The 46,857-nt window shown below is 71.2% G+C and carries 48 protein-coding genes and 1 pseudogene; 29 read left to right on the plus strand and 20 right to left on the minus strand.

Annotation, left to right across the window (positions count from 1 at the left end):
- Positions 1-23 precede the first annotated feature (23 nt).
- On the minus strand, positions 24-1,013 hold the full coding sequence (locus D3P35_RS17085; protein WP_118135984.1) for a PstS family phosphate ABC transporter substrate-binding protein: 990 nt from the start codon (positions 1,011-1,013) through the stop codon (positions 24-26).
- Positions 1,014-1,149: 136 nt separating this feature from the next.
- Complete coding sequence (locus tag D3P35_RS17090) at positions 1,150-2,451, minus strand: cell wall metabolism sensor histidine kinase WalK (RefSeq protein ID WP_118135986.1); 1,302 nt, start codon at positions 2,449-2,451, stop codon at positions 1,150-1,152.
- 131 nt (positions 2,452-2,582) lie between these two features.
- Here D3P35_RS17090 and D3P35_RS17095 point away from each other — a divergent pair, with 131 nt between their 5' ends.
- From D3P35_RS17095 to ptsP, 3 genes are all read left to right on the plus strand, one after another.
- Positions 2,583-3,014: a DUF1178 family protein gene (locus D3P35_RS17095; RefSeq protein WP_118135988.1), complete on the plus strand. Its 432-nt coding sequence runs from the start codon at positions 2,583-2,585 to the stop codon at positions 3,012-3,014.
- 67 nt (positions 3,015-3,081) lie between these two features.
- A complete protein-coding gene (locus tag D3P35_RS17100) occupies positions 3,082-4,308 on the plus strand; it encodes an aspartate kinase (RefSeq protein WP_118135990.1) in 1,227 nt (408 codons plus the stop codon).
- A gap of 41 nt (positions 4,309-4,349) precedes the next feature.
- Positions 4,350-6,638: a phosphoenolpyruvate--protein phosphotransferase gene (ptsP, locus tag D3P35_RS17105; RefSeq protein WP_118136089.1), complete on the plus strand. Its 2,289-nt coding sequence runs from the start codon at positions 4,350-4,352 to the stop codon at positions 6,636-6,638.
- Positions 6,639-7,414: 776 nt separating this feature from the next.
- On the opposite strand, the gene D3P35_RS17115 is transcribed toward ptsP, so the two are convergent.
- Entirely contained in the window at positions 7,415-7,915 is a 501-nt protein-coding gene (locus D3P35_RS17115; protein WP_118135994.1) for a GNAT family N-acetyltransferase, read from the minus strand.
- A 160-nt stretch (positions 7,916-8,075) separates the two neighbouring features.
- Here D3P35_RS17115 and D3P35_RS17120 point away from each other — a divergent pair, with 160 nt between their 5' ends.
- The 3 genes from D3P35_RS17120 (at position 8,076) to D3P35_RS17130 (ending at position 10,627) form a co-directional block, all read left to right on the plus strand.
- Positions 8,076-8,681 (plus strand): flavin reductase family protein, encoded by a 606-nt coding sequence (locus D3P35_RS17120; RefSeq protein WP_118135996.1) that lies wholly within the window; start codon positions 8,076-8,078, stop codon positions 8,679-8,681.
- A gap of 463 nt (positions 8,682-9,144) precedes the next feature.
- Complete coding sequence (locus D3P35_RS17125) at positions 9,145-10,017, plus strand: S-methyl-5'-thioadenosine phosphorylase (RefSeq protein WP_118135998.1); 873 nt, start codon at positions 9,145-9,147, stop codon at positions 10,015-10,017.
- Between the two features lie 70 nt (positions 10,018-10,087).
- Complete coding sequence (locus D3P35_RS17130) at positions 10,088-10,627, plus strand: adenine phosphoribosyltransferase (RefSeq protein WP_118136000.1); 540 nt, start codon at positions 10,088-10,090, stop codon at positions 10,625-10,627.
- A 354-nt stretch (positions 10,628-10,981) separates the two neighbouring features.
- On the opposite strand, the gene D3P35_RS17135 is transcribed toward D3P35_RS17130, so the two are convergent.
- Both D3P35_RS17135 and D3P35_RS17140 read right to left on the minus strand, forming a co-directional pair.
- Positions 10,982-12,412 (minus strand): FAD-binding oxidoreductase, encoded by a 1,431-nt coding sequence (locus tag D3P35_RS17135; RefSeq protein ID WP_118136002.1) that lies wholly within the window; start codon positions 12,410-12,412, stop codon positions 10,982-10,984.
- Between the two features lie 73 nt (positions 12,413-12,485).
- Positions 12,486-13,514 (minus strand): L-threonylcarbamoyladenylate synthase, encoded by a 1,029-nt coding sequence (locus D3P35_RS17140; protein WP_118136004.1) that lies wholly within the window; start codon positions 13,512-13,514, stop codon positions 12,486-12,488.
- 152 nt (positions 13,515-13,666) lie between these two features.
- Here D3P35_RS17140 and D3P35_RS17145 point away from each other — a divergent pair, with 152 nt between their 5' ends.
- The 6 genes from D3P35_RS17145 to D3P35_RS17170 all read left to right on the plus strand — a co-directional run bounded on the left by D3P35_RS17145 (position 13,667) and on the right by D3P35_RS17170 (position 19,852).
- Positions 13,667-15,382: an acyl-CoA dehydrogenase gene (locus D3P35_RS17145; protein WP_118136007.1), complete on the plus strand. Its 1,716-nt coding sequence runs from the start codon at positions 13,667-13,669 to the stop codon at positions 15,380-15,382.
- Positions 15,379-16,443: an MBL fold metallo-hydrolase gene (locus tag D3P35_RS17150; protein WP_370031681.1), complete on the plus strand. Its 1,065-nt coding sequence runs from the start codon at positions 15,379-15,381 to the stop codon at positions 16,441-16,443. The genes D3P35_RS17145 and D3P35_RS17150 overlap by 4 nt, the downstream gene beginning before the upstream one ends.
- 240 nt (positions 16,444-16,683) lie before the next feature.
- A complete protein-coding gene (locus tag D3P35_RS17155) occupies positions 16,684-16,830 on the plus strand; it encodes an aa3-type cytochrome c oxidase subunit IV (protein ID WP_118136009.1) in 147 nt (48 codons plus the stop codon).
- Positions 16,831-16,870: 40 nt separating this feature from the next.
- Positions 16,871-18,010, plus strand: coding sequence for a Re/Si-specific NAD(P)(+) transhydrogenase subunit alpha (locus tag D3P35_RS17160; protein ID WP_118136011.1), 1,140 nt, complete (start codon positions 16,871-16,873; stop codon positions 18,008-18,010).
- Positions 18,010-18,435 (plus strand): proton-translocating transhydrogenase family protein, encoded by a 426-nt coding sequence (locus tag D3P35_RS17165; RefSeq protein WP_118136013.1) that lies wholly within the window; start codon positions 18,010-18,012, stop codon positions 18,433-18,435. Before D3P35_RS17160 ends, D3P35_RS17165 begins: the two co-directional genes overlap by 1 nt.
- 13 nt (positions 18,436-18,448) lie before the next feature.
- Entirely contained in the window at positions 18,449-19,852 is a 1,404-nt protein-coding gene (locus tag D3P35_RS17170) for an NAD(P)(+) transhydrogenase (Re/Si-specific) subunit beta (RefSeq protein ID WP_118136015.1), read from the plus strand.
- Between the two features lie 19 nt (positions 19,853-19,871).
- On the opposite strand, the gene D3P35_RS17175 is transcribed toward D3P35_RS17170, so the two are convergent.
- The gene (locus D3P35_RS17175) at positions 19,872-20,468 is read right to left on the minus strand and encodes a TetR/AcrR family transcriptional regulator (RefSeq protein WP_118136017.1); all 597 of its coding nucleotides are present in this window, start codon (positions 20,466-20,468) and stop codon (positions 19,872-19,874) included.
- A 102-nt stretch (positions 20,469-20,570) separates the two neighbouring features.
- Here D3P35_RS17175 and D3P35_RS17180 point away from each other — a divergent pair, with 102 nt between their 5' ends.
- Both D3P35_RS17180 and D3P35_RS17185 read left to right on the plus strand, forming a co-directional pair.
- Positions 20,571-21,026 carry an abscisic acid-deficient protein Aba4 family protein gene (locus D3P35_RS17180; RefSeq protein ID WP_118136019.1) on the plus strand — a complete coding sequence of 152 codons (456 nt, stop codon included), beginning with the start codon at positions 20,571-20,573 and terminating at the stop codon, positions 21,024-21,026.
- Positions 21,023-21,829 carry a hypothetical protein gene (locus D3P35_RS17185; RefSeq protein WP_118136021.1) on the plus strand — a complete coding sequence of 269 codons (807 nt, stop codon included), beginning with the start codon at positions 21,023-21,025 and terminating at the stop codon, positions 21,827-21,829. The genes D3P35_RS17180 and D3P35_RS17185 overlap by 4 nt, the downstream gene beginning before the upstream one ends.
- Before the next feature lie 32 nt (positions 21,830-21,861).
- Here D3P35_RS17185 and D3P35_RS17190 read toward each other — a convergent pair whose 3' ends face one another.
- Both D3P35_RS17190 and rpsU read right to left on the minus strand, forming a co-directional pair.
- Positions 21,862-22,596 carry a metallophosphoesterase family protein gene (locus D3P35_RS17190; protein ID WP_118136023.1) on the minus strand — a complete coding sequence of 245 codons (735 nt, stop codon included), beginning with the start codon at positions 22,594-22,596 and terminating at the stop codon, positions 21,862-21,864.
- Between the two features lie 105 nt (positions 22,597-22,701).
- A complete protein-coding gene (gene rpsU, locus D3P35_RS17195) occupies positions 22,702-22,908 on the minus strand; it encodes a 30S ribosomal protein S21 (protein WP_118136025.1) in 207 nt (68 codons plus the stop codon).
- 106 nt (positions 22,909-23,014) lie between these two features.
- Here rpsU and D3P35_RS17200 point away from each other — a divergent pair, with 106 nt between their 5' ends.
- Entirely contained in the window at positions 23,015-23,773 is a 759-nt protein-coding gene (locus D3P35_RS17200) for a COQ9 family protein (protein WP_232830531.1), read from the plus strand.
- A 6-nt stretch (positions 23,774-23,779) separates the two neighbouring features.
- On the opposite strand, the gene D3P35_RS17205 is transcribed toward D3P35_RS17200, so the two are convergent.
- The 7 genes from D3P35_RS17205 to gloB form a co-directional block, all read right to left on the minus strand.
- A complete protein-coding gene (locus tag D3P35_RS17205; protein ID WP_118136027.1) occupies positions 23,780-24,364 on the minus strand; it encodes a YdeI family protein in 585 nt (194 codons plus the stop codon).
- Between the two features lie 79 nt (positions 24,365-24,443).
- Complete coding sequence (locus D3P35_RS17210) at positions 24,444-25,241, minus strand: prephenate dehydrogenase/arogenate dehydrogenase family protein (RefSeq protein ID WP_118136029.1); 798 nt, start codon at positions 25,239-25,241, stop codon at positions 24,444-24,446.
- 206 nt (positions 25,242-25,447) lie between these two features.
- Positions 25,448-26,737, minus strand: a complete 1,290-nt coding sequence (locus D3P35_RS17215; RefSeq protein WP_118136031.1) for a lytic murein transglycosylase — start codon at positions 26,735-26,737, stop codon at positions 25,448-25,450.
- Positions 26,738-27,192: 455 nt separating this feature from the next.
- Positions 27,193-28,029 carry a C40 family peptidase gene (locus tag D3P35_RS17220; protein WP_118136033.1) on the minus strand — a complete coding sequence of 279 codons (837 nt, stop codon included), beginning with the start codon at positions 28,027-28,029 and terminating at the stop codon, positions 27,193-27,195.
- The gene (locus tag D3P35_RS17225; protein WP_118136035.1) at positions 28,016-29,422 is read right to left on the minus strand and encodes a M17 family metallopeptidase; all 1,407 of its coding nucleotides are present in this window, start codon (positions 29,420-29,422) and stop codon (positions 28,016-28,018) included. Before D3P35_RS17225 ends, D3P35_RS17220 begins: the two co-directional genes overlap by 14 nt.
- Positions 29,423-29,819: 397 nt before the next feature.
- A complete protein-coding gene (locus D3P35_RS17235; protein WP_118136039.1) occupies positions 29,820-30,194 on the minus strand; it encodes an Hpt domain-containing protein in 375 nt (124 codons plus the stop codon).
- A 122-nt stretch (positions 30,195-30,316) separates the two neighbouring features.
- On the minus strand, positions 30,317-31,090 hold the full coding sequence (gene gloB / locus D3P35_RS17240) for a hydroxyacylglutathione hydrolase (RefSeq protein WP_118136042.1): 774 nt from the start codon (positions 31,088-31,090) through the stop codon (positions 30,317-30,319).
- A 63-nt stretch (positions 31,091-31,153) separates the two neighbouring features.
- Between gloB and D3P35_RS17245 the strand changes: the two genes are divergently transcribed.
- The 9 genes from D3P35_RS17245 to D3P35_RS17285 all read left to right on the plus strand — a co-directional run bounded on the left by D3P35_RS17245 (position 31,154) and on the right by D3P35_RS17285 (position 38,176).
- On the plus strand, positions 31,154-31,909 hold the full coding sequence (locus tag D3P35_RS17245; protein WP_118136044.1) for a methyltransferase domain-containing protein: 756 nt from the start codon (positions 31,154-31,156) through the stop codon (positions 31,907-31,909).
- A gap of 249 nt (positions 31,910-32,158) precedes the next feature.
- A complete protein-coding gene (locus D3P35_RS17250) occupies positions 32,159-32,719 on the plus strand; it encodes a F0F1 ATP synthase subunit delta (protein WP_198670673.1) in 561 nt (186 codons plus the stop codon).
- Positions 32,719-34,257, plus strand: a complete 1,539-nt coding sequence (gene atpA, locus D3P35_RS17255) for a F0F1 ATP synthase subunit alpha (protein ID WP_118136048.1) — start codon at positions 32,719-32,721, stop codon at positions 34,255-34,257. Before D3P35_RS17250 ends, atpA begins: the two co-directional genes overlap by 1 nt.
- 34 nt (positions 34,258-34,291) lie before the next feature.
- A complete protein-coding gene (locus D3P35_RS17260; protein WP_118136050.1) occupies positions 34,292-35,167 on the plus strand; it encodes a F0F1 ATP synthase subunit gamma in 876 nt (291 codons plus the stop codon).
- A 19-nt stretch (positions 35,168-35,186) separates the two neighbouring features.
- Positions 35,187-36,611 carry a F0F1 ATP synthase subunit beta gene (atpD, locus tag D3P35_RS17265; protein WP_118136052.1) on the plus strand — a complete coding sequence of 475 codons (1,425 nt, stop codon included), beginning with the start codon at positions 35,187-35,189 and terminating at the stop codon, positions 36,609-36,611.
- A gap of 9 nt (positions 36,612-36,620) precedes the next feature.
- Positions 36,621-37,022: an ATP synthase F1 subunit epsilon gene (gene atpC / locus D3P35_RS17270; RefSeq protein ID WP_118136054.1), complete on the plus strand. Its 402-nt coding sequence runs from the start codon at positions 36,621-36,623 to the stop codon at positions 37,020-37,022.
- Between the two features lie 136 nt (positions 37,023-37,158).
- Complete coding sequence (locus tag D3P35_RS17275) at positions 37,159-37,545, plus strand: nuclear transport factor 2 family protein (protein ID WP_118136056.1); 387 nt, start codon at positions 37,159-37,161, stop codon at positions 37,543-37,545.
- 113 nt (positions 37,546-37,658) lie between these two features.
- A complete protein-coding gene (locus D3P35_RS17280; RefSeq protein ID WP_118136058.1) occupies positions 37,659-37,910 on the plus strand; it encodes a type II toxin-antitoxin system Phd/YefM family antitoxin in 252 nt (83 codons plus the stop codon).
- Positions 37,907-38,176 carry a Txe/YoeB family addiction module toxin gene (locus D3P35_RS17285; RefSeq protein ID WP_118136061.1) on the plus strand — a complete coding sequence of 90 codons (270 nt, stop codon included), beginning with the start codon at positions 37,907-37,909 and terminating at the stop codon, positions 38,174-38,176. The genes D3P35_RS17280 and D3P35_RS17285 overlap by 4 nt, the downstream gene beginning before the upstream one ends.
- A gap of 68 nt (positions 38,177-38,244) precedes the next feature.
- Here the strand turns inward: D3P35_RS17285 and D3P35_RS17290 are convergent, their stop codons facing one another.
- Entirely contained in the window at positions 38,245-39,261 is a 1,017-nt protein-coding gene (locus D3P35_RS17290) for a ribose-phosphate pyrophosphokinase (protein WP_118136063.1), read from the minus strand.
- Between the two features lie 157 nt (positions 39,262-39,418).
- On the opposite strand from D3P35_RS17290, the gene D3P35_RS17295 reads away from it, so the two are divergent.
- From D3P35_RS17295 to rsmD, 3 genes are all read left to right on the plus strand, one after another.
- Complete coding sequence (locus tag D3P35_RS17295) at positions 39,419-40,012, plus strand: 2-hydroxychromene-2-carboxylate isomerase (protein ID WP_118136065.1); 594 nt, start codon at positions 39,419-39,421, stop codon at positions 40,010-40,012.
- A 66-nt stretch (positions 40,013-40,078) separates the two neighbouring features.
- Complete coding sequence (locus D3P35_RS17300) at positions 40,079-41,320, plus strand: aminotransferase class V-fold PLP-dependent enzyme (RefSeq protein WP_118136067.1); 1,242 nt, start codon at positions 40,079-40,081, stop codon at positions 41,318-41,320.
- Between the two features lie 27 nt (positions 41,321-41,347).
- Entirely contained in the window at positions 41,348-41,917 is a 570-nt protein-coding gene (rsmD, locus tag D3P35_RS17305) for a 16S rRNA (guanine(966)-N(2))-methyltransferase RsmD (RefSeq protein WP_118136069.1), read from the plus strand.
- A 137-nt stretch (positions 41,918-42,054) separates the two neighbouring features.
- Here rsmD and D3P35_RS17310 read toward each other — a convergent pair whose 3' ends face one another.
- Together D3P35_RS17310 and D3P35_RS17315 are read right to left on the minus strand one after the other, a co-directional pair.
- Entirely contained in the window at positions 42,055-42,642 is a 588-nt protein-coding gene (locus tag D3P35_RS17310; protein ID WP_118136071.1) for a YceI family protein, read from the minus strand.
- Positions 42,643-42,819: 177 nt separating this feature from the next.
- Positions 42,820-44,031 carry an NAD(P)/FAD-dependent oxidoreductase gene (locus tag D3P35_RS17315; protein WP_118136073.1) on the minus strand — a complete coding sequence of 404 codons (1,212 nt, stop codon included), beginning with the start codon at positions 44,029-44,031 and terminating at the stop codon, positions 42,820-42,822.
- 121 nt (positions 44,032-44,152) lie between these two features.
- Here D3P35_RS17315 and D3P35_RS17320 point away from each other — a divergent pair, with 121 nt between their 5' ends.
- A complete protein-coding gene (locus tag D3P35_RS17320) occupies positions 44,153-44,641 on the plus strand; it encodes a peroxiredoxin (RefSeq protein ID WP_118136075.1) in 489 nt (162 codons plus the stop codon).
- Positions 44,642-44,692: 51 nt separating this feature from the next.
- Positions 44,693-45,292 (plus strand): hypothetical protein, encoded by a 600-nt coding sequence (locus tag D3P35_RS17325; protein ID WP_118136077.1) that lies wholly within the window; start codon positions 44,693-44,695, stop codon positions 45,290-45,292.
- Here the strand turns inward: D3P35_RS17325 and D3P35_RS17330 are convergent.
- Positions 45,278-45,880 (minus strand): LysE family translocator, encoded by a 603-nt coding sequence (locus D3P35_RS17330; protein ID WP_118136079.1) that lies wholly within the window; start codon positions 45,878-45,880, stop codon positions 45,278-45,280. The two genes, D3P35_RS17325 and D3P35_RS17330, sit on opposite strands and share 15 nt — an antisense overlap.
- Before the next feature lie 536 nt (positions 45,881-46,416).
- A pseudogene (locus tag D3P35_RS17335) lies at positions 46,417-46,857 on the minus strand (CCA tRNA nucleotidyltransferase); the annotation flags it as partial.

A 46,857-nucleotide genomic window follows, 5' to 3' on the forward strand; every position in this document is an offset into this window, starting at 1 on the left:
GGCGGGTCTCATCTGAGCCGGGCTCAGTTCAGGACGGAAGCGTCGATGGTGGTGAGCGCGGTCACCGCCTCGGCCTGGGTCTCGTGCGCCTCGGCCGGCAGCGGGATCAGGCCCTTGTCGACCAGGTAGCCGTCTTCGCCGGAAGCCTGCTCGGACACGTACTCGGACAGGAACTCCTCCATGCCCGGGATCACGCCGACATGGGCCTTCTTCACGTAGACGTAGAGCGAGCGGGAGATCTCGTACTCACCCTCGGCGATGGTGTCGAAGGTCGGCTCGATGCCGTCGATCGACGAGCCCTTCAGGCGGTCGGCGTTCTGGTCGAGGTAGGAGAAGCCGAAGATGCCGAGGGCGTTCGGGTTGGCCTCGAGCTTGGAGACGATCAGGTTGTCGTTCTCGCCGGACTCGACGTAGACGCCGTCCTGGCGGATCTCCATGCCGGTCTTGCCGCAGTCGTCGCCGCCGGCCATCTCGCAGCCGTGCTCCATGGCCAGCTCCTCGAAGCTGTCACGGGTGCCGGAGGACGGCGGGGGGCCGAGAACCTCGATCTTGGTGGCGGGCAGGGCCGGGTCGACCTCGTTCCAGGTGGCCGGCTTCGGGCCGTTGGCGGCGAGCGCGGTCCAGATCTGGCCGAGGGTGAGCGAGAAGGTCGGGCCTTCCATCGCGTTGGCCACCACGATGCCGTCGAAGCCGACCTTCATCTCGACCACGTCGGTGACGCCGTTCTCCTGGCACATCTCGAACTCGGAGGGCTTCATGCGGCGCGAGGCGTTGGTGAAGTCCGGGAACTCGGCGCCGACGCCGGCGCAGAACAGCTTCATGCCGCCACCGGTGCCGGTGGACTCGACGACCGGAACCGGGTTGCCGGTGGCCTGGCCGAACTGCTCGGCCACGGCGGTGGTGAAGGGGAAGACGGTCGAGGAACCGACGATGCGGATCTGGTCCCGGGCGGAGGCAACGCCGGCGGCGAGCGTGGCCGCGGCAGCGATCGCGAGGATACGGGTGGTGTTCACTGAGCTTCTCCGTGGTCGGAATGCGTTTCAGGCCGTACGCTCTCGGGCGCTGGACCGTGGCCGCACCCTAGTGATGCGTTGCCGCGGTTTTATTGCACTTGGTTTTCAGAATTGTGACAGTGCAAGTGCCTGAAATTCAACTAGGAATATTCTGCTGCGCCTCGGGCGTCACCGTTTGTGACACCGACTCGGGCCCCTTCGGAACCCGCACGGTGAATCGGCTGCCCGCCCCGGGTGCGCTCTCGATCTGCAGCTCGCCCCGGTGCCGGTTGAGCACGTGCTTGACGATGGCGAGGCCCAGACCGGTGCCACCCTTGTCGCGGCTGGCCTTGGCCGAGACGCGGTAGAAGCGCTCGGTCAGCCGCGGCACGTGCTCACGCGCGATGCCGGGGCCGTCGTCGATCACGCTCACGCCCCACATGCCGGGAAAGCGGGGGTCGTCATCGGCGGAGGCGAGCACCACCCGGCCCTCCGGCCTGCCGTATTTCAGCGCGTTTTCCAGCAGGTTGACGAACACCTGGATGAGCTGGTCGCGGTCGCCGCGCACCGGGTGCGGGGCGGCGGGCAGGGCGGTCTCCAGCGTGACCCCCTGCTTCTTCATCAGCGGCGAGACGGCGGCGGCCGCCTCGCGCGCGGCGTCGACGAGGTCGCATTCCGTGCGCGGCGCGAGATGCTCGCCGAGCTCGATCTGGCTCAGCGACAGCAGGTCCTCCACCAGCCGCTTCATGCGCTCGGCCTGCCGGGCCATCAGCGCGAGGAAGCGCGCCTGGCCGGCCGGGTCGTCGCGCGCCGGGCCCTGCAGGGTCTCGATCGAGCCGAGGATGGAGGCGAGCGGCGTCTTCAGCTCATGGCTCGCGTTGGCGATGAAATCCGAGCGCAGCGCCTCGATCTTGCGGTCATGCGTGCGGTCCTCCACCAGTACCAGCACCGGGGCGCCGGCATCGGCCAGCTCGCCCCGGGTGGGGCAGACATGGGCGCGCAGGTGCAGCTCGCCCCCCTGGTAGAGCACGAATTCCGCCTCCTGCACCTCGTCGGCCTCGAAGGCGGCGTTCACCGCCTCCACGAAGGCCGGCGCGCGCAGCAGGTTGGCGAAGTGCCGCGCCTGGGAGAGGCGGGGAAACATGTCGCGCGCCGCGAGGTTGGCATAGCCGATGCGCCCGCCCTGCTCGATGAGGAACAGCGGCTGGGGCAGCAGCTCCATCAGCTCGCGCCCCATGCCCGCGCGCAGGAACTGCGTGCTGTCGGCTCCGGGCGGGGGGGCCGCATCGGGCTCGTGCTGGTGGCCGGCCACCGCGAGGGTGAGCAGCGCCAGCACCACGCCCAGCACCAGCAGCAGCGCCCCCGTGAGCAGCGGCGGCGTGCCCTGCCAGGCCAGCAGGGCGGCACAGGCCGCCAGCGGCAGGATCATCACGGCGAAGGGCCACAGGCGCAGGGGCATGTCTCTCCTCTCGGTTGCAGGAAATGCGCAATCCTCCCTCAATAGCAGAGGCTTTCGCGCCGCCAAAGCAGGATTGCATTCATCTTCCCGTCACATATTTATTGGAGGTCAAGGAGTTGAGAGTCGCCGCCATGATCCGTTACGCCCTTCGCTGTTCCGACGGCCATGTGTTCGACAGCTGGTTCCAGTCGAGCGAGGCCTACGAGACCCTGCGTGCCGCGGGCCACCTGAGCTGTGCCGTCTGCGGCTCCTCGAAGGTCGAGAAGTCGATCATGGCGCCGCGTGTCTCCACCGAGCCCGCGCCGGAGCCGAAGGCGCCCGAGCGCCCGCTGAGCGCGCCCGCCTCGCCCGCCGAGCAGATGATCGCCGAGCTGCGCCGCCGGGTGGAGCGCGATGCCGACAACGTGGGCCGCGACTTTGCCCGCGAGGCCCGCCGCATCCATGAGGGCGAGGCCCCGCGCCGCGCCATCTACGGCGAGGCGAGCGGCGAGGAGGCCCGCGCCCTCATCGAGGACGAAATCCCCATCACCCCGCTGCCGTGGAACACGCGGAAGACGAGCTGAGCTTGCAGCCTTCCTCCGGTGCCTGTATGACGGCCCGGATTTTCAGGTGGATGAGGACCCCCCTGCCATGCCAAGGCTCGTGATGAAATTCGGCGGCACGTCTGTCGCCGACCTGTCCCGCATTCGCAATGCCGCCGAGAAGGTGAAACGCGAGGTCGAGCGCGGCTACGACGTCGCGGTCGTCGTCTCGGCCATGTCGGGCAAGACCAACGAGCTGGTGGGCTGGGTGCGCGAGGTCTCGCCCTTCTACGACGCGCGCGAGTATGATGCCGTCGTCTCCTCCGGCGAGAACGTGACCGCCGGGCTGATGGCGCTGACGCTGCAGGAGATCGGCGTGCCCGCCCGCTCCTGGCAGGGCTGGCAGGTGCCGCTGCGCACCACCTCCGCCCACGGTGCCGCGCGCATCGAGGAGATCGACACCACGGCGCTGGCGCAGAAGTTCGACGAGGGCCTGCACGCGGTGATCGCCGGCTTCCAGGGCATCAGCCCGGAGGGGCGCATCACCACGCTGGGCCGCGGCGGCTCCGACACCTCGGCCGTGGCCTTCGCCGCGGCGCTGGGCGCCGAGCGCTGCGACATCTATACCGACGTGGACGGGGTCTACACCACCGACCCGCGCATCACCCAGAAGGCCCGCAAGCTGCAGCGCATCGCCTACGAGGAGATGCTCGAGCTCGCCAGCCTCGGTGCCAAGGTGCTCCAGACCCGGTCTGTCGAGCTCGCGATGCGCTACAACGTGCGCCTGCAGGTGCTGTCGAGCTTTTCGGACGAGCCGGGAACGCTCGTCTGTGCAGAGGAGGAGATCATGGAAAGCAATGTGGTCAGCGGCGTCGCCTACAGCCGCGACGAGGCCAAGGTGACGTTGATCGGCGTGGCCGACCGCCCGGGCGTGGCCGCAGGCATCTTCGGCCCGCTCGCCGAGGCCGGCATCAATGTCGACATGATCGTGCAGAACATCTCCGAGGACGGTCTCACCGACATGACCTTCTCCTGCCCGGTCGACGAGGTGGCCCGCGCCCGCAAGGCGCTCGACGCCGCGCTGGCCGATGGCAAGCTCGCCTTCCGCGAGGTGGTGACCGACACCGAGACCGCCAAGGTCTCGATCGTGGGCATCGGCATGCGCTCGCATTCCGGCGTGGCGCAGAAGATGTTCGCCACGCTCGCCGCCGAGGGTGTCAACATCAAGGTGATCACCACCTCCGAGATCAAGGTCTCGGTGCTGATCGACCGGAAATACATGGAACTGGCCGTTCAGGCCTTGCATGATGCCTTCGGGCTGGAAAAGGCTGCCTGAGGGAAGCGCGATGCGCCGGGGGACGAGCCATGCCGGACGACATGCCGGAAGAGAGCGGGCCCGGGCCGGAAGGCCCGGGTGAGAACGGGGGCGTAGAGTCGCGCATCCTGCTCAAGCGCCTGTCCCAGGTCATGGCCGAGCCGGGCGAGGGACAGGAGCGGCTTGACCGCATCACCTCGATGATCGCCCGGTCGCTCGCGACCGAGGTCTGCTCGGTTTACCTCAAGCGCGACGAGAAGACCCTCGAGCTCTGCTCCACCGAAGGCCTGCGCAAGGAATCCGTGCATGTCTCCACACTGCGCGTGGGCCAGGGCCTCGTGGGGCGCATCGCCGAGCAGGCCGAGCCTGTCAACACCGCCGATGCACCCAACGAGAAGGGCTTCCGCTACCTCAAGGAAACCGGCGAGGAACTCTACTCCTCCTTCCTCGGCGTGCCGATCCAGCGCGTGGGCGAGGTGCTCGGCGTGCTCGTGGTCCAGACCCGCGAGCCGCGCCGCTTCACCGAAGACGAGATCCACGGGCTGGAGATCGTCGCCATGGTCATCGCCGAGATGACCGAGCTCGGCGCCTTCCTCGGCCCCGGCGCGATGGAGATGGCCGCCACCCACCGCCGGCCGTTCTTCGCCAAGGGCCTCTCCGCGCAGGAGGGCGTGTGCGAGGGCACGGTGGTGCTGCACGAGCCCAACATCGTCGCCTCGGTGCCGGTGGCCGAAGACCCCGAGGTGGAGCGCGCCCGGCTGCATGCCGCGGTGCGCGAACTGCGCCTCGAGGTGGACCGCATGCTGGAGAGCGACATGCTCTCCCCCGCGGGCGAGCACCGCGAGGTGCTGGAGGCCTACCGGCTCTTCGCCCATGACAAGGGCTGGCTGCGCCGGATGGAGGAGAGCATCGACCGCGGCCTCTCCGCCATCCTTGCGGTGGAGAAGGAGCAGTCCGCCACCCGCAGCCGCATGGAGCGCATCACCGACCCCTACCTGCGCGAGCGCCTGCACGACCTCGACGACATCGCCAACCGCCTGCTGCGCCACGTGGCCGGCCAGCAGAACGGCGGCGCCGGCCTGCCCGACGACGCGGTTCTGGTGGCGCGCAACATCGGCCCGGCCGACCTGCTGGACTACGGCCGCTCCCTGCGCGGTGTCGTGCTGGAGGAGGGCTCCGTCGGCAGCCATGCCGCCGTGGTGGCCCGCGCCCTCGCCATCCCGCTGGTCATCCAGGCCGCGCGCATCACCCGCGAGGCGCAGAACGGCGACCGGATCCTCGTGGACGGCGACGAGGGTGTGGCGCATCTGCGTCCCGAGGAGACCGTGTACAAGGCGTTCCACGAGAAGGTGGCGATGCGCGCCCAGGCCAAGGAGGTCTATGCCGCGCTGCGCGACCTGCCGGCCGAGACGATCGACGGCACCCGCATCAACCTGATGATGAATGCCGGCCTGATGGCCGACCTTCCCAGCCTTGGCACCTGCGGTGCCGAGGGTGTCGGCCTCTACCGCACCGAGCTGCAGTTCCTCATCCGCTCCTCCGTGCCGCGGCGCTCGGACCAGGCGAGCTTCTACTCCCGCGTACTGGATGCGGCGAAGGGCAAGCGGGTGATCTTCCGCACCCTCGACATCGGCTCGGACAAGGTGCTGCCCTACATGAAGCGCCAGGAGGAGCCGAATCCGGCGCTCGGCTGGCGCGCGATCCGTGTCGGTCTCGACCGGCGCGGGGTGATGCGCATGCAGATCCAGGCGCTGCTGCGCGGGGCGAAGGGCCGGCCGCTGAGCGTGATGTTCCCCTTCGTCGCCCAGCTCGACGAGTTCGAGACCGCGCGCGAGCTGCTGCTGCGCGAGGTGGAGAGCGAGCGCGCCCATGGCCGGCAGGTGCCCGAGAGCCTCGAGATCGGCGCCATGCTGGAGACCCCCAGCCTCGCCTTCGCGCCGGACCAGTTCTTCCGCCTCACCGATTTCATCTCCATCGGCGGCAACGACCTCAAGCAGTTCTTCTTCGCCGCCGACCGCGAGAACGAGCGGGTGCGCCGGCGCTACGACACGCTGAACGTGAGCTTCCTGACCTTCATCGAGATGATCGTGCAGCGCTGCGAGGCCTTCGACGTGCCGGTGTCCTTCTGCGGCGAGGATGCGGGCCGGCCGATCGAGGCGCTGGCCTTCGCGGCCATGGGCCTGCGCAGCCTCTCCATGCGCCCGGCCTCCATCGGCCCGGTGAAGCGCCTGCTGCGCTCGGTCGACCTCTCGGCCGCGCGCGAGGTGATCGACGGCGCCCGCCGCTCCGGCGCCCAGTCGGTCCGCCCGGCGCTCTTCGCCTGGCTGATGGCCCAGAACGCACCGGTCTGAGGCCCGGATCCGCCGGCGGCGCCCCTGGCGAAGCACGGTCCGGGACCGGGTCCCGCAAGGGGACCGCGGAGCCCGGCCCGGGCCGGCCGTGTCCGGCCGGCCGCCGCGGGATGTCGGCCGGGCGGCCCCGGCCCCACCCTTCCGCCCGGGCGACCAGCCCGGGCCGCGCCCGACCCTCCCCCCGGGAGGGCGCGATGGCGATGTCGGTCGGCGTTCAGCTGTCTTCCGGGGCTTCTCGATAAAACGCCGGCCACATGCGGTATTGCGCCCACCCAGGGTCGGGCGCGGCCCTCATCGCCTGGCGGAAATCGGGTTTCCTGAGGGGACGGGGTACGGCAAGTCCGCTCACCGCTCACCGCTCACCGCTCACCGCTCACCGCTCACCGCTCACCGCTCACCGCTCACCGCTCACCGCTCACCGGTGCGGCCATGGCGGCGTCAGTCGGATGAAACCGTCATGACACCAGGCGCAACGAGGTCGGCGCGTAACGGGCAGGACGGTTACCATCGCCCTTGCCTCGCCTCCGCCCCGCCGGGCCGCACGGGGGTGACGGCCATGCCGCGCCTCCTCCCGGCCATGTAACGGCCGCACCGCACGCGGAGCCCACCCGGGCAGACCTCCGCGATGCCCGCTCATCTCCCGGCAACCAACCGTCGGGCCCCGCGCACCGCGGCCCCGCGGCCCGGGCACCGCAGGCTCCCCGCCCGGGGGCGGGCCGTCGACGGCCCGAGGGGGCTCGATGCCCCCGACGGGACGTGCCCGGCCGGGTGCGCGCTCAGTCCTCCCAGCGCCGCACGAGGCCGCCGACGCCGTCCATCGCGCCGGGCACCAGCTCGCGCGCGAGGATGCGGGCCGGGTTGGTGGGGGGCGGGAACTCCACCGCCTCGGCGATGTCGTGCTCGAAGCCGAAACGGTTGTAATAGGGCGCGTCGCCCACCAGCAGGATGCGCTCCCAGCCGAGCTCGCGCGCCCGCTCCACGCCCTCGGTGATCAGCAGCGCGCCCAGCCCCTCGCCCTGGTGGGTGGGGTGCACCGCGACCGGGCCGAGCAGCAGCGCCCGGTGCCCCGCCGCGCCCACGCGGATCGGCCAGAAGCGGATGGCGCCGGCCAGCACGTCGTACTCGTCGCGCGCGATGCGGCACAGCGGGCCCACGGGGTCCACCCCGTCGCGCAGCCGGTAGGAGCTCAGCGCCGTGCGGCCCGGGGCGAAGCACAGGTCGTAGAGGTACTCGACCTCGTGGGTGTCCGAGGGGGTTTCGGTGAGGATGCGGAACATGGGGCAGGGTCCGTGGAGCGGGCGGGACGGGCGGCAGGCGGCAGAACGCGTCAGCCTCGTCGCATGGCAACCCTTGTCATCTGGCGGCGAGCCTCCTTTACTCCACCCGACCCCGGTAGCACGCACCCGGGAGACACGCAATCATCCGAGGACCTCGCCCATGTTCTACCGCCCCGGCATCGACGACCACGGCCTGCCGCACAACCCGCTCAAGGCGATGATCGTTCCGCGACCGATCGGCTGGATCTCCACCGTGGATGCCGAGGGCCGGGCCAATCTCGCCCCCTACAGCTTCTTCAACGGCCTGTCCGACGCGCCGCCCATGGTGATGTTCTCCACCACCGGGCCGAAGCCGGGCGGCGCGGGCAAGGACTCGGTGGCCAACGTCCGCGCCACGGGGGAGTTCTGCGCCAATCTCGTGGGCTGGGAGCTGAAGGACGCGATGAACGTCTCGGCCGCGCATCTCGAGGCGGGAGAGGACGAGTTCGAGGCCGCGGGCCTCGAGAAGGCCCCCTGCGAGCTCATCTCGGTCCCGCGGGTGAAGGCCGCCGCCGGGGCGCTGGAATGCAGGCTGTGGCAGGTGATCGACCTGCCGGGCGACAATTACCTCACCATCGGCGAGGTGGTGGGCATCCATATCGACGAGGCGATGCTCAACGAAGGCATCTTCGACGCCACGCGCTGGCAGCCGGTCTCGCGGCTGGGCTACCGCGACTACGCGGTGGTGCGCGAGCTGTTCTCGATGAACCGGCCCGGCCAGCGCTGAGCCCACCCGGGCCTGCGGGGCCCACGCAGGAAGGCGCGCGCCGGTGTGCCGGGCGCGCGCCGCACCGGAGGCCGACCGCGCGTCCCGCCGGAGCTTGTGTGGCGCGCGCCCTGCGAGGGCTTCTGCACCGCGCATCCCGGACGGGCCTTCGGAACCACGCGAGCGTTTGCGCCGCGCGTCCCGCGCAGGCCCCATGCCGCGCGGAACGCGCGAGCTCTCGTGCCGCGCGTCCCGCGCGGGCTTTCATGCCGCGCGTTCCGCGCGAGGTTGCGGCCTCGCCGCCCGAACGGGCCTTTGCACCGGGCGCCCTGCGTGATCGAGGACCGCGCCTCCCGCCGGGGATTTCCGGCCGGGCGGTCGGCATCGGCCCGAGGGGCCGGGCGCACCGCGTGAGGGCCCTCTCTTGACGGGACCGCCCGGGCGCTTCAGGAAAGGGGCGCAACGGCAGGAAAGGAACCCCCGGATGGGCGAGACCATGATCGGCATCATCGGCGGCAGCGGCGTCTACGACATCGACGGGCTGGAGGGCGCGGAATGGCGCCGGGTCGAGACCCCCTGGGGCGAGGCCTCCGACGAGATCCTGACCGGCTCCCTCGGCGGGGTGAAGATGGCCTTCCTGCCCCGGCACGGCCGCGGCCACGTGCAGTCGCCCTCCTCGATCAACTACCGCGCCAATATCGACGCGCTGAAGCGCGCGGGCGTGACCGACGTGATCTCCGTCTCCGCCTGCGGCTCGTTCCGCGAGGAGATGGCGCCGGGGGATTTCGTGGTCGTCGACCAGTTCATCGACCGCACCTTCGCGCGTGAGAAGAGCTTCTTCGGCCCGGGCTGCGTGGCGCATGTCTCCGTCGCCCACCCCACCTGCCCGCGGCTGGGCGCCGCGGTGACCGAGGCGGCGAAGGCCGAGGGCATCCGCGTGCACCGCGGCGGCACCTACCTGTGCATGGAGGGCCCGCAGTTCTCCACCCAGGCCGAGAGCGTGCTCTACCGCGAGGTGTGGAAATGCGACGTGGTGGGCATGACCAACATGCCCGAGGCCAAGCTCGCCCGCGAGGCCGAGCTCTGCTACGCCTCCGTGGCGATGATCACCGATTACGACAGCTGGCACCCCGGCCATGACGCGGTGGACGTGGCCGCCGTCGTCGCCGTGCTCTCGGGCAATGCCGAGAAGGCCCGCGGCCTCGTGCGCCGGCTGCCCGGCCTGCTCGGCCCGGAGCGCGCGCCCTGTCCGCACGGCTGCGACCGCGCGCTCGAGCACGCGCTCATCACCGCCCCGGCGAAGCGCGACCCCGACCTGCTCGCCCGGCTCGACGCCGTGGCCGGCCGGGTGCTCTGAGACCATCCCCCCGGGCCCGGTGGCGGCCCGCACCCCCGCTGCCCGAACCCAGCCCAGGAGGCCCGAGCCGATGAAGAACCGCCTGAACGTCGAGGATTACATCCGCACCATCCCCGACTTCCCCCACGAGGGGATCATGTTCCGCGACGTGACCACCCTGTTCAACGACCCGCGCGGCTTCCGCATGGCCATCGACCTGCTGCTGCACCCCTACGCCGGCCTGCAGATCGACCGGGTGGTGGGGCTGGAGGCGCGCGGCTTCATCCTCGGCGGCGCCATCGCGCACCAGCTCTCCACCGGCTTCGTGCCGATCCGCAAGAAGGGCAAGCTGCCCTGGCGCACCATCGCGCAGGACTACGTGCTGGAATACGGCGAGGCGATCGTGGAGATCCACGAGGACGCCATCCAGCCGGGAGAGCAGGTGCTGATCGTCGACGACCTGCTCGCCACCGGCGGCACGGCGGAGGCCGGCATCAAGCTGGTCGAGCGGCTGGGCGGCAACATCCTCGGCTGCGCCTTCGTGGTCGACCTGCCCGATCTCGGCGGCCGCCGCCGGCTGGAGGGGCTGGGGGTGGACGTGCACGCGCTCTGCAGCTTCGAGGGGGAGTGAACCCTGCGCCATGCGCGCCGGCCGCCCCGGCCGGTAACGAATTGGAAAGAATTGCCGGTTAGCTCTGGAGGGGCCCAAGGAATTCGCGGGCTGCTGCTTGCTCTCCGGCCTGCCGGTCTCCCCTCCGGGGCGGCTGTCAGCCACCGGATCCGCGCCCTCCGGGAAATTTCTCCCGGAGGGCGCAAACCTTTTCGGGGGGTGCGCTTCCGAGGCCCGCGTTTCAGCCGCTCGAGCCAGGCGCCGTGCCCGGCTTCCGGGCTGTCCGGCATCCGCGGGCGGGAGGGCGATATCAACCGGGCCGGGCTCTGCCCCCCCCGTCGGCCCCGGGCCGGGGTTCACGCCGATCGCGCGCGCTCAGGCGAGCAGGGCGCCGGGGTTCATGATGCCCAGCGGGTCGAGCGCCTGCTTGATGGCGCGCATGGCGGCGAGCTTCGCCGGGTCGCCGTAGCGCACCAGGTCGCCGGTCTTGAGTCGGCCGATGCCATGCTCCGCACTCACCGAGCCGTCCCGCGCATGCACGAGGTCGTGCACCATTTCGGTCACCTTCGCGCGCAGGTCGTCGTAGTCGGCGCGGTCGCGGCCGGCGGCGGGGAAGACGTTGTAATGCAGGTTGCCGTCGCCCAGATGGCCGAAGCAGTTCACCCGCATCGAGGGCTCCAGCGCCTTCAGCCGGGCCAGCCCCTCGTCGATGAAATCCGGGATGGCCGAGAGCGGCAGCGAGATGTCGTGCGAGGCGATGGCGCCCACGGCGCGGTTCGCCTCCGGGATGCTCTCGCGGATCTGCCACATCGCCTGGCGCTGCGACAGCGAGGCGGCGAGCACGGCATCGGTGGCGTCGCCCTCCTCCAGCGCCGCGGCGAGGGCGGCCTCCAGCCCGTCCTGCACATGCGCGCCGGTGCCGCCCGAGGCCTCGACGAGCGCGAACCATTCGCCCTCGGCCAGCGGCGGGCGCAGCTCGGGCATGTGCTCGGCGAGGAAGTCGAGCCCGGTGCGGTGGATGAGCTCGAAGCCGCTCACCGCCTCGCCGAGGGCGTCGAGCGCGCGGTCGAGGATGCGGGCGGCGGCGGAGGGCGTGGGCGTCGCCACCCAGGCGGTGGCGGTCTCGGCCGGGCGCGGGAACAGCCGCAGGCTGGCGGCGGTGATGATGCCCAGCGAGCCCTCGGAGCCGATCAGCAGGTGGCGCAGGTCGTAGCCGGTGTTGTCCTTGCGCAGGCGGCGCAGCCCGTGCAGCACCGAGCCGTTCGGCAGCACGGCCTCCAGCCCCAGGCAGAGATCGCGCGCGTTGCCGTAGCGCAGCACCTGCACGCCGCCGGCATTGGTGGCGAGGTTGCCGCCGATGCGGCAGCTCCCCTCCGAGCCGAGCGAGAGCGGGAACAGCCGGTTCACCGCCTCGGCCGCGTCCTGCACCCCGGCGAGGGTGACCCCGGCCTCGACCGTCAGCGCGTTGTCGGCGGCGGAGGCATCGCGGATGGCGGTAAGGCGCTCGACCGAGAGCAGCAGGGGCAGGGGGCCCTCGGGCATCACCTGCCCGGCGACGAGCCCGGTGCCGCCGGCGCGCGGCACGATGCCCACCAGCTCCTCCGCGCAGGCGCGCACGATGGCGGCCACGCCCTCGGTGTCGCGCGGCAGGGCCACGGCGCCGGCGCGGCCATGGTAGCGGCCGCGGGGCTCCTCGAGGTCGCGCGCCTCGGCCGGGCGCAGCACGCCGGGGCCGACGCGCGCCTCGAGCCGTTCGAGAAAGGCGGGACTGGCGTCGTTCAGGGGCGCGGGCGCGGACTGGGGCATCGGGGCATCTCCTCTCAAGCTGCCGCGATCATGGCGATCGGCGGCGCGGATGCAAGGGAGGCTGATGTGCGGCTCAGCCCTGGCCGGGGGTGTCGCGCGGGGCGGCGGCGCGGCGCAGCCGGTCGTTGATGGCGCGGCCGAGGCCGGTTTCGGGCACCGGGGCGGCAGCGATGCGCCCGCCGGGGCCGGCGGCGGCATCGAGCCTGCGCATGTAGGAGAAGAGGTTGGCGGCGGCTTCGGTGAGATCGCCCGAGGGGGAGAGGTTGAGCGCCGGGCCGGTGAGGGGCGCGGGATCGGGGCCGAAGCCGAGCCAGGCCTCGCCGGCCGCGGGGGCCTCCGCGTTCAGCCGCAGGGCGGCGGCGGGGGCGTAATGGCTGGCGAGCTGCCCGGGGGCGACGGGCGCCCCGGCGCTCTCCCGCCCGCCCACCCCGAGCGCCGGGGCGCCCGCCGCGGCGAGGGCGGAGGCGATCTCCTCGCGCGAGAGGCCGCCCTCGCGCAGGATCACCGGGGGCAGGGCGGGGTCGGACACGTCGACGATGGTCGATTCGACCCCCACCGGGCAGGCGCCGCCGTCGAGCACCGCGGCGATGCGGCCCGCGAGCCCGTCGAGCACATGAACGGCGGTGGTGGGGCTGATGCGGCCCGAGGGGTTGGCCGAGGGCGCGGCGATGCCGCGGCCGGCGGCGGCGAGCACGCGTGCCGCCAGCGGGTGGGCCGGCACGCGCACCGCGACGCTGGGCAGGCCCGCGGTCACCAGCTCGGAGAGCGGCGCGCCGGGGCGCTTCGGCAGCACGAGGGTGAGGGGGCCGGGCCAGAAGCGTTCGGCCAGCAGGCGGGCCACCGGGGGCAGCTCGGCAATGCTTTCCGCCGCCGCGGCACTGTCGAAATGCACGATGAGCGGGTTGAAGCGCGGCCGGCCCTTGGCGGCGTAGATCGCGGCCACCGCGCGGTCGGAGCCTGCGTCGGCGGCGAGGCCGTAGACCGTCTCGGTGGGGAGCGAGACCAGTGCGCCGGCGCGCAGCAGCGCCGCCGCCCGGGCGATGCCGGCGGCGTCGGGCGCGAGGCGCTCGGTGCGGTGCGGGCTGTCCGGCGCGGTGGTCATGGCGGGGCTCACTCCTGTCCGGGCGGCGGCGCGCAGCCGCGCCGGCTTGTGGTGCGCCGGCGGGGGGCCTAGAGTTCAGCGCAATGGCCGGCCCGGGTTTCTAGCGCGTCCCGCCGCCGGTTGAAAGCGGATCACACGCAGGAGGAGACGCCATGACCTATCGCCCGCCCGTGGAGGAGATCCTCGCGAGCCTGCGCATCGTGGGCGCGGAACGGCTGGCAGAGACCGAGCTCTTCGCCGAGGCCACGCAGGACACGGTGGCGGCGATTCTCGGCGAGGCGGCGAAGCTCTCGGCCGATGTGCTGGCCCCGCTGCAGCGCGCGGGCGACCTGCAGGGCGCGCGGCTGGAGAACGGCGTGGTGCGCTCCTCCCCCGGCTACGTGGAGGGCTACGGCGCCATCCGCGACGGCGGCTGGGTGGGGATCACGGCCGACCCCGAGCATGGCGGCATGGGCCTGCCGCTGGTGCTGGCCACCGCGGTGGGGGAGATGATGTCGGGGGCCTGCGTGTCGCTGGCGCTGAACCCGCTGCTCACCCAGGGCCAGATCGAGGCGCTGGCGCACCATGCCTCGGAGGAGCTGCGCGCCACCTATTTGCCGAAGCTCGTCTCCGGCGAGTGGACCGGCACGATGAACCTCACCGAGGCGCAGGCCGGCTCCGACGTGGGCGCGCTGCGCGCCAGCGCCGTGCCCAATGGCGACGGCACCTATGCCGTGAGCGGTCAGAAGATCTTCATCACCTGGGGCGATCATGACCTCACCCCCAACATCGTGCACCTGGTGCTGGCGCGGCTGCCGGACGGGGGCAAGGGCACCAAGGGGATCTCGCTGTTCCTGGTGCCGAAGTACATTCCCGACGAGGCGGGCAACCCCGGCCGGGCCAACGCGGTGCGGGCGCTGAGCCTCGAGCACAAGCTCGGCATGCACGGCTCGGCCACGGCGGTGATGGAGTTCGACGGCGCCACCGGCTGGCTGGTGGGGGCCGAGCATGACGGCATGGCGGCGATGTTCACCATGATGAACGCGGCGCGCATCGGCGTGGGCGTGCAGGGGCTGGGCGTGGCCGAGGCCGCGATGCAGCAGGCGCTGGCCTATGCCCGCGAGCGCCGCCAGGGCCGCAGCCTGATCGAGGGCGGCGAGGGCACGATCATCGACCATGCCGACGTGCGGCGCATGGCGATGACCATGCGCGCCCTCACCGCCACCGCGCGGGCGCTCTGCCTCGACACCTCGCTGAGCCACGACATGGCCCGCGCCGGCGAGGACCGCGCCGCCTGGGAGGCGCGCTGCGCCTTCCTCACCCCGATCTGCAAGGCCTTCGGCACCGACATCGGCCGCGAGGTCGCTGACCTCGGCATCCAGGTGCACGGCGGCATGGGCTTCATCGAGGAGACCGGCGCGGCGCAATACTGGCGCGACGTGCGGGTGACGGCGATCTACGAGGGCACCAACGGCATCCAGGCCATGGACCTCGTGGCCCGCAAGCTCGCCGACGGCGGCGCCGCCGCGCGGGCCCTGATGGCCGGGATCGCCGCCACGGTGGCCGAGGCGGAGGCGGCCGAGCCCTCGCTCTCCGAAGCGCTGGAGGGTGCCCGCGCCGAGCTCGCCCGCGCCACCGACTGGCTGCTGGAGGCGCCGCTCAACGACCGTTTCGCCGGGGCGAGCCCCTACCTGCGCGCCTTCGCGCTGGTGCTGGGCGGGCATTACCTGCTGCGCGGCGCGCTGCTGATGCCCGATGACGCGCGGCAGATCGCGCTCGCCCGCTTCCACATCCGCCAGCTCATGGCGCAGGTGCCGGCGCTCTGCGCCACGGTCTGCGAGGGCGCCGCCCCGCTCTATGCGCTCGACGCGGAGGCGCTTGCCTCGTGAACGTCCAGTGCCAGGAGGGGCAGGCGCCCCGCATCGTGCCCTTCACCGATACCCCGCCCGCCGAGGGCGAGGTGACCGAGATCGCCGAAGGGGTGCTCTGGGCGCGGCTGCCGCTGCCCATGGCGCTCGACCACGTGAACGTCTACGCGCTGGATGACGGCGACGGCTGGACGGTGGTGGACACCGGCTTCGACACGAAGCGCTCCCGCGCGGTGTGGGAGCGGCTGCTGGCCGGCCCGCTGGGCGGGCGGCCGGTGCGCCGCCTGCTCGTCACCCATCACCACCCCGACCACGTGGGCCTCGCCGGCTGGTTCCAGGCACGGGGGGCGGAGCTGCTCACCACCCGCACCGCCTGGCTCACCGCGCGGATGCTCACGCTCGACGAGCAGCCGGTGTCGAGCGCCGAGAGCCTCGCCTTCTACCGCGCCGCCGGCATGGACGCGCGGCGGCTGGAAGCCCGGGCCACCACCCGGCCGTTCAACTTCGCCGACATGGTCACCGCCATGCCCGCCGGCTACACCCGCATCGGCGAGGGCGACCGGCTGCGCCTCGGCGGGCGGGAGTGGACCGTGCGCACCGGCGACGGCCACGCCCCCGAGCATGCCACCCTCTGGGAGGAGACGGCGAGCGCGCCGCTGCTGCTCTCGGGCGACCAGGTGCTGCCCGGCATCTCGCCCAATCTCGGCGTGCACGTGACCGAACCGGGGGCGAACCCGGTGGAGGAATGGATCGCCTCCTGCCACCGGCTGGCCGGCTTCGCGCAGCCCGACCACCTGGTGCTGCCCGGCCACCGGCTGCCCTTCACCGGGCTGGAGCTGCGGCTGCGCCAGCTCATCGACAACCACGAGGGCGCGCTCGCCCGGCTGGCCGAGCACATCCGCACGCCGCGCATCGCGCCCGAGTGCTTCCCGGTGCTGTTCCGCCGCGAGATCGACGATGGCATCTACGGGCTGGCACTGGCCGAGGCGCTGGGGCACCTCAACGCCCTCGCGGCCCGTGGCCTCGCCCGGCGCGAGACCGGGGCCGACGGTGTCTGGACCTGGCAGGCCACCGCGGGATGAGGCGCGCCGCTCCGGCGGGGCACGGGCAGGCCAGGGCGCGGCGCGGGTGAATAGCGCTTGCATGAGGTGTTGCGAACGGTTTATGACCGCGGGCTCGCGGCCGCCGCAACAAAATTGCGTAAAATGCCGGCGCGACATAGCGCCCATGGGACCAAAATCCACAGGCGTTCATTCGCGTTGCAGGCTATACACGAGCGTGAAATTGGAATTTCCTGCCCTGCGACCAGAACGGAGGACAAGATGGCGGAACACGAGAACGGCCACACCACGGGTCAGATGGACATTGCTGAACAGCAGCGAACTTATGCTGCCTTCGTGAAGGGGATCACCTGGCTCGTCGGCGTATCGGCCGCGATCCTGGTGTTTCTGGCGCTGTTCAACTCCTGATCCCGCGCGCCCCGCGCGGACATCTAGGCGAGGGTAAACTATGAAAATCGCGATTCCGAAGGAAACGCGCGATCACGAGACGCGCGTTGCCGCTGTCCCCGAGACAGTGAAGAAATTCATCAAGCTGGGCGCCGAGGTGGTGGTCCAGTCCGGTGCCGGGCTCACCGCGAGCGTTCCGGACGCCGAATACGAGGCCGCGGGGGCGACCATCGCGAAAACCTATGCGCAGACCCTCAAGGGCGCCGACGTGATCCTCAAGATCCTGGCGCCCACCGAGGCCGAGCTGAAGTCGCTCGCCAAGGGGCAGAAGCTGTTCTGCTCCATGCAGCCCTACAACCAGCCCGAGATCATGGAAGGCTGCGCCGAGCGCGGCGTCGATGCCTTCGCCATGGAATTCATGCCGCGCATCACCCGCGCGCAGTCCATGGACGTGCTCTCCTCGCAGTCCAACCTCGCCGGCTACCGCGCGGTGATCGAGGCGGCGGCGGCCTACGGGCGCGCCATGCCGCAGATGATGACCGCGGCCGGCACCGTGGCCCCCGCCAAGGCGTTCATCATGGGCGTGGGCGTGGCCGGCCTGCAGGCCATCGCCACCGCCCGCCGCCTCGGCGCCATCGTGACGGCGACGGACGTGCGCCCGGCCACCGAGGAGCAGGTGCAGTCGCTCGGCGCCAAGTTCATCGCGGTGAAGAACGAGGAGTTCGAGCAGGCCCAGACCTCCGGCGGCTACGCCAAGGAAATGTCGGACGACTACAAGAAGCAGCAGGCGGAGCTGGTGGCCGGCCATATCGCCAAGCAGGACATCGTGGTCACCACCGCGCTGATCCCCGGCCGCAAGGCGCCGATCCTGGTGACCAAGGCCATGGTGGCCTCCATGCGCCCCGGCTCGATCATCGTCGACCTGGCGGTGGAGCAGGGCGGCAACGTGGAGGGCGTGGTGCTCGGCGAGAACGTGGTCACCGAGAACGGTGTCACCATCCTCGGCCTGCCGAACATCCCCGGCCGCATGGCCGCGGACAGCTCGGCCCTCTACTCCCGCAACCACTACAACTTCCTGTCGCCCTTCTTCGGCGAGGAGGGCTTCGCCCTCGACCCGGAGGACGAGCTGGTGAAGGGCATCCAGCTCACGAAGGACGGTGAGATCATCCATCCGAACTTCGCCAAGAAGGAGACCGCGTGATGGCCGAGACCCTCAACGACATCGCCACCCAGCTGGCCGAGCTCTCCGCCCGCGTGGCCGAGCTCTCCGCGCAGGTCGCCACCCAGGCGCCCGACATGGCCCACGAGGCCGCCGACGCGGCGCTGCACGGCGGCGCCTCGCCGTTCATCTACCTGTTCTCGGCCTTCATCCTGGCCTGTTTCGTGGGCTACTACGTGGTCTGGTCGGTGACGCCGGCCCTGCACACGCCCCTCATGTCGGTGACCAACGCGGTTTCCTCGGTGATCGTGGTCGGCGCGCTGATCGCGGTCGGGGTCGACCTCGACATCGCCTCGGGCTGGACCCGGGTCTTCGGCTTCATCGCGACGGTGCTCGCGGCGGTGAACATCTTCGGCGGCTTCCTCGTCACCGAACGCATGCTCGCCATGTACAAGAAGAAAGGCTGAGGGGGCTTCCGACATGGCAAACTTCGCAGCATTCGCATACCTCGTCGCGGGGGTGCTCTTCATCCTCGCGCTCCGCGGTCTCTCCCATCCCACCACCTCGCGCCAGGGCAACCGCTACGGCATGATCGGCATGGCGATCGCCATCCTGACCACGCTGATCGTCTACCCGCCCCAGGGCGGCGGCGCCTGGGCGCTGGTGATCCTCGCCCTCGCCATCGGCGGCGGCGCGGGCTCCTATCTCGCCCGCAAGATCGAGATGACGAAGATGCCCCAGCTGGTGGCGTTCTTCCATTCGCTCGTCGGCCTCGCGGCGGTGTTCGTGGCCGCCGGCGCGCTCTACTCGCCCGAGGCCTACGGCATCGGCGTGCCGGGCGCGATCCACACCCAGTCGATCATCGAGATGTCGCTCGGTGTCGCCATCGGCGCCATCACCTTCACCGGCTCGGTCATCGCCTTCGCCAAGCTCGACGGCCGCATGTCCGGCGCGCCGATCATGATCGGCGGGCGCCACCTCATCAACATCGCCCTCGCCGTGGCGCTGCTGGTGCTGGTGATCCTGCTCATCACCACCCAGCTCACCTTCTGGTTCTGGGCGATCATCGTGCTCGCGATGGTGCTGGGCGTGCTGCTCATCATCCCGATCGGCGGGGCAGACATGCCCGTCGTCGTGTCGATGCTGAACTCCTACTCCGGCTGGGCCGCGGCGGGCATCGGCTTCACGCTGGGCAACACCGCGCTCATCATCACCGGCGCGCTGGTGGGTGCCTCGGGCGCCATCCTCTCGTACATCATGTGCAAGGGCATGAACCGCTCCTTCATCTCGGTGATCCTCGGCGGCTTCGGTGCCGAGGCGGATGCCGGTGCCGCCGGCGGGGCTGCCGCCGAGCAGCGCCCGGTGAAGCGCGGCTCCGCCGACGACGCGGCCTTCATCATGCAGAACGCCGGTTCCGTCATCATCGTGCCGGGCTACGGCATGGCGGTGGCCCAGGCCCAGCACGCCCTGCGCGAGATGGCCGACAAGCTCAAGGAGCACGGGGTCGAGGTGAAATACGCCATCCACCCCGTGGCGGGCCGCATGCCGGGCCACATGAACGTGCTCCTCGCCGAGGCCAACGTGCCCTATGACGAGGTGTTCGAGCTCGAGGACATCAACTCCGAGTTCGCGCGCACCGACGTGGCCTTCGTGATCGGCGCCAACGACGTGACCAACCCCTCGGCCAAGACCGACAAGAGCTCGCCGATATACGGCATGCCGGTTCTGGACGTGGAGAAGGCCAAGACGGTGCTCTTCGTGAAGCGCTCGCTCGGCTCGGGCTATGCCGGCGTCGACAACCCGCTGTTCTTCCAGGACAACACGATGATGCTGCTCGCCGACGCGAAGAAGATCTGCGAGGACATCGTGAAGGCGATGGACTGATCCGCGCCGCGATACGACTTCAGGAGGGGGCGCCGGGCGCCCCCTTCTTGCTTTTGTAGCCCGGGTAGATCTCCGCCAGCCCGGGCAGGGTGCCGTCGGGGCGGGTGCAGGCGCGCAGGCTGTTGTTCACCGTGAGGTCGGCCACGCCATGGGCCAGCGCCCAGAGCATCGCCATCGCCGCCTCCCGGTCTCCGGCGCCCGGCCAGTCCAGCCCCTCCGCGATCCCGGCCAGCACGGCGAGCGAGCCGTTCGCCGCTTCGCTCAGCTCCGGGTCGTCGTGGAGCTTCTTCGCTCCGAACATCAGCTTGAACAGCGCCGGGTTCGCCTGTGCGAAGGCCACGTAGCCGCGCAGCGCGCCGAGCTGCGGGGCCTCCGGCGCCGCGGCGATGCCGGCGCGCAGCGCCGCCTCGTGTCGGCGGAAGCCCTCGGCGGTGATGGCCGCGAGCAGGCCGGTCAGCCCGTCGAAATGGTTGCGCGGGGCGGCATGGCTCACGCCGGCCCGGGCGGCGCAGGCCCGCAGCGTCAGCGCCTCGAGCCCGCTCTCCTCCAGGATGCCGAGCCCGGCCTCGACCAGCGCCCGGCGCAAATCGCCGTGGTGATAGGGTTTGTCGCTCATGGCCCCATCTGTCCGCGCCATGTTTCCACTGTCAATTTATTTCGTTGACCGGCCCGCGATTCGCCCGCAGCATGTTTCCACCGTAAACATATGGAGGCACGCATGACCTGGGACGCACTCTTCGGCCTGTCCAACAGCCTCGCGCTGGCGGGCTGGGCCATTCTCTTCCTTGCCCCGCGGCGCGACTGGCTGCTGGCGCTTGCCGGGGTGGGGCTGCCGCTGCTGCTGGCGGCGGCCTACACGCTGCTGGTGCTGGGGCATTTCGCGGCGGCAAGGGGCGATTTCAACTCCATCGCCGGGGTGCGGGCGCTCTTCGCCTCCGACCCGGTGCTGGTGGCCGGCTGGCAGCATTACCTCGCCTATGACCTCTTCCTTGGCGCCTGGGTGGCCCGGCGGCTCGACGCGGCGGGCATCGCCCGGGTGCTGCAATGGCCGGTGCTGGCGACATGCTTCATGTTCGGCCCGGCGGGCTTCCTGCTCGGCCTCGCGCTGGAAGGCGGCTGGCGCGGGGCGCGGGCGCTGCGGGCGCGCGCCCCGCTGGCGGAGGGGCTGGCATGAGCGCGCTCACCCTCACCCTTGCGCCCGCCGTGCCCGAGCCGGCAGACCGGCAGTACTACGCCGGGGCGGTGCTGATGCTGGTGCTGGCAGCCCTCGCCCTTGCCGCCATGGCGGCCGACCCGCGGCTGATCGACGGCGTCTCGGTCTGGTCGAAGCCGCTGAAATTCGCCCTCGCGCTGGCGGTGCATCTCGCCACGCTGGGCTGGGTGGCGGGGCTCTTGCCCGAAGCCACCCGCCGGGCCCTCGTCTTCCGCCTCGCCGTGCCGGTGGTTCTGTTCTGTGCCGCGGGCGAGATGGCCTACATCATCCTGCAGGCGGCGCGGCAGGAGCCTTCGCATTTCTTCGTCTCCGACCCGTTCCACGCCGCGATGTACCAGGCGATGGGGGTGGGGGCGGTCACCATCACCCTCGCCGCGCTGCTGCCGGTGCCGGCGCTGCTGCGCCCGGGCAAGGTGCTCGGCCCGGGCCTGCGGCGCGGGCTGGTGCTGGGGCTTGCCGGCGGGGCGGTGCTCACGCTGCTTGTGGCGGGCTGGCTCGGGGCGCAGGGCGGCCATTTCGTCGGCACCCCGGCGCCGGGCAGCGCCACCGTGCCGCTCTTCGGCTGGAGCCTCGGGGCGGGAGACCTGCGCCCGGCGCATTTCCTCGCCCTCCACGCCATGCAGGGCCTGCCGCTGATCGGCGCCGTGCTCGACCGGCTGGCGCCCCGGCGCGCCCGTGCTGGCGTGACGCTGGCGGGCGTGGCCTGGGCGGCGCTCACCCTCGCGGTGTTCGCGCGCGCACTGGCGGGGCTGCCGCTGCTGTGAAACTTCCCGGTCCTGGCGGGGGCCGGGCCCGTTCAGGGCGGGGTGAGGGGCTGGCGGCCCCACTCGTCGAGCAGCCAGAGCTCGTCGCCCTCCAGCACCAGGCAGGAGAGCCTGTTGCCGAACACCGCCCCGGTATCGACCGCGATGCGGTTCTGGTGGACCTCGATGTCATCCACCGGCGTATGGCCGTGCACCACCACGAAGCCGTGGTTGTCGGTGCTGTCGAGGAAGGGCGCGCGGATCCAGATCAGGTCCTGCTCCTCCTGCTCGGCGAGCGGCACGCCGGGGCGGATGCCGGCATGCACGAAGAGGTAGCTGCCCGCGCGCAGGGTGAGCGGGCGCGTGGCGAGGAAGTCGCGATGCGCCTGCGGCACGGCGGCGAGGGCGGCGGCGTGCACGTCCATCATCCGGCCCTCGCCCACGCCGTAGGAGGCCAGCGTCTTCGGCCCGCCCACGTTGGGGGTGAGGTAGTGGTAGGGGCAGTGCATCTCCTCCGGGGCTGCGAGGAAGCGCAGCAGCATGTGGTCGTGGTTGCCCTTGATGCAGTGCATCTCCACGCCCGGCATCTCGAAGGACATCAGGTCCTCGACGACACCCCGGCTGTCCGGCCCGCGGTCGACGTAATCCCCGAGATGGACGAGGAGCGCGTCACGCTCGGTGGGGTTCTTCGCGAGATCGTCGCGGATCTGGGCATGCCGCCGGGCCAGGGCCTCGCGGCAGCCGTGGACATCGCCGATTGCATAGATGCGGCGGCCATCGGTATTCATCGCAGCAGTCTCCGGAAATGCAAAACCCCCGGCCGGTGGCTCGGGGGTCGCAACGGGCCGGGGAGGCCCCGGCCGGTTCGTTTCAGGTCTGTGCGAGGGGTTGCCTCACAGAAGACCTTCGCGCTGTGCCTTCTTGCGCGCCAGCTTGCGGGCGCGGCGGACGGCTTCGGCTTTCTCACGGGCCTTCTTCACCGACGGCTTTTCGAAATGCTGCCGGAGTTTCATCTCCCGGAACACGCCTTCGCGCTGAAGCTTCTTCTTCAGGGCACGCAGAGCCTGTTCGACATTGTTGTCGCGAACCATTACCTGCACTTGTTTTCACCACCTTTCAGAGTTTGGAATGAGCAGGAGGGCGCTATATATCAATGGCACCGCGGAGAGTCCACCTCTGCGAAGGGTAAAAAACGAGGAGGCTGTCATGGCTGACGACACAGCGGAAACGATGCCCACCCTGACCGAAATCCGCAAGGCGCTGCTGGACGCGGCGCTGCCCCACGTGGTGTTCGACGGCTGGAGCGAGGCGACGCTGAAGGCCGCGATTGCCGATTCGGGCATGGACCCGGAGCTCGCCCGCGCCGCCTTCCCGCGCGGCGCCGCCGACCTCGTGCTCGAGTTCCATTTCGACGGCGACCGGCAGCTGGCCGAGGCCCTGGCGAGCACCGACCTCGCGGCCATGCGCTATTCCGAGCGGGTGGCCTTCGCCGTGCGCCGCCGCCTCGAGATCGCCGCGCCGGAGAAGGAGGCGGTGCGCCGCGGGGCGAGCTTCTTCGCCCTGCCGCAGCATGCCTCGGACGGGGCGAAGGCGGTGTGGCACACCGCCGACGTGATCTGGACCGGGCTGGGCGACAGCTCGCGCGACATGAACTGGTACACCAAGCGCATGACCCTCTCGGGCATCATCTCGGCCACCACGCTCTACTGGCTGGGCGACGAGAGCGAGGGGTCGGAGCGCACCTGGGACTTCCTAGAGCGCCGCATCGCCGACGTGATGCGCTTCGAGAAGGCCAAGGCCGCGCTGAAGGACAACCCGCTGCGCCGGATGATGCGGGCGGGCCCGCTCTCGGCCTTTGCCCGCATGCGCGAGAAGGGGCCGCGCGCGCCCTGGACCGGCCCCGGCCCGGGCCGCCCCGGCGTGCCGGCCGGCCCGCTGCCCGACAAGGTCGAGCCCGGCGCCTGAGCCCGATCAGCGCTCCTGCAGGCCCTTGCCCTGCAGGATGCGCGGCGCGGCGCGCTCGATCCGCGCCGCCCTTGTGGCCGATTGCTTCGCGGCGCCGAAATGCAGCAGCCAGCTGCGCCGCCGCCCCGGGGTGAGCGCCTCGAAGGCCGCGCGCAGGGTGTCGTCCTGCGCCAGCCGGGCGGTGAGCTCCTCGGGCCAGGTGAGGTCATCCTTCGCGAAAGCCACCCGGGCGCCGTCGCGCTCCAGCACCACCGCCTCGCGGATGCAGGCGGTGAGGGCCGCCTCCCGGCTGCGGACCTCCTCCGGCCCGGTGAAGCGGATGAGCCGGGCGGAGCGCGTGTTCTCGCCCGGGGGCGAGAGCAGCCCTTCCGGGTCGGCCAGCAGGGCGCCCTTGAAGAAGGACAGCACGCAGGCGTCGCGCAGGGTGCCGAGGATGGCGATGTTGCCGCCCTCCGCCATGTAGCAGGGTGCGCGCCACTTGAAGGTCTCGGTCAGGCCGCAACCGCGGAGCAGGGCGCGCAGGGCGGTGAGCTCCTCGCGCCAGGCGGTGAGACCGGCGAACCAGGCCTCCGCCTGCGGGTCGTCTTCCATTCCACATCCTCCGGACATCCGTCGCTGCATTTCCTGCGGACATCGCCGGGCGGGAGTGTCGCCCGGCGGGTACCGCCGATCAAGCCTTCCGGGCCGCGGCCCCGGTGCCGGTGGCAGATGCCGGGGCGTCGCCGCGCAGCGCCTCGATGAGCGTGTCGCGCAGGCCGGCCACGTGGCGGTTGGTGCGGGTCACGGCCTCGTAGATCTCCGGCGGGTCGTCGCGAACCATGTCGATCGCCTGCATCAGCAGATCGAAGCTGCGCGTGGTGATGGCCGGTGTGCGGTCGAGCCCGGCGAGCGCGCGGGCGAGCAGGTGGGTGAGGCCCTGGCTCAGCGCCGCCTGCCGGTCATGCTCCTGCGGGGTGGTGACGATCACCTTCAGGCCCAGCCCGCGCAGCAGGGCCGCCGCCGCGCGCCAGCGCCGGCCGCGCAGCGGGCAGAGCACCACCTTGAGCCCGGCGAGCGCCGCCCGCCCGCCATCCCCCGCGCTCTGCGGGCCGAACATCGGGTGGGTGGCGAGCAGCTCGACATGCCCGGGCAGCAGCGCCTGCATCAGCCGCGCCGGCTCCTCCTTCACCGAGGCGACATCCACCACCAGCGTGCCCGGCCGCAGCAGCGGCGCTAGCGCGCTGAGCGCCGCCGCGAAGGCCGGCACCGGCATGGCGAGCACCACCACCGGGCAGGCGGCGGCCTCGGCGAGGCTCACGGCGCGCAGCCCCGCTTCAGCCGCGGCGGCAGCGGCGGCGAGCGAGGGGTCATGCACGCGGATGTCGAAGCGCGCCCGCAGGGCCCGCGCCGCGAGCTGCCCGAAGGCGCCGTAGCCCAGCAGGCCCAGCCGGGGCAGGGGATCGGGAGCGATTTTATGGTGGTCCGGCATGGCGGGGATCCTGGAACGGGCGTGCCAGGGGCGCCGGGACTCGCCGCAACCGCTGGCACTGCAGCGGTTGGGAATGAGGCACGACTCACGCTCCGCTGCGATCAGGGCAGCGGATAATACGCGGTGAAGCTGAGGCGCGAGCGTGTCATGCGCCCCAGATGGCGCAGCCGCGGCGCAAAGTCAATGCGCCGCGGCGGGGGCAAGGCTCAGCCGCCGGCGCTCTTCACACGGGCGAGGAGCTGCTTGGTGGGGAAGCCGTCGGGCGCGAGGCCGGCCTGGCGCTGGAAGGCGCGGATCGCCTCGATGGTGTTCGGGCCCACCAGCCCGTCGGAGCCCTGGGTGTCGAAGCCGAGCGCGGTGAGCCGCTCCTGCAGCTCGATGGTCTCGTTCACGGTGAGCGCCTGCTCGTCGCGCGGCCAGGAGGCCACGAACGGGCCGCCGCCCTCGATGCGGTCGCCCAGATGGCCCACGGCGAGGGCATAGGAGGTGGCGTTGTTGTAGCGTTTGATCACCTGGAAGTTCTTGAACACGGCGAAGACCGGGCCGCGCCCGCCCGCCGGGGCCAGCAGCGCCGCCTCGCCCGCCTCGGGCAGCGCGCCGCCCGAGATGCGGGTGACACCCGCCGCCCGCCAGGAGGCCACGGGCCGCCAGTCGTTGCCATCGGCGCGGGCGATGTCGAAGCCTGCCGGCAGCTTCACCTCCACGCCCCAGGGCTGGCCCTTCTGCCAGCCGAAGCGCGCGAGGTAGTTGGCGGTGGAGGCGAGGGCGTCCGAGGGGTCGGAGGCCCAGATGTCGCGGCGGCCGTCGCCGTTCCAGTCCTGCGCGTATTCCTCGAAGCTGGTGGGGATGAACTGGGTGTGGCCCATGGCGCCGGCCCAGGAGCCGGTCATGCGCGAGGCGGGCACGTCGCCTTCCTGCAGGATCTGCAGGGCGGTGAGGAGCTGGGTTTCGGCGAAGTCCTGCCGGCGGCCCTCGTAGGCCAGGGTGGCGAGGCTCTCGATCACGTTCATCGAGCCCATGGAGGAGCCGTAGGCGCTCTCCAGCCCCCAGATGGCGAGCACGTACTGGCCGTCGACGCCGTAACGGCTCTCGATGCTGCTCACCAGCGAGGCGTAGCGGGAGGCCATGTCGCGGCCGTTGGCGACCCGGGTGTCGGAGACCGCGCGGTCGAGATAGTCCCAGATCTGGCGGCGGAACTCGGGCTGGTAGCGGTCGAGCTCGATCACGCGCTCGTTCACGCCCACGCCGGCGAAGGCGGTGTCGAACACGTCGGCGCGGATGCCGCGGGACAGGGCGCGGCTGCGGAAGCCATTGCGCCAGGCCACGAAATCGGCCGGCCGGGGCGCGGCCACGGCGCCCTCGGCGGGGCGCGGCTCGGGGCGGGCCGCGGCCACCGGGGCGGCCTCCTGCGCCCGCGAGGCCGTGTCCGCGCAGCCGGCGAGGCCGAGAAGGGCCGTGGCGCCGACGGCGGCGAGGTTGAATATGCCTTTGGTCATCCCTGTCTCCCGCAGGTTGCTCGATCGGGGCGACTCTACCCTGCCGCGAGGGGCGGCGGAAGCGTCGCCGATGGTCCGCGGCGGGGTGCCGCCGGGCTGTGTTCGGGGGGCGCCTGCCGCGCCCCCTCGGTAATCCGGCCGCGCCCCGCGCTGTTCCGGCCGCGCCGGATGTCCGGTGTGGCGCGATGGGCGCGCCCCCGTGTCGGGCCCGGGCACGAGACGCGCCCGAGCTCGGATGTGGGCACGCAAATCGTGCCCGGTGTCAGGCGTCGACACGTGGGGCCTGCCTTGCGTCGGGTCCGATCACCCAAGGCGTGCCCCAAGAGCGCCGCGGCTATGCCCGGTCACCAACTGGGGCGCAGGGCGGCGGCGGCAATCCTCCGGGCGGGGCTTTCGTGCCCGCCGACGATCTGTCGCGCCGGCGGCACCCGCTTGCCGGGCCCGGCGCCGCGTGCTCAGAGCCGGCGCATCGCGGTCACCGGCCCGCCGTCCTGCGCGGCGATGCGGGTGATGGCGGCCTCCAGCGGCTCGCGCGCCACCTGCATGGCGAAGGCGTTGGCGTGCAGCAGCACCGCCGCGTCGAGCATCACGCCGACATGGCCCTTCCAGAACACGAGGTCGCCGCGGCGCAGTTCGCTGCCGGGGGCGAGGGGGCTGCCCAGCTCCTCCGCCTGCATGTCCGAATCGCGCGGGCAGGCCCGGCCGGCGGCGGTGAGCGCCTGCTGGACCAGCGCCGAGCAGTCGATGCCGAGCCAGCTGCGCCCGCCCCAGAGATAGGGCGCGCCGAGCAGGCTCTCGGCCACGGCCACCCAGTCCTCCGCCGGGCGGCCGTCGAGCGCCACGTGGCTGGCGATCACGTAGCCCTCCGGCGTCTCGCGGAAGCGCCCGGTGCCGCCGGTGAGGCTGAGGGCGGCGCCCAGCGGCAGGGCGGCGCGGGGCGGGCTCTTGATGTCCGGCTCGGGGTAGAGATGCGCGAGCGGCACGGCCACGCGGGCGTTTGCCTCCGGCCCCGGCGCGCCGAGCGCGGCTTCCGGTGCCCAGCCCATGTAGCCGTCGGCCTTCGCCTGGCCCCAGGCGAGGCCATCGCGGCGCTCGTAGATGTCGAAGGCCTCGCCGTAGAGCAGCTCGGAGCCGCGGCGCGCGGCGTCGGGCCCGGTCCAGAGCGGGGCGGTGGCGGCGGTGACGCGGGCGGGCTCGGCCTCGGCATAGCGCTCCGCCGTCACCGTGCCGCGCAGCTGTGCGGCGGCGAGGTCGGGCCGGGCCGGGGTGCGGCGCAGGTCAGGCCCGGCCATGGCGCGCCTCGAGCAGGGCGAAGAGCGCGCGGGCGGCCTGCATGGCCCCGCCCTTCGGCCGGCCGGGCTTCGCGCTCGGGGTCCAGCCGTAGATGTCGAAATGGGCGAAGCGCTCCACCCCGGCGAAGCGCTTGAGGAACAGCGCCGCGGTGACCGAGCCCGCCATGCCGCCGGAGGGCGCGTTGTCGAGATCGGCGATGCCGGGCTCGATCAGGCTCTCGTAGGGCGCCCAGAACGGCATGCGCCACAGCGGGTCGGCGCTGCGGGCGGCGGCGGCGGAGATCTCGGCGGCGAGGCTCTCGTCGTCGGAGTAGAAGGGCGGGATGTCCGGCCCCAGCGCCACGCGGGCGGCGCCGGTGAGGGTGGCGAGGCAGAACAGCGTCTCCGGGTTCTCCTCGGAGGCCAGCGCCAGCGCATCGGCCAGCACGAGGCGGCCCTCGGCGTCGGTGTTGTTCACCTCCACCGTGAGACCCTTGCGCGAGGTGAGGATGTCGCCGGGGCGGAAGGCGGAGGCGGAGATGGCGTTCTCCACCGCCGGCACCAGCACGCGCAGGCGCAGATCGAGCCCGCTGGCCATGATCATGTGCGCGAGGCCCATCACGTTGGCCGCCCCGCCCATGTCCTTCTTCATCAGGCCCATCGAGGAGCCGGGCTTGATGTTGAGCCCGCCGGTGTCGAAGCACACGCCCTTGCCGACCAGCGTCACCTTCGGCGCGTCCGCGCGGCCCCAGCGCAGGTCGAGCAGGCGCGGGGCCTCGGCGGCGGCGCGGCCCACGGCATGGATCATCGGGAAATTGGCGGCGAGCAGGTCCTCGCCCTCGGTCACCTCCACCTCGGCATTGTGCAGGGTGGCGAGGGCGCGGAAGCGGGCCTCCAGCGTGGCGGGGCCCATGTCGGAGGCGGGGGTGTTGATCAGGTCCCGGGTGAGGGTGGCGCCGGCGGCGATGATCTCCAGCCGGGAGGTGTCGATGCCCTCCGGGGCCACGAGCAGCGGCGCCTCGTGCCCGGAGGGCTTGTAACGGTCGAAGCGGTAGGCGGCGAAGAGCCATCCGAGGGCCGCCTCTTCCAGGTCTTCGGCGGAGAGGGGGGCGGCGCCGGGCGCCGTCTCCAGCCGGTAGGTGCCGGGGGCGAGCGTGGCGGCGGCGGAGGCGAGGTGGAAGCGCCCGCGCCGGCGCGTGGCCTCCGAGCCCCAGCCCGCGAGCACGCGTGCCGCAGTGCCGCCCTCGCCGGGCAGCACCAGCAGGCTGCCGAGCGCGCCGGTGAAGCCGTTTGCCGCCGCCCAGCCTGCCGCGTGGGGTCCCAGCGCCTCCAGCCGGGCGGCGCAGGCTTCGGAGCTCACGATTTCGAGGGGAATGGCGCCGGGGGCGTCGGGGGCGGCGAAGGTGGCGGGCATATCGGGTTCGTCTCCATGGGCCGGTCGCGGCGGGCCGGGGCCGCGCCTGCGTGTCGTGCCGGGAGCCTAGCGCATAACCGGTGAGTGGCAATCCCCCCGAAGCGGTCCGGCGCGGGGGAGGAGGGCGGTGCCCGCGCGGCACCTTCTTCGCCATCGGGAGCGGGGGCCTGCCGAGAGCCCGAAGCCGGCGCGGGATGGCGCGAGGCCCCGGGGCTGACGCCCGGGCAGCGGGAGCGGGGAGGCGACGCCCCGCGCACCGGAGGCGCATCCGGACAGCAGGGGCCCGGGACGGACACTCCGCAAGGGGACGGGGCCGAAACAGGTGCGCCCGGCACGAGGGGGGGTGCCGGGCGCTGCGGGAGAGGGGCCGCCGGGGGGCGGCGGCCGTGCCCTCTCCTCAGTCGATGAAACCGGCGAGCGAGAACAGCGATTCCTCGCCCAGCCGCACCAGCCGCGCCGCGACGGCGGGCACGGCGACATGGTCGCCGGTGCGGGCGCAATTGGCCAGATCGCGGGCCACGGCGCTGAACTGCATCAGCCCCACCTGGCCCGCCAGCGCGGTGAGCCCGTGCGCCAGCCGGTGCACGCCTGCCAGGTCGCGCTCGGCGACGAGCTGCTCCAGCCGGCCCAGTCGCTCGGCGAGCTGGAAGGAGGCGTCCTCCATCAGCTCCTGGCTCATGTCATGGCCCAGTGTCGCCCTGAGCACGCGGATCATGTCCCCGTCCAGCAGGCTTTCTTCGCGCGCATCCAGGCGCAGCACGTCAACGGTCATCGCGGCAAACTCCCTAACCACCCGGCGTCGAGTGTGGCGGAGATGCCTTGCACGGAAGTGAATCCCAAGCCCCCATCGGCAGGCTTGGATAACGGACGTTAACGCGGGCCGGCGGCCGCGCTTCAGCCGCGGAACCCGTCCTTGCGGCGGCGGATCTCGGCGAAGACGGCGGCGTCGTCGGCGCCTTCCATGCCCACCGCGGCCTTCACCGGGGCGAGATGGGCGCGCAGGAAGGGGTTGGTGTCGAGCTCCTCGCCGAGCGTGGAGGGCACGGTGGGCACGCCCTTCGCCGTCGCTTCGTCCACCGCGGCGGCGCGGGCGGCGAGGGCGGCATTGTCCGCCTCCACCGTGAGGGCGAATCGGGCGTTCGACCGGGTGTACTCGTGGCCCGAGCACACGAGCGTGTCGCGGTCCATGTCGAGGAACTGCGCGAGGCTGGTCCACATCTGCAGCGCCGTGCCCTCGAACAGCCGGCCGCAGCCGAGCGCCATCAGGCTGTCGGCGGTGAACACCGCCTTCGCGCCGGGGAAATGGAAGGCGATGTGCCCCACCGTGTGGCCCGGCACGTCGAGCACGCTGCCTTTCGTCTCGCCCACGGCCACCGTGTCGCCGGGGGCGAGGGCGCGGTCGAGCGGCGGCAGGCGGCCGGCGTCGGCGGCAGCGCCCCAGACCTTGCAGCCGAAGTGCTCGCGTAGCGGCTCCACGCCGTCGATGTGGTCGTAGTGGTGGTGGGTGATGAGCAGCAGGTCGAGGTTCCAGCCGCGCGCCTCGAGGGCGGCGACGATCGGCCCGGGCTCGGGCGCGTCGACGAGCGCGACGGTGCCGGTGGCCTCGTCCCGCAGCAGGTAGGCGTAGTTGTCGGACAGGCACGGGACGGTGACGATCTCGAGCGGCATGGGCGAAACCTCTCTCCGGGGCTGGACTCGGGGTGTTTAACCATGAGAGCGTCCGGCCTTGCAATGCACCTAGATGTCGTCGATCTCCGGGCCTTCTATTACCGCACGCCCCTCGGGCGGCGCGCCAAGACGGCTTTGCAGGATTCGCTGCGCGCCCTCTGGCCGAAGGTGAAGGACGAGACGGTGGCGGGCTTCGGCTTCACCGCGCCGATGCTGCGCCCCTTCCTCGCCGAGGCCCGGCGGGTGATCTGCCTGATGCCGGGCCAGCAGGGGGTGATGCCCTGGCCGCCGGGCGGGCCCAACACCTCGGTGCTCACGGAGGAGACCGGCTGGCCGCTGCCCACCGGCTTCGTCGACCGGCTGGTGATCGGCCACGGGCTGGAGACCTGCGAGCAGCCGGGCGCACTGCTCGACGAGATCTGGCGGGTGCTGGCGCCCGGCGGGCGGGTGGTCTTCGTGCTGCCCAACCGCTCCGGCCTCTGGGCCCGGCGCGACGGCACGCCCTTCGGCTACGGCCGGCCCTATTCCTTCGGCCAGATCGACGCCGACCTGCGCCGGCACCGCTTCTCGGCCGAGCGGCACGCCGCCTCGCTCTACTTCCCGCCCTCGCACCGGCAGTTCGTGCTGCGCACCGCCCCGGCCTGGGAGCGGGTGGGGCAGCGCGTGGGGGCGAGCCGGCTGGCCGGCGCCATCCTCGTGGAGGCGGCCAAGCAGGTCTACGTGCTGCCGCGCAACGGCGCGCGCGAGAGCGCCCGCAGGCCGTTCGAAATCCTCGAGGGGCTGACCAAGCCCGCGAAGCCCGTGGCGGGCCGGGTCTGAGGCGATTCAGCGCGCGACGCGCGGCTTGCAAGATGTTAAGGATGTCCAAAGCGTCGCAGGTAGGCGCAATTCTGGTCTAACCCATTGAAATAACTGAAAAGGGAGGCGCGGCATGGGCCCACGGCCGGGTTGCAAGGATGACAACCCTATGGTAGCACCGCCCGAAATCCGGCCTTTGCAGGGGGCAGTGGCCGGGGTCTGTCAACGTGGCCGCGTCCTGCCGGCTGCCAAGAAAACGGAAGGGTGACCGTGTCCGCATCAGCGACGCTCGTTTCCGGAGCAGCCGGCCGCTACGCGACCGCGTTGTTTGAACTTGCAACCGAGGCGAATGCCGTCTCCCTCATCGAGGACGACCTCGCAGCGCTCCAGGCCGCCTTGGCGGAGAGCCCGGAGCTGCGCGACGCCGTCTCCTCGCCGGTCTACAGCCGCGAGGACCAGGGCAAGGCGATGGCCGCCCTGGCGCAGAAGATGGAGCTGGGCCTCTACGTGACCAACGTGCTGCAGCTGATGGCGGAGAACCGCCGTCTGTTCGTGCTCGAGCAGGTCATCACCGGCTACCGCGCGCTTGCCGCCGAGTCCCGCGGGGAGGTGACCGCCGATGTCACCGCCGCGGCGCCGCTGGGCGATGCGCAGCTGGCCGAGCTGAAGGCCGCGCTGAAGAATTCGTTTGGCAAGGAAGTTGCCGTGAATGTGACGGTCGATGACGCGATCATCGGCGGTCTTGTCGTCAAGGTGGGATCGAAGATGATCGACACGTCGATCCGCTCGAAGCTCATGAACCTTCAGAACGCTATGAAAGAGGTGGGGTGATGGGTATCCAGGCCGCTGAGATCTCTGCGATCCTCAAGGAGCAGATCAAGAATTTCGGCCAGGAGGCCGAGGTTGCCGAAGTCGGGCGCGTGCTCTCCGTCGGTGACGGTATCGCGCGCGTGCACGGGCTGGACAATGTCCAGGCCGGCGAGATGGTCGAATTCCCCGGTGGCATCCGGGGCATGGCGCTGAACCTCGAGATCGACAACGTCGGTATCGTGATCTTCGGCGACGACCGCTCGATCAAGGAAGGCGACACGGTCAAGCGCACCAACTCCATCGTGGACGTGCCCTTCGGCCGCGGCCTGCTGGGCCGCGTCGTCGACGCGCTGGGCAACCCGATCGACGGCAAGGGCCCGATCGAGGCCGAGGGCCGTACCCGCGCCGACGTGAAGGCGCCGGGCATCATCCCGCGGAAATCGGTGCACGAGCCGATGGCCACCGGCCTGAAGGCGATCGACGCCCTGGTGCCGATCGGCCGTGGCCAGCGCGAGCTGATCATCGGCGACCGCCAGACCGGCAAGACCGCCGTGGCGCTCGACGCCGTGCTGAACCAGAAGGCCTACAACGACGCCGCCGGCGGCGACGAGTACAAGAAGCTCTACTGCGTCTACGTCGCCGTGGGCCAGAAGCGCTCCACCGTGGCGCAGCTGGTGAAGAAGCTCGAGGAGACCGGCGCGATGGAATACTCCATCGTCGTGGCCGCCACCGCTTCCGAGCCCGCGCCGATGCAGTATCTCGCCCCCTACGCGGCGACCGCGATGGCCGAGTACTTCCGCGACAACGGCATGCACGCCCTGATCATCTACGATGATCTCTCCAAGCAGGCCGTGTCCTACCGCCAGATGTCGCTGCTGCTCCGCCGCCCGCCCGGCCGCGAAGCCTACCCGGGCGACGTGTTCTACCTGCACTCCCGCCTGCTGGAGCGCTCCGCGAAGCTCAACGAGGACAACGGTGCCGGCTCGCTCACCGCGCTGCCGATCATCGAGACCCAGGCGGGCGACGTGTCGGCCTACATCCCGACCAACGTGATCTCGATCACCGACGGCCAGATCTTCCTCGAGACCGGCCTGTTCTACCAGGGCGTCCGCCCGGCGGTGAACGTGGGTCTGTCGGTGTCCCGCGTGGGCTCCTCGGCGCAGACCTCGGCGATGAAGTCGGTTGCCGGCTCGATCAAGCTCGAGCTCGCCCAGTACCGCGAGATGGCGGCCTTCGCGCAGTTCGGCTCCGACCTCGACGCCGCGACGCAGAAGCTGCTGAACCGTGGTGCGCGCCTGACCGAGCTGCTCAAGCAGCCCCAGTACGCCCCGCTCACCAATGCCGAGCAGGTCTGCGTGATCTACGCGGGCACGCAGGGCTACCTCGACAAGCTGCCGGTCTCCAAGGTCGGTGCCTTCGAGCGCGGTCTGCTGGCGCATATGCGCAGCCACGAGAAGGAACTTCTCGAGGACATCCGGGTGAACGACCGCAAGGTGGCCGGCGATCTCGCCGACAAGATCAAGGCAGCCATCGAGGCCTTCGCCAAGACCTTCGCCTGAACTGCGGCCTGTTTGAGAGAGGGGAGCCTGGCGCATGCCGAGCTTGAAGGACCTTAAGAACCGGATCGACAGCGTCAAGAACACGCGGAAGATCACGAAGGCCATGCAGATGGTCGCGGCGGCGAAACTCCGCCGCGCGCAGGAGGCGGCCGAGGCCGCGCGCCCCTATGCCGAGCGCATGGACGCGGTGCTGGGCAATCTTGCCCGCTCCGCGGCGGGCTCGCCCACGGCGCCGCTGCTCCTGCGCGGCACCGGTCGGGACGATGTGCACCTGCTCATCGTCGCGACCGCCGAACGCGGTCTCTGCGGGGGGTTCAACTCCTCGATCGTGAAGCTGGCGCGCATCCATGCGCAGAAGCTGCTCGATGCCGGCAAGACGGTGAAGATCCTCACCATCGGCAAGAAGGGCCGCGACCAGCTGCGTCGCGACTGGTCGAAGCACTTCGTCGGGCATGTCGACATGTCCGAGGTGAAGAAGCTCGGCTACACCAACGCGCATGACGTCGCCGATGACGTGCTCGCCCGCTTCACCGCGGAAGAGTTCGACGTGGCGACCATCTTCTACAGCGAGTTCCAGTCGGTGATGACCCAGGTCCCCACCGCGCTGCAGCTCATCCCGGCGAAGTTCGACGGCGCCGCCGCCGACGACACCGCGCCGAACTACGAATATGAGCCGAGTGAGGAGGAAATCCTCGCCGATCTGCTGCCGCGCTCCGTCGCCACGCAGATCTTCCGGGCGCTGCTGGAGAATGCCGCCTCCGAGCAGGGCGCGCGCATGTCCGCAATGGACAACGCCTCGCGGAATGCAAGCGAGATGATCGACAAGCTGACGATCCAGTACAACCGGTCCCGTCAGGCCGCGATCACCACCGAACTTATCGAGATCATTGCGGGCGCGGAAGCGCTCTGAGGGAACGGAGAGACCGAACATGGCCAATGCAGTCGGTAAAATCACCCAGGTGATCGGCGCGGTCGTCGACGTACAGTTCGAAGACAGCCTGCCTGCCATCCTGAACGCTCTGGAAACGGAGAACAACGGCAACCGCCTGGTCCTCGAGGCTGCCCAGCACCTCGGCGAGAACACCGTGCGCGCCATCGCGATGGACTCCACCGAGGGTCTGGTGCGCGGCGCCAAGGTGACCGACACCGGCGGCCCGATCACCGTGCCCGTCGGCCCGGCCACCCTGGGCCGCATCATGAACGTGGTCGGCGACCCGGTGGACGAGAAGGGCCCGGTGAACGCCACCGAGCGCCGCGCCATCCACCAGCCGGCCCCGGATTTCGCCGCCCAGTCCACCGAGTCCGAGATCCTCGTGACCGGCATCAAGGTGATCGACCTGCTCGCCCCCTACTCCAAGGGCGGCAAGATCGGCCTGTTCGGCGGCGCCGGCGTGGGCAAGACCGTGCTCATCCAGGAGCTGATCAACAACATCGCCAAGGTGCACTCGGGCTTCTCCGTGTTCGCCGGCGTGGGTGAGCGCACCCGCGAGGGCAACGACCTCTACCACGAGTTCATCGAGTCCGGCGTCATCAACGCCGAGAAGCTCGAGGAGTCGAAAGTGGCGCTGGTCTACGGCCAGATGAACGAGCCGCCGGGGGCCCGCGCCCGCGTCGCGCTCTCCGGCCTCACCATGGCCGAGCAGTTCCGCGACGAGTCCGGCACCGACGTGCTGTTCTTCGTGGACAACATCTTCCGCTTCACCCAGGCGGGTTCCGAGGTGTCGGCGCTTCTGGGCCGCATCCCCTCCGCCGTGGGCTACCAGCCGACGCTCGCCACCGACATGGGCCAGCTGCAGGAGCGCATCACCTCGACGCGCGCCGGCTCGATCACCTCGGTGCAGGCGATCTACGTGCCCGCGGACGACCTCACCGACCCCGCGCCGGCGACCTCGTTTGCCCACCTCGACGCCACCACCGTGCTGTCGCGCGCCATCTCCGAGCTCGGGATCTACCCGGCCGTGGACCCGCTCGACTCCACCTCGCGCATCCTCGACCCGATGGTCGTGGGCGAGGAGCACTACCAGGTGGCGCGTGACGTGCAGGGCATGCTGCAGCGCTACAAGTCGCTGCAGGACATCATCGCCATCCTCGGCATGGACGAGCTCTCGGAAGAGGACAAGCTGACCGTTGCGCGCGCGCGCAAGATCCAGCGCTTCCTCTCCCAGCCCTTCGACGTGGCGCAGGTGTTCACCGGCTCGCCCGGCGTGCAGGTGCCGCTGGAGAAGACCATCGACAGCTTCAAGCGCGTGGTGGCCGGCGAGTTCGACCACCTGCCGGAAGGTGCGTTCTACATGGTCGGCGACATCGACGAGGTGATCGCCAAGGCCGAGAAGATGTCCGCCCAGGCGGCGTAAGGAGGACCCGTGGCCGACACGATGCAGTTCGATCTGGTCTCGCCGGAGCGCAAGCTCATGTCGGTGGAGGCAACCTCCGTGGTGGTTCCGGGGCATGAGGGTGAGTTCACCGCCATGCCCGGGCACGCGCCCTTCTTCTCCACGCTGCGCCCCGGCTTCGTGCTGGTGACGGCGGAGGGCAAGGAGACCGAGTTCTTCGTCACCGGCGGCTTTGCCGAGGTGTCCGAGACCGCGATCACCATCCTGGCGGAAACCTCGGTTCCGCGCGGCGAGGTGACCCGCGAGCACATGGACGACCTCCTCGCCGTGGCAGAGGACGGGATCCAGAAGGCCGCCGAGCACCACCGCCCGGCCCTCGCGCAGCGCGCCAACGACCTGCGCTTCGCCCGCGACCAGGTGGCGAACGACTGATACCCGGCCCCCCGGGGCAGGCGACGACACGAGAGGGGCGTTCCCGGCCGGGGGCGCCCCTCTTGCCGTTTCGGGCCTTCGCCGGCGCGGCCGCTTGCGCTAGCCTGCGCCCTGCAGCGACAGGAGGAGACGGCACATGCCCGGCACGCCCGCCCGGAACAAGGCCAGCGCCATGGCCTTCTACGACCTGATGTTCAACCGCTGCGAGCCGCGGGCCGCGATCGAGCGCTATGCCGGGGATGTCTACATCCAGCACAACCCGCATGTGGCTGACGGCAAGGAGGCGTTCATCGCCTATTTCGAGCGCATGGCGGCCGAGTATCCCGGCAAGTCCGTCACCTTCAGGCGCGCCATCGCCGAGGAGGATCTCGTGGTGCTGCATTGCCACCAGGTCTGGCCCGGCAGTGACGATTACGCCGGCATCGACATCTTCCGCTTCGACGCGCAGGGCCGCATCGTCGAGCACTGGGACGTGCTGCAGGTGATCACCGGGGAGTCGCGCAACGACAACGGCCTGTTCTGAGGCCGCGCATGGGCAAACAGCTGGTACGCAGCCCTCGCGCCGCTCCGGCCGGGCTGCGCGTCTTGACATGTACAGAATACTGTGCATATAAGCATCCAGCCAAGGAGGCCGCCATGGATGTGATCACCTACACCGATGCCCGCGCGTCCCTGAAGGACGTGATGGACCGCGTGCTGCATGACCACGTGGAGGTTGTCGTCACGCGCAAGAAGCGCGAGGCGGTGGTGATGATGTCGCTCGACGAGTACAACGCCATCCAGGAGACCCTCCACCTGCAGAAGAGCCCCGGGAACGCGCGGCGACTGCAGGCGGCCATTGCCCAGCTCGATGCCGGCGAGGGAGCCGAGCGCGACCTCGACCTGTGAAGCTGGTGTTCTCTGACCATGCCTGGGAAGACTACCTCGCCTGGCAGGCACCGGGGAACGAGAAGGGGCTGGAGCGGGTCAACACGCTGATCGGCGCCGCGCGGCGCCGGCCCTTCGAGGGGATCGGCAAGCCCGAGCCGCTGAGAGGCGACCTCACCGGCTGGTGGTCGCGCCGCATCACCGGGGAGCATCGCTTCGTGTACCGCGTGAGCGGCAAGGGCGCGGCACAGGCCCTCGAGATCGCCCAGCTTCGCTACCACTACTGAGCCCGTCACATGAAAAAGGCCGGCGCGCCCCTTGGGCGGCCGGCCTTGCGTGCGCTCCCGGGCCGGGCTCAGGCGCCCGGGTAGAAGGCCTCGTAGATCGGACCCAGCGTGTCTTCCTGGAACAGCATCGAGACAGAGGCGCCGTTGGAGATGTTGAGCACCGCCTGCGCGAGCAGGGGCGCGAGCGGCACGGCGCGGATGTTGCGTGCCTTGCGCACAGCGGCGGACTGCTCGATGGAATCCGTCACCACGAGGGATTTCAGCGCCGAGTTGGTGACCCGCTCCACCGCGGGGCCGGAGAGCACGCCGTGGGTGATGTAGGCGTGCACTTCCTTCGCGCCCTGGTCCTTCAGCAGGCCCGCGGCGGCGCAGAGCGTGCCGGCCGTGTCGCAGATGTCGTCGACGATGATGCACACGCGGTCCTTCACGTCGCCGATCACCGTCATGCTCTCGATCTCGCCCGGGCGGGAGCGGCGCTTGTCGACGATGGCGAGGCCGGCGTCGATGCGCTTGGCAAGCTCGCGGGCGCGCGCCACGCCGCCCACGTCGGGGGAGACGACCGTCACCTCGTCGAGCTTCTTGAAATGGTGCTTGATGTCGAGGGCGAAGACCGGAGCGGAGTAGAGGTTGTCGACCGGGATGTCGAAGAAGCCCTGGATCTGGCCGGCGTGCAGGTCGACCGTGAGCACCCGGTCGATGCCGGCGTTGGTGATCAGGTTCGCCACCAGCTTGGCCGAGATCGGGGTGCGGGCCGAGGTGCGGCGGTCCTGCCTTGCGTAGCCGAAATAGGGGATCACGGCGGTGATGCGCTGCGCCGAGGAGCGCTTGAGCGCGTCGGCCATGATCAGCAGTTCCATCAGGTTGTCGTTCGCCGGGTTCGAGGTCGGCTGGATGATGAACATGTCCTCGTCGCGGACATTGTCGAACACCTCGACGAAGATCTCCTTGTCGTTGAAGCGCTCGACACGGGCATTGGCGAGCTGCACCGGCGCGCCCCGGTAGACCGTCATCCTCCGGGCGATCGCCTCGGCCAGTGGCCTGTTGGCGTTGCCGGAAATCAGTTTGAGCTGGATGTCGGATTTCATGGGCGAAAGTCCCCTCTGGCCGGGTCGAAGGACGGTGCTGCGCAGGGCCGGGACGATGTTCCCCGGCGTCCCGGCTCCCTTAGCATCGCCCTTCGAGCTTGCAAAGCCCACCAATCACGGCATGTTGGTGCCCTCGGAACGGCAAGGGGGGCGATACATGGCGCAGATCGACTATTTCATGGTCACTATATCGCCTTATACCTATCTCGCCGGGCTGGAGCTGGAGGAGATCGCGGCGCGCCACGGCGCGCAGGTCGTCTACCGGCCCTTCGCCCTGGGCAAGGTGTTCGAGGCCACCGGCACCCTGCCGCCGCCGCAGCGCCACCCCTCGCGCCAGGCCTACCGGCTGAAGGACCTCGCGCGCTGCGCCGCCGCCTCCGGCCTGCCGATCAACGTCACGCCCCGCTACTGGCCGGTGAACCCGGTGCCGAGCTGTGCTGCGGTGATCGCCGCGCAGGAGGCAGGGCAGGGCGACGTGGGCGCGCTGGCGCACGGGCTGCTCGCCGCCTGCTGGGCCGAGGAGCGCGACATCTCCGACGAGGCCGAGGTGAAGGCCTGCATGAGCGCCGCGGGCGTCGACCCCTCGTTGCTCGACAGCCGGCTGCTCGCCTCGGTGGAGCAGTTCGAGCGCAACACCGCGCTGGCGCTGGAGAAGGGCGTGTTCGGCGCGCCCAGCTACGTGGTGGGAGACGAGCTGTTCTGGGGCCATGACCGGCTGGGCCAGCTCGACGCCCATCTCGCCGCGCTCTGAGCCCCCCGCCTTCCCCTGCGCCGTGCCGCCGGGGCGTGCCAACACCAAGAAAATGCATCGGTCAGAATGAGAAAACTCGACCTCGCCTTCGTCCGCAACCAGTTCCCGGCCTTCTTCGAGCCGCCGCTGGAAACCCTGGCCTTTTTCGAGAATGCCGGGGGCTCCTACATCAGTGCGCCGGTGCTCGACAGGCTGGCCCGCTTCCACCACCAGCGCAAGGTCCAGCCCTACGGCGCCTTCGAGGCCTCGCGCCAGGGCGGGGCGGAGATGGACGAGGCGCGCGCCCGCATGGCCGCCCTGCTGAACATGGGCGCGGACGAGCTGCATTTCGGCCCCTCCACCAGCCAGAACACCTACGTGCTGGCCCAGGCCTTCGGCGAGATGCTGGGCCGCGGCGACGCCGTGGTGGTGACCAACCAGGACCACGAGGCCAACAGCGGCGCCTGGCGCCGGCTGGAGCGGCGCGGCATCGAGATCCGCGAGTGGCAGGTCGACCCGCAGACCGGCTCGCTCGACCCCGTGGCGCTGGCCGAGCTGCTCGATGACGGCAAGGTGCGGCTGGTGTGCTTCCCGCACTGCTCCAACATCCTGGGCGAGATCAACCCGGTGACCGACCTCTGCGCCATGGCGCGCGAGTCCGGCGCCTGGAGCTGCGTGGACGGCGTGTCCTACGCCCCGCACGGCTTCCCGGACGTGGGCGCGATGGGCGCCGACATCTACCTGTTCTCGAGCTACAAGACCTACGGGCCGCATCTCGGACTGATGACCATCCGCCGCGCTCTGGCCGAGACGCTGCCCGCCCAGGGGCATTACTTCAACGCCGGCTGCCTCACCAAGCGCTTCACCCCCGCCGGGCCCGACCATGCCCAGATCGCCGCCGCCGCCGGCATGGCCGATTACGTCGACCTGCTGCACGAGCGGCATTTCGGCAGCCCCGACCGCGCCACGGTGAGTGCGGCCGAGCGTGCCGCCGACGTGCACGGGCTGATGCGCCAGCACGAGATCCGCATCTCCTCGCCGCTGCTCGACTACCTGTCCGAGCGCAACGACCTGCGCCTGCTCGGCCCCGCCGACGCGCTGGTGCGCGCGCCCACGGTCTCGGTGCTGCACCGCCGGCCGGGGGCCGAGCTCGCCGCCGCGCTGGAGAGCTACGGCATCATGGCCGGTGGCGGCGATTTCTACGCCGTGCGGCTGCTCGAGGCGCTGGGGATCGACCCCGCCCATGGTGTCTTGCGGCTGAGCTTCACCCATTATACCTCGCAGGCTGACGTGGAGCGGCTCATCAACGCGCTCGACGCGATTCTCTGAGACGGCGAGGCATTCGGAATGGCAGGCATGCGTATCGTCGGCGGGCGCTTTCGCGGCAAGGCGCTGGCCGAGCTCGGCGAGGGCGACGCCGCCGCCCACCTGCGCCCCACCCAGGATCGGGTGCGCGAGGCGCTGTTCAACATCCTCGCCCATGGCGGCTTTGCCGAGCCGGCACTGCCGCAGGGCGCGCGGGTGCTCGACCTCTTCGCCGGCACCGGCGCGCTCGGCTTCGAGGCGCTGTCGCGCGGGGCGGAGCGGGTGACCTTCGTCGACGAGGGCGCGAAGGCCCGGGCGCTGGTGCGCGAGAACATCGACCGTCTGGGCGTGATCGGCCAGTGCAAGCTCTTCCGCCGCGACGCGACCCGCCTCGGGCCCAACCGCGGCACCCCCTTCACCCTCGTCTTCCTCGACCCGCCCTATGGCATGGGCCTCGGCGAAAAGGCGCTGGAGGCCGCGCGCGAGGGCGGCTGGCTGGCGCCGGGTGCGATCATCGTCTGGGAGGAGGGTGGTGACGTCTCCGTGCCGCCCTGGGCGGAGGAGCGCGACGCGCGCCGCTACGGCGACACGCAGATCCGCATTCTCGAGGTCGCGGGCTAAGGCGCTGCCTGGCCGGGGCTTGGCACCCGGTGCCACACTTTGCGCCCGGTGCCCCGGCCGCAGAGCCGGGGCCTCGCCCCGTGGTGCGGGGCAGGGGCCGGAGGCGCGGGGTGCGCGTCCGGCCGGGAGCAGGTGGCTTACTCCGCCTTCATCTCGACGGAGATGAACAGGTCGATCTCGTCGGAGATCGCGGGCACCATCATGTCGAGGCCCCAGTCGGAGCGCTTGATGGTGCCGGTGGCGGTCACGCCGATCCAGTCGCCCTTGTAGAAGTCCATGAACTGGCCCAGCGGGTGCTCGCCCATCGCGTTCAGGGTCACGTCGAGGGTCACCGGGTGGGTCTCGTCCTTGATGGTGAGGTCACCGGTCACCGTGGCGGTCGTGTCGGAGGTCGGCTCCACGGAGGTGGAGACGAAATGCGCCTCGCCATACTCGTCGGCGTCGAAGAAATCGGCGCTCTTGAGGTGCTCGTCGAGCGCGGAGACACCGGTGTCCAGCGAGCTGGTGTCGATCGTCATGTCGATCTTGGCCGAGTTGAGGTCGTCCTTGTCGAGCTCGACGGTGCCGGTCACGGTGCGGAAGTTGAGCTGCTGGCGGGAGAAGCCCACATGCGTCCAGCTCGCGCGGACGTTCGTGTGGCCGGGATCCGGGGTGTAGGTCTCGGCGGACGCCTGGGTCGCAACCGCGACGAGGGCGGCGGCGGCGAGGGTGGAAAGCATGCGCATCGGGAACTCCTGGTGCGTGTGTGTTTCAGACAGCGCAAAGATACTCTCAGCCCGGAATGAGACAACCGGCCAAGCTTTGGATAGATTGTTTCCGAACCGGCGATAACATTCTCTCGCGCGGCGCGTGATCGCCCGCCTCCGGCAGCACGGGGCGGGGCCATCCGCCGCCACGGGGGATCAGACCAGGCTCTTGAGCTCCTTCGTGGCATCCGCCACGCCCTCGGGCGCGGGGGAGATGCCGGCCTCGATCCAGCGCTTGCCCTGCATGTAGGCGCGCGGCTCGTTCATCGCATCCACCGCGAGCAGCGTCTCGCCGTGGTAGTACCACACCGACTGCGTGCCCTCGCGGCTGCCGGGGCGCACCACCACGCGGTCGTAGCCGGTGTTGAGCCCGGCGATCTGCAGCTTAACGTCGTACTGGTCGGACCAGAACCAGGGCTTGGGCACGTAGGGCTCCTCGGCGCCCAGCATGGTGTCGGCCACGGCCTCGGCCTGGTCGATGGCGTTCTGCACGGATTCGAGCCGGATGCGGTGGCCGCGGTAGGGGAAGGAGGCGCAATCCCCCGCGGCGTAGATCGCGGGGTCGGAGGTGCGGCCGTGCATGTCCACCGCGATGCCGTTGTCGAGCGCGATGCCGGCGGCATCGGCGAGCGTCACGTCGGGGTGGATGCCGATGCCGATGATGGCGAAATCCGCCTCGATGGTCGAGCCGTCGGCAAGCTCGGCGCCGCAGACCCGGCCGTCGCGGCCGAGCAGCTTCGCGAGGCCCATGCCCTCGCGCAGGTCCACGCCATGCGCGCGGTGCAGGGCGCGGAACCAGTCGGAGGTCTCGGGCGCGGCGACGCGCTGCAGGATGCGCGGTGCGGCCTCGAGCAGCGTCACCTTCAGGCCGAGCTTCGAGGCCACCGCCGCCGCCTCGAGCCCGATATAGCCGCCGCCCACGATGAGTGCCCGGGCACCCTCGCGGAATTCCTTCGCCATCGCGTCGACGTCCGTCAGGCCGCGCACCGGGTAGAGCCCCTCGAGATCGCCGCCGATCACCGGGGCGAGCATGCGCGGGCGCGAGCCGGTGGTGAGCGCCAGTGCGTCATAGGGCAGGGCGGTGCCATCGGCGAGCAGCACCCGCTTGCCCTCCCGGTCGATGGAGGAGACACGGGTGCCGGTCTTCAGGGTGATCTTCTGCTCCTCGTAGAAGCTCGCGGCGCGCAGCAGCAGGCGCTCCAGCGGCATCTCGCCCAGCAGGTAGCCCTTGGAGAGCGGCGGGCGCTGGTAGGGGGCCTCGGCCTCCTCGCCGACCAGGGTGACGGAGCCGGTGAAGCCCTTTGCCCGCAGCCTGGCCACGAGCGAGGCCCCCGCCTGGCCCGCGCCGACGACGACGATATTCTGCATGGGGACCCCCGCTCCTGTCCGGTCTTGTGTTTTCGTATGCGGCCGGTCCTGCCCTCTGGCGGCCGGCCGGCGTTACCCTATAATCGCGCCCGAACCCAATGCAACCGAAGAGGGGAATGGCATGGCTATCTCGACAGGCGACACGCTTCCGGAGGCGAGCTTCGTGAAACTGGGGCCGAACGGGCCGGAGGCGGTCTCCACCGCCGAGCTGTTCAAGGGGCGCAAGGTGGCGCTCTTCGCGGTGCCCGGCGCCTACACGCCCACCTGCCACAACACCCATGTGCCGAGCTTCGTGAAGGCCGCCGAGGCGCTGAGCTCGAAGGGCGTCGACGAGATCGTCTGCGTCTCGGTGAACGACCCGTTCGTGATGAAGGCCTGGGGCGAGGCGACCGGCGCCGCCGATGCCGGCATCACCATGCTGGCCGACCCGCTGTCCGACTTCACCACCAAGGTCGGCATGGATTTCTCCGCCCCGCCGGTGGGGCTGATGAGCCGCTCGAAGCGCTACTCCATGTTCGTCGAGGACGGCGTGGTGAAGGTGCTCAACGTCGAGGCCGCCCCGGGCGAGACCGTGTGCTCACTGGGCGAGACGCTGGTCGACCAGATCTGACCCTGCCGGGCGCCGCCCGCCCGGCGGCGCCCGCTTCCCCGGAGGCGCCCGATGGAGATCGCCATCCTCGCCTATGGCTCGCTGGTCTGGGACCCCGAGCGCCTCGCGCCGCACATCCGCCTGCCCTGGGCGATGGGCGGCGGGCCGGCGCTGCCGATGGAATTCTCCCGCATCTCGCCCAAGCGGCTCATGGGGCTGGTGCTGTGCCTCGACCCCGGGCAGGGCGCGGACTGCCCCACCCATGCCATCGCCTCGCGGCGCGCGAGCCTCGACGCCGCCATCGCCGACCTCGCGCTGCGCGAGCGCGCGCCGGCGGAGCGCATCGGCCACGTCTGCCTGCGCAGCGGCGCCCGCCACACCCGCCTGCCGGAGGTGGCGGAGCGGGTGGCGGACTGGTGTGCCGCGACCGGCCGCGACGCCGCGATCTGGACCGATCTCGACCCGAATTTCGCCGCCACCGCCGGCGCGCCCTTCCGGCACGACACGGCGGAGGCCTGGCTCCGCGGTCTCACCGGCCCGAGCCGTGACGAGGCGGTGCGCTACATCACCCTCGCCCCGGCCGCGAGCGACACCGCCCTGCGCCGCCACCTGCGCACCCGCCCCTGGTGGCAGGCCGAGGTGGCGCGGCTCATGCTCTCAGAACCAGTCTGACAGCAGCACGCCCACGAAGAGCAGGATCAGCCCGGCCATCACGAGGTTGAAGGCCCGCAGCCGCGCGGGTGTCGACAGCAGGCGTTGCAGCGCCGCCCCCGCCGCGGCCCAGACCAGCGAGGCCCCGCCCGCCACCAGCAGCGCCACCGCGGCGATGCGCGCGGCATTGCCCAGCGGCGTGCCCGGCACGTCGTACTGGGTGATGAGCCCGATGCTCATGGCCCAGGCCTTGGGGTTGATCCACTGGAAGCCCGCCGCCTGCAGGAAGGTGAAGGGCCGCGCCGCTCCGCCGCCGCGCCCCGCGCCGGCGGCCGTGGCGATGCGCCAGGCGAACCACAGGAGCAGCAGCGCGCCCAGCCCGCGCATCACCTCGGTCACCACGGGGGCGCGCAGCAGCGCCTCGCCCAGCCCCAGCGCCACGGCGAAGATCATCACCGTGAAGCCGAGCGCCACCCCCGCCACGTGCGGCAGGGTGCGGCGCAGGCCGAAATTCGCCCCCGAGGCGGCGAGCAGGGTGTTGTTGGGCCCCGGGCTCCAGCCCGCCGCGAAGGCGATGCCGGCGAGGGCGAACAGCGGGTCGTTCAGCATCAGCGTCTCCGTGTCCGGCCATCTCTCCGGCCATGTCTCAGGGCAGCGTGTCCGGGCCCTCTCCGGGCAGGATCGCCGGCGGGCGAGGACCATCCGGCGCGGCCGGCCCCAAGTCAAGCGCGGCGGGGCGCCGGTGGTGCGCGGGGTGTCGCTGCAGGGGATCGCCCGGTGGAGCCGTGGCGCGACACTGCGCCCGGGCCGTTTCCGGAACGGCATCGCGGACCGGCCACGCGCCGGGATCCGGGAAGCCCGAGGTGCGGAGCGCGGGGGTGCAGGACGCGCGGAACTCGGGGGGTGCCCGCGACCGCCTGTCGGAAGGCCTGGCGAGGCAGTCGCGACGCGCGGGCAAGACCCCGGCAAGCGCCATCACTGGCCGAGGAGGGCGGGATATCCCGGCCCGGTGAGCGCGTGGGAGCCATGCCGCACTGCCACTCGTGCCGAGCCGGAGCCGGGAGGAGGTTCCCTCGAAGCCGGCCGAGCTGCGGCAGGCCCCGGCGATGGGCGTCGGTGTCGCGGGGCCGGGCGGGGTGTCGGCCCTAGGCGCCGGGCGAGCCGAGCCGGGCGAGGAGCGCGTCGCGGTCTAGCGTGAGGCCGGAGGCGAGCCAGTCCTCGCGCAGGCGCACGAGGGCGGCGCCGAGGGCGGGGCCGGGGCTGAGCGGGGGCATCAGGTCGGCGGCGGTGAGGGGGAAGCGCGCCGTCGCGCCGCGGAGGATCTCGTCGCGCCAGCCCGGGGGGGCGGCGCGGCCGGCGGCGATGTCGAGCAACACCGCGTCCTCGGCCGCCTCCGCGCCGTGGCGAAAGGCGCGGGGGGCCGGCGGCCCGGCCTCGGCGAGGGCGGTGCGGATGGCCTCGAGGGCCCTCTCCTCGGCGCGCGACAGGCGCAGGGCGGTGGCGGGGTCGGTGCTGCCGAGGGCGGCGAGCCGGCGCTGCCAGCGCGGCGGCGCACAGGCCGCGGCCTCGGCGGCGAGCAGTGGCGG

Source organism: Oceanicella sp. SM1341 (assembly GCF_003448965.1).
Lineage (GTDB): Bacteria > Pseudomonadota > Alphaproteobacteria > Rhodobacterales > Rhodobacteraceae > Paroceanicella.

Coding starts and splice junctions, on each gene's coding strand:
- D3P35_RS17090 (WP_118135986.1), bottom strand. CDS start 2,451: ATGCCCCTGCGCCTGTGGCCCTTCGCCGTGATGATCCTGCCGCTGGCG.
- D3P35_RS17095 (WP_118135988.1), top strand. CDS start 2,583: ATGATCCGTTACGCCCTTCGCTGTTCCGACGGCCATGTGTTCGACAGC.
- D3P35_RS17100 (WP_118135990.1), top strand. CDS start 3,082: ATGCCAAGGCTCGTGATGAAATTCGGCGGCACGTCTGTCGCCGACCTG.
- ptsP (WP_118136089.1), top strand. CDS start 4,350: ATGCCGGAAGAGAGCGGGCCCGGGCCGGAAGGCCCGGGTGAGAACGGG.
- D3P35_RS17115 (WP_118135994.1), bottom strand. CDS start 7,915: ATGTTCCGCATCCTCACCGAAACCCCCTCGGACACCCACGAGGTCGAG.
- D3P35_RS17120 (WP_118135996.1), top strand. CDS start 8,076: ATGTTCTACCGCCCCGGCATCGACGACCACGGCCTGCCGCACAACCCG.
- D3P35_RS17125 (WP_118135998.1), top strand. CDS start 9,145: ATGGGCGAGACCATGATCGGCATCATCGGCGGCAGCGGCGTCTACGAC.
- D3P35_RS17130 (WP_118136000.1), top strand. CDS start 10,088: ATGAAGAACCGCCTGAACGTCGAGGATTACATCCGCACCATCCCCGAC.
- D3P35_RS17135 (WP_118136002.1), bottom strand. CDS start 12,412: ATGCCCCAGTCCGCGCCCGCGCCCCTGAACGACGCCAGTCCCGCCTTT.
- D3P35_RS17140 (WP_118136004.1), bottom strand. CDS start 13,514: ATGACCACCGCGCCGGACAGCCCGCACCGCACCGAGCGCCTCGCGCCC.
- D3P35_RS17145 (WP_118136007.1), top strand. CDS start 13,667: ATGACCTATCGCCCGCCCGTGGAGGAGATCCTCGCGAGCCTGCGCATC.
- D3P35_RS17155 (WP_118136009.1), top strand. CDS start 16,684: ATGGCGGAACACGAGAACGGCCACACCACGGGTCAGATGGACATTGCT.
- D3P35_RS17160 (WP_118136011.1), top strand. CDS start 16,871: ATGAAAATCGCGATTCCGAAGGAAACGCGCGATCACGAGACGCGCGTT.
- D3P35_RS17165 (WP_118136013.1), top strand. CDS start 18,010: ATGGCCGAGACCCTCAACGACATCGCCACCCAGCTGGCCGAGCTCTCC.
- D3P35_RS17170 (WP_118136015.1), top strand. CDS start 18,449: ATGGCAAACTTCGCAGCATTCGCATACCTCGTCGCGGGGGTGCTCTTC.
- D3P35_RS17175 (WP_118136017.1), bottom strand. CDS start 20,468: ATGAGCGACAAACCCTATCACCACGGCGATTTGCGCCGGGCGCTGGTC.
- D3P35_RS17180 (WP_118136019.1), top strand. CDS start 20,571: ATGACCTGGGACGCACTCTTCGGCCTGTCCAACAGCCTCGCGCTGGCG.
- D3P35_RS17185 (WP_118136021.1), top strand. CDS start 21,023: ATGAGCGCGCTCACCCTCACCCTTGCGCCCGCCGTGCCCGAGCCGGCA.
- D3P35_RS17190 (WP_118136023.1), bottom strand. CDS start 22,596: ATGAATACCGATGGCCGCCGCATCTATGCAATCGGCGATGTCCACGGC.
- D3P35_RS17200 (WP_232830531.1), top strand. CDS start 23,015: ATGGCTGACGACACAGCGGAAACGATGCCCACCCTGACCGAAATCCGC.
- D3P35_RS17205 (WP_118136027.1), bottom strand. CDS start 24,364: ATGGAAGACGACCCGCAGGCGGAGGCCTGGTTCGCCGGTCTCACCGCC.
- D3P35_RS17210 (WP_118136029.1), bottom strand. CDS start 25,241: ATGCCGGACCACCATAAAATCGCTCCCGATCCCCTGCCCCGGCTGGGC.
- D3P35_RS17215 (WP_118136031.1), bottom strand. CDS start 26,737: ATGACCAAAGGCATATTCAACCTCGCCGCCGTCGGCGCCACGGCCCTT.
- D3P35_RS17220 (WP_118136033.1), bottom strand. CDS start 28,029: ATGGCCGGGCCTGACCTGCGCCGCACCCCGGCCCGGCCCGACCTCGCC.
- D3P35_RS17225 (WP_118136035.1), bottom strand. CDS start 29,422: ATGCCCGCCACCTTCGCCGCCCCCGACGCCCCCGGCGCCATTCCCCTC.
- D3P35_RS17235 (WP_118136039.1), bottom strand. CDS start 30,194: ATGACCGTTGACGTGCTGCGCCTGGATGCGCGCGAAGAAAGCCTGCTG.
- gloB (WP_118136042.1), bottom strand. CDS start 31,090: ATGCCGCTCGAGATCGTCACCGTCCCGTGCCTGTCCGACAACTACGCC.
- D3P35_RS17245 (WP_118136044.1), top strand. CDS start 31,154: ATGCACCTAGATGTCGTCGATCTCCGGGCCTTCTATTACCGCACGCCC.
- atpA (WP_118136048.1), top strand. CDS start 32,719: ATGGGTATCCAGGCCGCTGAGATCTCTGCGATCCTCAAGGAGCAGATC.
- D3P35_RS17260 (WP_118136050.1), top strand. CDS start 34,292: ATGCCGAGCTTGAAGGACCTTAAGAACCGGATCGACAGCGTCAAGAAC.
- atpD (WP_118136052.1), top strand. CDS start 35,187: ATGGCCAATGCAGTCGGTAAAATCACCCAGGTGATCGGCGCGGTCGTC.
- D3P35_RS17275 (WP_118136056.1), top strand. CDS start 37,159: ATGCCCGGCACGCCCGCCCGGAACAAGGCCAGCGCCATGGCCTTCTAC.
- D3P35_RS17280 (WP_118136058.1), top strand. CDS start 37,659: ATGGATGTGATCACCTACACCGATGCCCGCGCGTCCCTGAAGGACGTG.
- D3P35_RS17290 (WP_118136063.1), bottom strand. CDS start 39,261: ATGAAATCCGACATCCAGCTCAAACTGATTTCCGGCAACGCCAACAGG.
- D3P35_RS17295 (WP_118136065.1), top strand. CDS start 39,419: ATGGCGCAGATCGACTATTTCATGGTCACTATATCGCCTTATACCTAT.
- D3P35_RS17300 (WP_118136067.1), top strand. CDS start 40,079: ATGAGAAAACTCGACCTCGCCTTCGTCCGCAACCAGTTCCCGGCCTTC.
- rsmD (WP_118136069.1), top strand. CDS start 41,348: ATGCGTATCGTCGGCGGGCGCTTTCGCGGCAAGGCGCTGGCCGAGCTC.
- D3P35_RS17310 (WP_118136071.1), bottom strand. CDS start 42,642: ATGCGCATGCTTTCCACCCTCGCCGCCGCCGCCCTCGTCGCGGTTGCG.
- D3P35_RS17315 (WP_118136073.1), bottom strand. CDS start 44,031: ATGCAGAATATCGTCGTCGTCGGCGCGGGCCAGGCGGGGGCCTCGCTC.
- D3P35_RS17320 (WP_118136075.1), top strand. CDS start 44,153: ATGGCTATCTCGACAGGCGACACGCTTCCGGAGGCGAGCTTCGTGAAA.
- D3P35_RS17325 (WP_118136077.1), top strand. CDS start 44,693: ATGGAGATCGCCATCCTCGCCTATGGCTCGCTGGTCTGGGACCCCGAG.
- D3P35_RS17330 (WP_118136079.1), bottom strand. CDS start 45,880: ATGCTGAACGACCCGCTGTTCGCCCTCGCCGGCATCGCCTTCGCGGCG.